This is a genomic window from Streptomyces sp. NPDC058758 (genome assembly GCF_042746075.1).
Lineage (GTDB): Bacteria > Actinomycetota > Actinomycetes > Streptomycetales > Streptomycetaceae > Streptomyces.
The window spans coordinates 55,550-110,190 of record NZ_JBHYPS010000006.1 but is presented as its reverse complement, the minus strand read 5'-3'; the positions used below and the strand labels follow the sequence as shown (position 1 = coordinate 110,190).

Annotated in this window: 55 protein-coding genes (2 of these 55 running past the window's edge); 16 read left to right on the top strand and 39 right to left on the bottom strand. The window is 74.4% G+C overall.

Annotated elements, in window-relative coordinates; all coding sequences use genetic code 11:
* Positions 1–361, top strand: partial view of a ScbR family autoregulator-binding transcription factor gene (locus tag ACFW6A_RS10310; RefSeq protein WP_351856054.1) — the 3' portion only. Its footprint begins 299 nt before the window's first position; only the last 361 of its 660 coding nucleotides appear in the window; its start codon lies off the left edge, out of view; its stop codon occupies positions 359–361.
* Positions 362–433: 72 nt separating this feature from the next.
* Here ACFW6A_RS10310 and ACFW6A_RS10305 read toward each other — a convergent pair whose 3' ends face one another.
* The 10 genes from ACFW6A_RS10305 to ACFW6A_RS10260 all read right to left on the bottom strand — a co-directional run bounded on the left by ACFW6A_RS10305 (position 434) and on the right by ACFW6A_RS10260 (position 10,175).
* Positions 434–1,342, bottom strand: a complete 909-nt coding sequence (locus ACFW6A_RS10305) for a zinc-binding dehydrogenase (RefSeq protein ID WP_351856057.1) — start codon at positions 1,340–1,342, stop codon at positions 434–436.
* Between the two features lie 88 nt (positions 1,343–1,430).
* The gene (locus ACFW6A_RS10300; protein WP_351856060.1) at positions 1,431–2,447 is read right to left on the bottom strand and encodes a TIGR03842 family LLM class F420-dependent oxidoreductase; all 1,017 of its coding nucleotides are present in this window, start codon (positions 2,445–2,447) and stop codon (positions 1,431–1,433) included.
* 11 nt (positions 2,448–2,458) lie between these two features.
* Positions 2,459–3,862 carry a dihydropyrimidinase gene (gene hydA, locus ACFW6A_RS10295; RefSeq protein WP_351856064.1) on the bottom strand — a complete coding sequence of 468 codons (1,404 nt, stop codon included), beginning with the start codon at positions 3,860–3,862 and terminating at the stop codon, positions 2,459–2,461.
* An 18-nt stretch (positions 3,863–3,880) separates the two neighbouring features.
* Complete coding sequence (locus tag ACFW6A_RS10290; RefSeq protein WP_351856067.1) at positions 3,881–5,161, bottom strand: aspartate aminotransferase family protein; 1,281 nt, start codon at positions 5,159–5,161, stop codon at positions 3,881–3,883.
* Entirely contained in the window at positions 5,158–5,997 is an 840-nt protein-coding gene (locus ACFW6A_RS10285) for a nitrilase-related carbon-nitrogen hydrolase (protein WP_351856070.1), read from the bottom strand. Before ACFW6A_RS10285 ends, ACFW6A_RS10290 begins: the two co-directional genes overlap by 4 nt.
* Before the next feature lie 245 nt (positions 5,998–6,242).
* Positions 6,243–7,583: a UL36 very large tegument protein gene (locus ACFW6A_RS10280; protein ID WP_386639808.1), complete on the bottom strand. Its 1,341-nt coding sequence runs from the start codon at positions 7,581–7,583 to the stop codon at positions 6,243–6,245.
* Positions 7,584–7,728: 145 nt separating this feature from the next.
* A complete protein-coding gene (locus ACFW6A_RS10275; protein ID WP_351850736.1) occupies positions 7,729–8,124 on the bottom strand; it encodes a PPOX class F420-dependent oxidoreductase in 396 nt (131 codons plus the stop codon).
* 11 nt (positions 8,125–8,135) lie between these two features.
* Positions 8,136–9,374: an alginate lyase family protein gene (locus tag ACFW6A_RS10270; RefSeq protein ID WP_386639805.1), complete on the bottom strand. Its 1,239-nt coding sequence runs from the start codon at positions 9,372–9,374 to the stop codon at positions 8,136–8,138.
* 110 nt (positions 9,375–9,484) lie between these two features.
* Positions 9,485–9,784: a hypothetical protein gene (locus ACFW6A_RS10265; RefSeq protein WP_351850734.1), complete on the bottom strand. Its 300-nt coding sequence runs from the start codon at positions 9,782–9,784 to the stop codon at positions 9,485–9,487.
* Between the two features lie 139 nt (positions 9,785–9,923).
* A complete protein-coding gene (locus ACFW6A_RS10260) occupies positions 9,924–10,175 on the bottom strand; it encodes a helix-turn-helix transcriptional regulator (RefSeq protein ID WP_351850733.1) in 252 nt (83 codons plus the stop codon).
* A gap of 52 nt (positions 10,176–10,227) precedes the next feature.
* Here ACFW6A_RS10260 and map point away from each other — a divergent pair, with 52 nt between their 5' ends.
* Together map and ACFW6A_RS10250 are read left to right on the top strand one after the other, a co-directional pair.
* A complete protein-coding gene (gene map, locus ACFW6A_RS10255; RefSeq protein ID WP_351850731.1) occupies positions 10,228–10,995 on the top strand; it encodes a type I methionyl aminopeptidase in 768 nt (255 codons plus the stop codon).
* A gap of 69 nt (positions 10,996–11,064) precedes the next feature.
* Entirely contained in the window at positions 11,065–11,730 is a 666-nt protein-coding gene (locus ACFW6A_RS10250) for a hypothetical protein (RefSeq protein WP_351850729.1), read from the top strand.
* 7 nt (positions 11,731–11,737) lie between these two features.
* Here the strand turns inward: ACFW6A_RS10250 and ggt are convergent, their stop codons facing one another.
* Positions 11,738–13,594 (bottom strand): gamma-glutamyltransferase, encoded by a 1,857-nt coding sequence (gene ggt / locus ACFW6A_RS10245; RefSeq protein ID WP_351850728.1) that lies wholly within the window; start codon positions 13,592–13,594, stop codon positions 11,738–11,740.
* A gap of 115 nt (positions 13,595–13,709) precedes the next feature.
* On the opposite strand from ggt, the gene ACFW6A_RS10240 reads away from it, so the two are divergent.
* The gene (locus ACFW6A_RS10240; protein ID WP_386639801.1) at positions 13,710–14,441 is read left to right on the top strand and encodes a hypothetical protein; all 732 of its coding nucleotides are present in this window, start codon (positions 13,710–13,712) and stop codon (positions 14,439–14,441) included.
* Here ACFW6A_RS10240 and ACFW6A_RS10235 read toward each other — a convergent pair.
* The gene (locus ACFW6A_RS10235) at positions 14,407–15,648 is read right to left on the bottom strand and encodes a cytochrome P450 (RefSeq protein ID WP_386639798.1); all 1,242 of its coding nucleotides are present in this window, start codon (positions 15,646–15,648) and stop codon (positions 14,407–14,409) included. The genes ACFW6A_RS10240 and ACFW6A_RS10235 overlap by 35 nt on opposite strands.
* A gap of 257 nt (positions 15,649–15,905) precedes the next feature.
* Between ACFW6A_RS10235 and ACFW6A_RS10230 the strand changes: the two genes are divergently transcribed.
* A complete protein-coding gene (locus ACFW6A_RS10230) occupies positions 15,906–17,459 on the top strand; it encodes an alpha/beta fold hydrolase (RefSeq protein ID WP_386639795.1) in 1,554 nt (517 codons plus the stop codon).
* Positions 17,460–17,511: 52 nt separating this feature from the next.
* Here the strand turns inward: ACFW6A_RS10230 and ACFW6A_RS10225 are convergent, their stop codons facing one another.
* From ACFW6A_RS10225 to ACFW6A_RS10180, 10 genes are all read right to left on the bottom strand, one after another.
* Entirely contained in the window at positions 17,512–18,378 is an 867-nt protein-coding gene (locus ACFW6A_RS10225) for an amino acid ABC transporter permease (RefSeq protein ID WP_351850721.1), read from the bottom strand.
* Complete coding sequence (locus tag ACFW6A_RS10220) at positions 18,375–19,019, bottom strand: amino acid ABC transporter permease (protein WP_351850719.1); 645 nt, start codon at positions 19,017–19,019, stop codon at positions 18,375–18,377. The genes ACFW6A_RS10225 and ACFW6A_RS10220 overlap by 4 nt, the downstream gene beginning before the upstream one ends.
* 17 nt (positions 19,020–19,036) lie before the next feature.
* Positions 19,037–19,957: a glutamate ABC transporter substrate-binding protein gene (locus ACFW6A_RS10215; RefSeq protein WP_351850718.1), complete on the bottom strand. Its 921-nt coding sequence runs from the start codon at positions 19,955–19,957 to the stop codon at positions 19,037–19,039.
* A gap of 14 nt (positions 19,958–19,971) precedes the next feature.
* Positions 19,972–20,715, bottom strand: a complete 744-nt coding sequence (locus ACFW6A_RS10210; RefSeq protein ID WP_351850716.1) for an amino acid ABC transporter ATP-binding protein — start codon at positions 20,713–20,715, stop codon at positions 19,972–19,974.
* Between the two features lie 144 nt (positions 20,716–20,859).
* On the bottom strand, positions 20,860–21,297 hold the full coding sequence (locus ACFW6A_RS10205; RefSeq protein ID WP_351850714.1) for a DUF6278 family protein: 438 nt from the start codon (positions 21,295–21,297) through the stop codon (positions 20,860–20,862).
* A gap of 82 nt (positions 21,298–21,379) precedes the next feature.
* The gene (locus ACFW6A_RS10200; RefSeq protein ID WP_386478553.1) at positions 21,380–22,159 is read right to left on the bottom strand and encodes an exodeoxyribonuclease III; all 780 of its coding nucleotides are present in this window, start codon (positions 22,157–22,159) and stop codon (positions 21,380–21,382) included.
* A 45-nt stretch (positions 22,160–22,204) separates the two neighbouring features.
* Positions 22,205–22,837 carry an MBL fold metallo-hydrolase gene (locus ACFW6A_RS10195; protein ID WP_351850710.1) on the bottom strand — a complete coding sequence of 211 codons (633 nt, stop codon included), beginning with the start codon at positions 22,835–22,837 and terminating at the stop codon, positions 22,205–22,207.
* 55 nt (positions 22,838–22,892) lie between these two features.
* Positions 22,893–24,158 (bottom strand): alpha/beta fold hydrolase, encoded by a 1,266-nt coding sequence (locus ACFW6A_RS10190; RefSeq protein ID WP_386478556.1) that lies wholly within the window; start codon positions 24,156–24,158, stop codon positions 22,893–22,895.
* A gap of 99 nt (positions 24,159–24,257) precedes the next feature.
* A complete protein-coding gene (locus ACFW6A_RS10185) occupies positions 24,258–25,694 on the bottom strand; it encodes a DEAD/DEAH box helicase (protein ID WP_386639789.1) in 1,437 nt (478 codons plus the stop codon).
* A 193-nt stretch (positions 25,695–25,887) separates the two neighbouring features.
* Positions 25,888–26,499, bottom strand: a complete 612-nt coding sequence (locus ACFW6A_RS10180; protein WP_351850706.1) for a TetR/AcrR family transcriptional regulator — start codon at positions 26,497–26,499, stop codon at positions 25,888–25,890.
* Between the two features lie 148 nt (positions 26,500–26,647).
* Between ACFW6A_RS10180 and ACFW6A_RS10175 the strand changes: the two genes are divergently transcribed.
* Positions 26,648–28,336: an MFS transporter gene (locus ACFW6A_RS10175; RefSeq protein WP_386639785.1), complete on the top strand. Its 1,689-nt coding sequence runs from the start codon at positions 26,648–26,650 to the stop codon at positions 28,334–28,336.
* Between the two features lie 87 nt (positions 28,337–28,423).
* On the opposite strand, the gene ACFW6A_RS10170 is transcribed toward ACFW6A_RS10175, so the two are convergent.
* From ACFW6A_RS10170 to ACFW6A_RS10150, 5 genes are read right to left on the bottom strand one after another with little or no spacing between them, the layout of a single operon-like run.
* The gene (locus ACFW6A_RS10170) at positions 28,424–29,038 is read right to left on the bottom strand and encodes a hypothetical protein (RefSeq protein ID WP_386639782.1); all 615 of its coding nucleotides are present in this window, start codon (positions 29,036–29,038) and stop codon (positions 28,424–28,426) included.
* Complete coding sequence (locus ACFW6A_RS10165; protein WP_386639779.1) at positions 29,035–30,198, bottom strand: ROK family glucokinase; 1,164 nt, start codon at positions 30,196–30,198, stop codon at positions 29,035–29,037. Before ACFW6A_RS10165 ends, ACFW6A_RS10170 begins: the two co-directional genes overlap by 4 nt.
* A gap of 56 nt (positions 30,199–30,254) precedes the next feature.
* A complete protein-coding gene (locus tag ACFW6A_RS10160; RefSeq protein WP_351850701.1) occupies positions 30,255–31,049 on the bottom strand; it encodes an ATP-binding cassette domain-containing protein in 795 nt (264 codons plus the stop codon).
* Positions 31,046–32,107 (bottom strand): ABC transporter permease, encoded by a 1,062-nt coding sequence (locus tag ACFW6A_RS10155; RefSeq protein ID WP_351850700.1) that lies wholly within the window; start codon positions 32,105–32,107, stop codon positions 31,046–31,048. Before ACFW6A_RS10155 ends, ACFW6A_RS10160 begins: the two co-directional genes overlap by 4 nt.
* Positions 32,104–33,123, bottom strand: coding sequence for a sugar ABC transporter substrate-binding protein (locus ACFW6A_RS10150; protein ID WP_351850699.1), 1,020 nt, complete (start codon positions 33,121–33,123; stop codon positions 32,104–32,106). Before ACFW6A_RS10150 ends, ACFW6A_RS10155 begins: the two co-directional genes overlap by 4 nt.
* Positions 33,124–33,317: 194 nt before the next feature.
* On the opposite strand from ACFW6A_RS10150, the gene ACFW6A_RS10145 reads away from it, so the two are divergent.
* On the top strand, positions 33,318–34,310 hold the full coding sequence (locus tag ACFW6A_RS10145; protein ID WP_386639776.1) for a Gfo/Idh/MocA family oxidoreductase: 993 nt from the start codon (positions 33,318–33,320) through the stop codon (positions 34,308–34,310).
* A gap of 9 nt (positions 34,311–34,319) precedes the next feature.
* Here the strand turns inward: ACFW6A_RS10145 and ACFW6A_RS10140 are convergent, their stop codons facing one another.
* From ACFW6A_RS10140 to ACFW6A_RS10130, 3 genes are read right to left on the bottom strand one after another with little or no spacing between them, the layout of a single operon-like run.
* A complete protein-coding gene (locus ACFW6A_RS10140; RefSeq protein ID WP_351850695.1) occupies positions 34,320–34,739 on the bottom strand; it encodes a PaaI family thioesterase in 420 nt (139 codons plus the stop codon).
* A gap of 10 nt (positions 34,740–34,749) precedes the next feature.
* Positions 34,750–35,436 carry a response regulator transcription factor gene (locus ACFW6A_RS10135; protein ID WP_351850694.1) on the bottom strand — a complete coding sequence of 229 codons (687 nt, stop codon included), beginning with the start codon at positions 35,434–35,436 and terminating at the stop codon, positions 34,750–34,752.
* The gene (locus tag ACFW6A_RS10130) at positions 35,433–36,647 is read right to left on the bottom strand and encodes a sensor histidine kinase (protein WP_386639772.1); all 1,215 of its coding nucleotides are present in this window, start codon (positions 36,645–36,647) and stop codon (positions 35,433–35,435) included. Before ACFW6A_RS10130 ends, ACFW6A_RS10135 begins: the two co-directional genes overlap by 4 nt.
* 167 nt (positions 36,648–36,814) lie before the next feature.
* On the opposite strand from ACFW6A_RS10130, the gene ACFW6A_RS10125 reads away from it, so the two are divergent.
* Positions 36,815–37,039 (top strand): hypothetical protein, encoded by a 225-nt coding sequence (locus ACFW6A_RS10125; protein ID WP_386639769.1) that lies wholly within the window; start codon positions 36,815–36,817, stop codon positions 37,037–37,039.
* Positions 37,040–37,085: 46 nt separating this feature from the next.
* Here the strand turns inward: ACFW6A_RS10125 and ACFW6A_RS10120 are convergent, their stop codons facing one another.
* Together ACFW6A_RS10120 and ACFW6A_RS10115 are read right to left on the bottom strand one after the other, a co-directional pair.
* Complete coding sequence (locus tag ACFW6A_RS10120) at positions 37,086–38,024, bottom strand: DMT family transporter (protein ID WP_386640000.1); 939 nt, start codon at positions 38,022–38,024, stop codon at positions 37,086–37,088.
* Between the two features lie 114 nt (positions 38,025–38,138).
* Entirely contained in the window at positions 38,139–38,750 is a 612-nt protein-coding gene (locus ACFW6A_RS10115; RefSeq protein WP_386639766.1) for a dihydrofolate reductase family protein, read from the bottom strand.
* A gap of 175 nt (positions 38,751–38,925) precedes the next feature.
* Here ACFW6A_RS10115 and ACFW6A_RS10110 point away from each other — a divergent pair, with 175 nt between their 5' ends.
* Positions 38,926–39,666 (top strand): SDR family oxidoreductase, encoded by a 741-nt coding sequence (locus ACFW6A_RS10110; protein ID WP_386639763.1) that lies wholly within the window; start codon positions 38,926–38,928, stop codon positions 39,664–39,666.
* A gap of 232 nt (positions 39,667–39,898) precedes the next feature.
* On the opposite strand, the gene alc is transcribed toward ACFW6A_RS10110, so the two are convergent.
* Positions 39,899–41,017, bottom strand: a complete 1,119-nt coding sequence (gene alc, locus ACFW6A_RS10105; protein WP_351850687.1) for an allantoicase — start codon at positions 41,015–41,017, stop codon at positions 39,899–39,901.
* A gap of 3 nt (positions 41,018–41,020) precedes the next feature.
* Positions 41,021–42,358, bottom strand: coding sequence for an allantoinase AllB (gene allB / locus ACFW6A_RS10100; RefSeq protein ID WP_351850686.1), 1,338 nt, complete (start codon positions 42,356–42,358; stop codon positions 41,021–41,023).
* 326 nt (positions 42,359–42,684) lie between these two features.
* On the opposite strand from allB, the gene ACFW6A_RS10095 reads away from it, so the two are divergent.
* Positions 42,685–43,485, top strand: a complete 801-nt coding sequence (locus ACFW6A_RS10095; RefSeq protein ID WP_351850685.1) for an IclR family transcriptional regulator — start codon at positions 42,685–42,687, stop codon at positions 43,483–43,485.
* A gap of 87 nt (positions 43,486–43,572) precedes the next feature.
* On the opposite strand, the gene ACFW6A_RS10090 is transcribed toward ACFW6A_RS10095, so the two are convergent.
* Together ACFW6A_RS10090 and ACFW6A_RS10085 are read right to left on the bottom strand one after the other, a co-directional pair.
* Positions 43,573–44,253 (bottom strand): ABC transporter ATP-binding protein, encoded by a 681-nt coding sequence (locus ACFW6A_RS10090; RefSeq protein ID WP_386478587.1) that lies wholly within the window; start codon positions 44,251–44,253, stop codon positions 43,573–43,575.
* Complete coding sequence (locus ACFW6A_RS10085; RefSeq protein ID WP_351850682.1) at positions 44,250–45,326, bottom strand: ABC transporter permease; 1,077 nt, start codon at positions 45,324–45,326, stop codon at positions 44,250–44,252. Before ACFW6A_RS10085 ends, ACFW6A_RS10090 begins: the two co-directional genes overlap by 4 nt.
* A 112-nt stretch (positions 45,327–45,438) precedes the next feature.
* On the opposite strand from ACFW6A_RS10085, the gene ACFW6A_RS10080 reads away from it, so the two are divergent.
* Positions 45,439–46,602, top strand: coding sequence for a sensor histidine kinase (locus tag ACFW6A_RS10080; RefSeq protein ID WP_386478590.1), 1,164 nt, complete (start codon positions 45,439–45,441; stop codon positions 46,600–46,602).
* Positions 46,599–47,234: a response regulator transcription factor gene (locus ACFW6A_RS10075; RefSeq protein WP_351850679.1), complete on the top strand. Its 636-nt coding sequence runs from the start codon at positions 46,599–46,601 to the stop codon at positions 47,232–47,234. The genes ACFW6A_RS10080 and ACFW6A_RS10075 overlap by 4 nt, the downstream gene beginning before the upstream one ends.
* An 18-nt stretch (positions 47,235–47,252) precedes the next feature.
* Here ACFW6A_RS10075 and ACFW6A_RS10070 read toward each other — a convergent pair whose 3' ends face one another.
* Positions 47,253–47,582, bottom strand: a complete 330-nt coding sequence (locus tag ACFW6A_RS10070; RefSeq protein WP_351850678.1) for a DUF5955 family protein — start codon at positions 47,580–47,582, stop codon at positions 47,253–47,255.
* Positions 47,583–47,738: 156 nt separating this feature from the next.
* On the opposite strand from ACFW6A_RS10070, the gene ACFW6A_RS10065 reads away from it, so the two are divergent.
* From ACFW6A_RS10065 to ACFW6A_RS10055, 3 genes are all read left to right on the top strand, one after another.
* Positions 47,739–48,368: a nucleotidyltransferase family protein gene (locus tag ACFW6A_RS10065; protein ID WP_351850676.1), complete on the top strand. Its 630-nt coding sequence runs from the start codon at positions 47,739–47,741 to the stop codon at positions 48,366–48,368.
* 255 nt (positions 48,369–48,623) lie between these two features.
* Complete coding sequence (aceB, locus tag ACFW6A_RS10060; protein ID WP_351850674.1) at positions 48,624–50,246, top strand: malate synthase A; 1,623 nt, start codon at positions 48,624–48,626, stop codon at positions 50,244–50,246.
* Between the two features lie 200 nt (positions 50,247–50,446).
* Positions 50,447–51,592, top strand: a complete 1,146-nt coding sequence (locus tag ACFW6A_RS10055) for a GDSL-type esterase/lipase family protein (protein ID WP_386478598.1) — start codon at positions 50,447–50,449, stop codon at positions 51,590–51,592.
* Here ACFW6A_RS10055 and ACFW6A_RS10050 read toward each other — a convergent pair.
* Both ACFW6A_RS10050 and ACFW6A_RS10045 read right to left on the bottom strand, forming a co-directional pair.
* A complete protein-coding gene (locus ACFW6A_RS10050; protein ID WP_386639760.1) occupies positions 51,579–53,375 on the bottom strand; it encodes a hypothetical protein in 1,797 nt (598 codons plus the stop codon). The genes ACFW6A_RS10055 and ACFW6A_RS10050 overlap by 14 nt on opposite strands.
* A 57-nt stretch (positions 53,376–53,432) precedes the next feature.
* Positions 53,433–54,353 carry a fibronectin type III domain-containing protein gene (locus ACFW6A_RS10045; protein WP_386478607.1) on the bottom strand — a complete coding sequence of 307 codons (921 nt, stop codon included), beginning with the start codon at positions 54,351–54,353 and terminating at the stop codon, positions 53,433–53,435.
* A gap of 182 nt (positions 54,354–54,535) precedes the next feature.
* Between ACFW6A_RS10045 and ACFW6A_RS10040 the strand changes: the two genes are divergently transcribed.
* Positions 54,536–54,641: the 5' portion of a hypothetical protein gene (locus ACFW6A_RS10040; RefSeq protein ID WP_386639757.1), read on the top strand. It continues 494 nt past the right edge of the window; only the first 106 of its 600 coding nucleotides appear in the window; the start codon lies at positions 54,536–54,538; its stop codon lies beyond the right edge, outside the window.

Here is a 54,641-nt window from a genome sequence, read left to right as displayed (position 1 = left end):
CCTGGCCGCCGACCAGGGGGCGGGCGCCTTCTTCGGCGGCCCCTGGCCCCTGTGGACCGCCCTCACCTCCGAGCAGCTCATCGAGGCGAAGGCGGCGGGCGAGGTCTACGACTACGTCGACCCGGCGGAGACCGCGGAGGTCCTGGTGGGGGCCTTCACCGGCCTCCAGCTCATGGCCCTGGCCTCGGGCACCGCGCAGGGGCTCGTCCGCCTGACGGCGAAGGTGTACGAGCTGACGCTCCCCGGCATCGCCGTGCCGGCCGTCCTCCGCCACATCGAGACCTCCCCCGAGCGCGCCGAGGCGCTGTACGAGCGGTACCGCGAGGAGCAGCGGGCGCTGCAGCCCGAGCCGGCGGTGTGACCGGGCGGGCGGTCCCGGGCCCGCGGTGAGCGACCGTACGCTCCGGCGGACCCGGGCCACCCGCCCGGCCGTTCAGGGCCGGAGCACGACCTTGCCCGTGGTGCGGCGGTCCAGCAGATCGGCGTGGGCCCGCCGGGCCTCGGCGAGGGGGTACTCGGCTCCGGTCACGGGACGCAGCCGGCCCGCGCGCGTGAGGGCGAGCAGCTCCTCCAGCGGCTCGCGCAGAGCTCCCGGGCGGGCCAGGGTGGGCCGCAGCCAGAAGCCGACGACGGAGGCGTTGAGGCGGCTGAGCCGCGCCGGGTCGAGCGCGGCGAAGGCGGTGCGGGACGCGTTGCCGTAGGTGACGAGCCGGCCGAAGTCGGCGAGGGAGCCGAGGGCGTGCTCGAAGAGCTCGCCGCCCGCCGCGTCCAGGATCACGTCCGCGCGCAGCGGCAGCGGGTACCGGACGGTCTCGTCCGCGCCCAGCTCCCGGGCGAGCCGCTCCTTCTCCGGCGTGGACGCCTGCGCCAGGACCCGGCCCGCCCCGAACTCGCGGGCGAGCTGGACCGCGAGACTGCCCACGCCGCCCGCCGCGGAGTGCACGACGACGCTCTCGCCGGCCCGGAGCCGGGCCGCGGAGCGCAGCAGGTGCCAGGCGGTGAGCCCCTGGGTCAGCAGGGCGAGGGCCTGGGCGGCGTCCAGCTCCTCGCCCAGTTCGACCAGGGCGCTCTCCCGGGCGACGGCGTACTGCGCATAACCGTGGCCCACCTTGGCGAGGACCCTGCGGCCGTCCTCCGTGCGGCCGACCACCTCCCCGCCCGGGACGTGCGGCAGCAGGTCGGCGGAGAGGTAGGAGCCGTCCACCTGGAAGGTGTCGGCGAAGTTGACCCCAGCCGCCTCCACGGCGATCAGGGTCTCGCCGGGGCCGGGAACCGGGACCGGGATCTCCACGGGCGTGAGGACTTCGGGACCGCCAAAACGGTCGAACCGTATCGCGAGCATGATCAGAAAGTTACCGCTTCCGGTGCGGGACCGCCGCGGTGCCCGGCACGGGGCCGTGCCGGGCGGGCGGAGGTCCGGCGCCCGGTGGTCAGGCGTTGACCGCGGGAATGACGGAGGTCCCGTAGGCGTCGATGGCGCCCTCCCGGTCGTCGTGCATGGCGTAGACGGCGAACTGGTCGACGCCCAGGTCCTTCAGGCGGCGGAGCTTCTCGACGTGGGCCTCGGCGGGGCCGAGGAGGCAGAAGCGGTCGACGATCTCGTCGGGGACGAAGGCGGTGTCCGGGTTGTCGGCGCGGCCGTGGTGGGAGTAGTCGTAGCCCTGCCGGTCCTTGATGTACGCCGTCAGCTCCTCCGGCACCATGTCCGAGTGCTCGCCGTACTTGGCGACCAGGTCGGCCACGTGGTTGCCGACCATGCCGCCGAACCAGCGGCACTGGTCCCGGGCGTGGGCCAGGGCCTCGGGCGAGTCGTCGGCCGTCACGTAGGCGGGGGCGGCGACGCAGACCGTGAGGGCGTCGGGGTCGCGGCCCGCGTCGACGGCGGCCTGCCGGACGGCCTTGACCATCCACTCGGTGAGGAACGGGTCGGCGAGCTGGAGGATGAAGCCGTCGGCCTTCCGCCCGGCCAGCGCGAGGGCCTTGGGGCCGTACGCCGCCATCCACACCGGCAGCTTCCCGTTCTTCACCCACGGGATGCGGATCGGGTTGCCGTCCACCTCGGCTTCCCGTCCCTCCGCCAGGTCGCGGATGACCTCGATGGCCTCGCCGAGGCGGGCCAGGGTGTTGGGCCTGCGGCCGGCGACGCGCATGGCGGAGTCGCCGCGGCCGATGCCGCAGACGGTCCGGTTGCCGAACATGTCGTTGAGGGTGGCGAAGGTGGAGGCGGTCACCTCCCAGGTGCGCGTCCCCGGGTTGGTGACCATCGGGCCGACGTGGAGCTTGGTGGTGTGTTCGAGGATCTGGCTGTAGATGACGAAGGGCTCCTGCCAGAGCACGGCGGAGTCGAAGGTCCAGCCGTAGCGGAAGCCGTTGCGCTCCGCCCGGCGCATCAGGCCGACGACCTGCGAGGCGGGCGGGTCGGTCTGCAGGACGAGTCCGAAGTCCAAGGGGCGGCCTCCTAGTTCAGGTACTGGCAGGTGGAGCGGGGGAGGAAGGCCCCGTGGCCGGCGCGGCCGACGTAGGCGCGCGCCTCGATGACCGGGACGCCGCGCGAGAGCACGGTCTCGACGCGTCCGGTGACGGTCTTCCCCTCGTACGCCGAGTAGTCGACGTTCATGTGGTGGGTCTCGGCGGACAGCGTCTGCGTGGCGTGCGGGTCGTAGATGACGATGTCCGCGTCCGCGCCGGGCGCGATGGTGCCCTTCTGCGGGTAGAGGCCGAACATGCGGGCCGGGGTGGCGCAGGCGATCTCGATCCAGCGGCGCCGCGAGATGTGCCCGTCGACGACGGCCTGGTGGAGGAGGTCCATGCGGTTCTCCACGCCCGGCAGGCCGTTGGGGATCTTCGAGAAGTCGCCCCGGCCCAGCTCCTTCTGCCCCACGAAGCAGAACGGGCAGTGGTCCGTCGACACCACCTGGAGGTCGTTCGTCCGCAGCCCCCGCCAGAGCGCCGCCTGGTGCTCCTTCGGCCGCAGCGGCGTCGAGCACACGTACTTGGCGCCCTCGAAGTCCGGCTCCGCCAGGTTGTCGGTCGACAGGAACAGGTACTGCGGGCAGGTCTCGCCGAAGACCGGCAGGCCCTTGTCGCGGGCCGCCGCCAGCTCGGCCACGGCCTCCTCGGCGGAGACGTGCACCACGTACAGCGGACTGCCCGCGACCCGGGCCAGCTGGATCGCCCGGTGGGTGGCCTCCGCCTCCAGCAGGGCCTTGCGGACCTCCCCGTGGTAGCGGGGGTCGGTCTCGCCCCGGGCCAGGGCCTGCTCGACGAGGACGTCGATCGCGATGCCGTTCTCGGCGTGCATCATGATCAGTCCGCCGGTGTCGGCCGCGACCTGCATAGCCCGCAGGATCTGCCCGTCGTCGGAGTAGAAGACGCCGGGATAGGCCATGAAGAGCTTGAACGAGCTGACGCCCTCCTGGACGAGGAGGGCCATCTCCTTCAGCGTGGTCGGGGTGACGTCCGACATGATCATGTGGAAGGCGTAGTCGATCGCGCAGTTGCCGTCGGCCTTGGCGTACCAGGTGTCCAGGCCCTCCCGGAGGCTGTGGCCGACGGACTGGACGGCGAAGTCGACGACGGTGGTGGTGCCGCCCCAGGCGGCGGCGCGGGTGCCGGTCTCGAAGGTGTCGGAGGCGAAGGTGCCGCCGAAGGGCAGCTCCATGTGGGTGTGGGCGTCGACGCCGCCGGGGATGACGTAGCGGTCGGTGGCGTCGAGGACGCGGTCGGCGGTCCAGCCGGCCGCCGCGTCGGAGCCGTGGGCGGCCAGCGCGGCGACGCGGCCGTCCTCGACGAGGACGTCGGCGTGGAGTTCGTCGGAGGCGGTGACGACGAGGCCGCCCCGGATGAGGGTTCGGGTGCTCACGGAGTTTCTCCCTGCCAACTAGAGCGACCGGAGGGCCTGTTCGAGGATCGCGGCGCCTTCCTCGGCCTCGGCGACGGTGAGGGAGAGCGGGGGTGCGACGCGCAGGGCGCTGGTGTCGTGGCCGCCGCCCTTCCCGATGAGGAGTCCGCCCTCGCGGGCCGCCTCCAGGACGGCGGAGGCCGCTTCGGGGGCGGCGCGGCCGGTGGCGGGGTCGGCGAGTTCGATGCCGATCATGAGCCCGCGGCCGCGGACCTCGCGGACGGCGTCGACCCCGGCCGCGGCGGCGCGGATCCGCTCGATGAGGAGGCCGCCGACCCGGCGGGCGTTGCCCTGGAGGTCGTGGTCGAGGAGGTACCCGAGGTTGGCCAGGCCCGCGGCCATGGTGACCGGCGAACCGCCGAAGGTGGAGATGGAGTTGGCGTCCAGGCAGTTCATGATCTCGGCGCGGGCGACCACGCCGCCGATCGCCATGCCGTTGCCGATGCCCTTGGCGAAGGTGAGCATGTCGGGCGGTCCGGCCCGGTCGTGCGCCTGCCAGCCCCAGAAGTGGTCGCCGGTGCGGCCCCAGCCGGTCTGCACCTCGTCGGAGATCCACAGGACGCCGTGCCGGTCGAGGACGCGGCGGAAGGCGGCGTACAGGCCGTCGGGCGGGGAGGTGAAGCCGCCGACGCCCTGGACGGGTTCGGCGATGAGGGCGGCGACCCGGTGGGTGTGGCCGAGGAGGTCTTCGAGGTCGGCGACGGCGGCCTCGGTGAACCGCTCGTCGGTGAGGCCGGCGAAGGGTCCCCGGCTGCGGACGGCGCCGTGCACGTACAGGGTCTGGAGCGGCGAGAGGCCGGTGGGCGACCAGGAGCGGTTGCCGGTGACGCCGACGGTGGAGAAGGAGCGGCCGTGGTAGCTGTTGCGCATCGCCAGGATCTGGTTCGAGCGGCGGTACGCGGTGGCGAGGAGCAGGGCCGTGTCGTTGGCCTCGGTGCCGGAGGTGGTGAAGAAGACGCGGGCGTCGGGGATGCCGGAGAGGGCGGCGATCCGTTCGGCGAGCTCCACCATCGGCCGGTCGAGGTAGAGGGTGGAGGAGTGGACGATCCGGCCGGCCTGTTCCGCGACCGCCTTGGTGACCTCGGGGAGGGCGTGGGCGGTCATGGTGGTGAGGATGCCGCCGAAGAAGTCGAGGTAGCGGCGGCCCTCGGCGTCCCAGACGTGCCGGCCCTCTCCGTGGGTGAGCTCGATCGGCTCGTCGTAGTAGAGCGCCAGCCAGTCGGGGAGGACGGCGCGGTGCCGGGCGTGCAGGCCGCTCACGGCCGGACCAGCCCGTCGTACGCGTCGGGGCGGCGGTCGCGGTAGAAGGCCCACTGCTGCCGGACCTCCTCGATGAGGCCGAAGTCGAGGTCGCGGACGACGAGTTCCTCCTCCTTGTCGGAGGCGACGTCGCCGACGAAGCGGCCGCGCGGGTCGACGAAGTAGCTGGTGCCGTAGAAGTCGTTGTCGCCGTACTCCTCGACGCCGACGCGGTTGATGGCGGCGACGAAGTACTCGTTGGCGACGGCGGCGGCGGGCTGCTCCAGCTGCCAGAGGTAGGAGGAGAGGCCGCGGTGGGTCGCCGACGGGTTGTAGACCAGCTGGGCGCCGTTCAGGCCGAGCTGGCGCCAGCCCTCGGGGAAGTGGCGGTCGTAGCAGATGTAGACGCCGACCTTGCCGACGGCGGTGTCGAAGACCGGCCAGCCGGCGTTCCCCGGGCGGAAGTAGTACTTCTCCCAGAACCCCTTGACCTGCGGGATGTGGTGCTTGCGGTACTTGCCGAGGTAGCTGCCGTCGGCGTCGATGACGGCCGCGGTGTTGTAGTAGAAGCCCTCGGACTCGACCTCGAAGACCGGGACGACGATCACCATGCCGGTCTCGCGGGCGAGCTCCCGCATCCGCGTGACGGTGGGGCCGTCCGGCACGGGCTCGGCCCAGCGGTAGTGCTCGGGTTCCTGGACCTGGCAGAAGTAGGGGGCGTTGAACACCTCCTGGAAGCCGATCACCCGGGCGCCCTGGCGGGCCGCCTCGCGGGCGTGCTCCTCGTGCTTGGCGATCATGGATTCGGTGTCGCCGGTCCAGGTCGCCTGGACGAGGGCGGCGCGTACGACGGTCATGAGCAGCTCCTTCGGCGCGGCGGCAAAGAGCCTCTACGCCCGTAGACACGGGGCGTAGGAGGAGAACGTAAGCCCCGTCACACCTCGGAGCAAGACTGCCGCCCGGAAGCAGAGCAGTCGATCATGTTTCATACCGGAGTGGTCCACACCGGACACGTACCGACACGTGCGGACTGCTCCCCGATCGTACGGTTCCGGCCCCGCGCCCCGGACCACAGCGCCGGCCCGGCGCCCCGGCCCGGCGCTCAGCCGCCGAGGACTCCCCCGACCCGCAGCGCGTGCCGCAGGGCGCGGTCGTCGGCGGCCGAGAGGGCGCGGGCCGCCGCCCCGAGCCGGGGCACGAGCAGGGCGGGGTGCACGGCCGCGAGCCGGGCCGCCTCCTCGGGGGTGCGGACCCGCAGGAAGGCGGTGAGCAGCGCGTGGGCCTCGCGGTCGTGCCCCTCGGCGACCAGCACGGCGACGGCTCCGGCCAGTTCCTCCACGGGACGGGAGAGACCCTGGCGCAGCAGCTGCTCGCAGTCGTCGGCGCGCCCGGCGTCGGCGAGCGCCCCGGCGACGGCGGCCAGCCGGGCGGGCGGCAGCGAGGCGGCCTCCCAGAGCAGGGTCCCCCAGTCGGCGCCGAACCCGGCGCGGTGGAGTTCGCCGGCGAGCGCGGGCAGCCGGGCGGGCGGCCCGACGAGCGCCTCGCAGAGCAGCACGTGCGCCTCGCCGGTACGGCCCTGGGCGCGCAGCCGCCTCAGGGCGTAGACCGCGTTGGCGGCGGCGCGCCCGGCCTCCTCGGCCTCGTCCGGGACGGCGGGCGACGGGCCGGGGGCGCCGGGCCGGGGGCCGGCGGCGGCACCGGGTGCCGAGGGCGCGGGGCCGGATGCCGCGGGCGCGGGGCCGGGCGCCGCCGGGGCGGCGGGGCCGGTACGGGGGGCGGCCCGGAGCCGGAAGCGGGCACCGCGCGGCTCCGGGCCGCCGGCGGGCGGCACGGGGACGGCGGAGGGCGCGGGCCCCTCGGTGGCGTCGTCCGCCGCCCAGGCGTAGCGGGCGCCGCGGGGGCGGCGGCGCTCCGGCGCGGGCGGCGGGCCCGCCTCCGGGCCGGCCTCCGGCGCCGGGGCGGCGCGCAGCCGGTCGAGCCGGTCGGTGAGGTCGGCGATCCGGGCGGTGGCGCGCGCGAGGTCGTCGCGGGTCCAGGCCAGGTCGTGCGCCAGCCGGGCGGCCTCCCCGGAGTCCGGGTCGGGGTGGGTGAGGAGCAGCAGGTCCAGTTCCCTGATCCGGTCCCCGGCGTGCCGGCGCTCGTCCTCCATCAGCGCGCGGCGGGCGGCCAGCGCCTCGGCGCCGCCGGGCCTGCGGTCGTGGGCGCCGGCGGCCGCCGCGTACAGTCCCCGCGCGTGCCCCGGGTCCTCCCCCACGTCCCGGAGCAGGGAGGCGACGACGTCCCAGGGCAGCAGTTCGGCGCCCTCCAGGCAGGCGCCCAGGCCGTCGGGGTCCCGCTCGGCGAAGACGGCCCACCAGCCGCCGGCCCGCTCGGCGCGGGCGGCCAGCCCGCCCAGCCAGTGGGTGAACTCCGCCATCTCCGGCGGAATGTGAGTGACCGTCATGCGCCGCACCTGCCCCGCGATAGACGCGATAGAAGGGGACCTTCCGGTCCGCCGCAGGGCATTGCACCGCAGTCGTGTTACGGGACGGCTACGGACCGTTTTCCTTTCCGTGCCCCGGGGACCACATCGGTCCCGTACCGGCGGGTCACAGGGTGACGACGATGCCGGTGTGGGGGCGCTTGCCGAGCCGGGCGACCATGGCCGGCCAGTCCACCAGCCAGAACTGGTAGGTGTACTTGCGGGAGAGCAGCCCGCGGACGTGCCGCAGCTCCTCCCCGGTGACCAGCCGGGCCGTGCCGGGGACGCGGACGGCGCCCTCGGGGACACCGCCGCGCACGTCGCAGACGCTCAGCTCGACCCGGGGGTCGTTGCGGAGCCGCTTGACCTTCCAGGAGTCGGTGCGGGTCCAGACGTACACCCGCTCCCCCTCAATGGCGTACCAGACGGGGGTGGCGACGCCGGTCCCGTCCTTCCGGAAGGTGGTGAGGCTGAGGTAGCGGCCGCGCCGCAGCTCCTCGGGGATTCGTCCGTCGGTCGTCATGACCGCCGAGCCTATGCCGGGGTGGGGTTGCGGGCGTGCGTCAGGGTCTCCCAGGCGACGAAGAGGTCGTCGGTGCCGCCCGGCCGCTGGCTGGCGGCGAGCTTCGCGGTCTGCGGCAGCCGCATGCCCATGCGGCCTTCGAGGTGGTTGAGGGCGACCTCGACGTCGGGGCCCATGGTGCGCTCGACCTTGCCGCCGCACAGCCAGCGCGGGGCGGCGGCGCCCAGCTGGTAGCGGGCGTGGAACTCCAGGGCGGCGGCGATCCGGGGCGCCTCCTCGCGGTAGAGGTCGACGCCCTGGTGCCAGGCGGTCTCGGCGATGTGCGCGGTGGCGGCCAGCGAGTAGCCGATGTGCATGAAGTTGCGGCAGGTCTCCTGGCCGAGGCCGTCGCGGTAGGTGCGCTGGCCGAACCAGTAGGCGGCCAGTTCGTCGGGCGTGTCGATGGTGCCGCCGGGCGGCGGCTTGGGCAGGGCGCCGTCGGAGGCGAGGTAGAAGTAGGCGGGCACGCGGGCGCGGTAGCGGCGTACGGACTGCTCGAAGAGGCGGCGGTCCTCCAGGAAGACGGCCATGCCGATGGCGGCGTCGGTCATCGCCAGCTCCCAGTTCCCGTTGTAGTCGGGGACGTCGGAGGTGACGGCCGGCAGGTACGCCTTGCGCAGCATCCACTTGAAGCGCTGCACGGCGGCCCCGCCCCAGGCGGGGTAGCCGGCGTGGACGATGTCGGCGGCGCGCGCCCAGGAGGAGCCGGCCCAGGCGGTCTGGAGGTCGGCGTCGTCGCGGGTGTGCTCCTTGACGGTCCGCGCCCAGGCGTCCATGATCTCCACGGCCTTCGCCGCGTGCTCCTCCTCGCCGGAGACGGACCACAGGAGGGCGTGGGTGTAGGCGGCGAGGGCGTCCTCGCGCTCGGCGACGCAGGCGTCGGTGCCGGCGTTGGAGGCGCAGGCGACGGTCCGCGCCGGGTGCGGGACGTAGTCGGGGGCCGCGTACGGGGAGGCGCCCATCGCCCGGTAGGCGGAGGCCCAGGGTTCCTCGCCCGCCCGCACGTGGCGCCGGACGGCGTCGAGCTGGGCACCGCCGACGAGGACGCCCGGATGGCGGAAGCGCTCCGGGGCGGCGCCGGCCGGAGGGACCTGCGCGGGGGCGCCGGAGGGCTCGCCGCCGCAGGCCGCCGCCGACAGGAGCAGCAGCGGGACGAGGACGGCGGCGGCCGCCCGGAGGCGGCGCGGGCGGGTACGCGACTGAGGGTGCACGGCACCACGGTGGGCCCCCGGGCGGACCGCCGCATCCGCTGTCACTCCACCGGGTCACGCCACCGGGTCACCCCGCCGGGGCACGGCAAAGGACGGCCGGGCGGTCCGGCTCAGCCGTGGTCGGAGAGCCGGGACAGGCCCTTGGCCAGTTCCTCCTGGTTCATCACCGGCGAGTAGTGGATCCTGGCGCCGAGCCTCATGAAGAAGGGTTCCGCGATGGCCGGCAGGTCGGAGGTCTCGGCGAGGTCGAAGAAGAAGTAGCCGGTGCGGCAGCCGTTCTCGACGGTGAAGTAGGCGGCCTCGGGGCGGATGCGCCCGAGCGCCTCCTGCATGAGCCCCTGGACGGCGCCCTGGCGGATGAGGTCGTTGGAGACCTCGGTGTTCATCTCGACCTTCATCAGCATGCGCATGGCACAACCCCGATCCCGGCCGGGCGGAGGCTCCCTGCGGCGGTACGCCCTCGGTCCACCCGGACGTACTCACCTCAAGCGTCCTCCCCCGGACGGGCGGGGGCCACCCGGCGGGCGGACCGGGGGCGGGCGCGGCCGGTCAGGCGGGCAGCGGCGCGCAGCGGGCGAGCAGTTCGTCCATCGACAGGTCGAGGACGCCGGCGAGGGCCGCGACGGTGAAGAAGGCCGGGGTGGGGGCGCGGCCGGTCTCGATCTTGCGGAGGGTCTCGGCCGACAGGCCGGCCGCCGCGGCGATCTCGACCATCGAGCGCTCGCCGCGGGCGTCGCGCAGCAGCCGCCCGAGGCGCTCGCCGCGCTCGCGCTCTTCCGGGGTCAGGGGGGTGCGCACCATGCCCCCACTGTACCGACCCGGACCCCATTTTCATACCGGTATAGTAATGGGCATGGTGAAGATCAAGACCGACACGGACATGGACGAGATGCGCGAGGCGGGCCGCGTGGTGGCCCGCGCCCTGGCGGCGGCGCGGGAGGCGGCGGCGCCCGGGGTCCCCGTCGCCGCGCTGGACCGGGCGGCCCGGGAGGTGCTGGACCGGTCCGGCGCGGGCTCGCCCTTCCTGGGCTACCGCCCGGACTGGGCGCCGACGCCCTTCCCCGCCGTCGTCTGCGTGTCCGTCAACGACGCGATCGTGCACGGCGTCCCGGACGGCACCCGGCTCGCCGACGGCGACCTGGTCTCGGTGGACTGCGGCGCCCTGCTGCGCGGTTGGGCCGGGGACGCGGCGGTGAGCTTCACCGTCGGCCGTGCCCGCCCCGAGGACACCCGGCTGATCGCCGCCGCCGAGGAGGCCCTGGCGGCCGGCATCGCGGCGGCCGTCGTGGGCAACAGGATCGGGGACATCGCGCACGCGATCGGCACGGTGTGCCGGAAGGCGGGGTACGGCGTCCCGGACGGCTTCGGCGGGCACGGCATCGGCCGCGCCATGCACGAGGACCCGGGCGTGCCGAACGAGGGACGCCCCGGGCGCGGGATGAGGCTGCGCCACGGCATGGTCCTGGCCATCGAGCCGATGCTCGTCGGGGGCGGCGGCGACGGGCACTACACGGCCCGGGACGGCTGGACGATCCGCACGCTCGACGGCTCCCGGGCCGCCCACGCCGAGCACACGGTGGCCGTCACCGACGCGGGGCCGCGCGTCCTGACCGCGCCGTAGCCCGGGCGAGCGGCGCGGGGTTCCGCCGCCGCCCCGGCCCCCTCACGGGGCGGCTCCTAGACTCGCCCCATGACGGAGGAGACGCGCCCGGTGCCGGAGGCGGTGGCCGCCCTGGCGGCCGCCCTGGGCGAACGGTTCGGCACGGTGGCGGCCGGACACGACGGCGACGTGCCGGCCCTGGTGTGGACGGACGGGCCGGCGGTCGACGAGCTGGCGGAGGCGGCCCGGGCCCTGGCGCCGGAGACGGCCGGCGGACTGGCCTTCCGGCGCGGGCTGTCGGAGCGGTGGATCGCCCTGGGCGCGATCCGGCTGGCGCCTGGCCCGCTGTCCTGCGGGTTGCCCGTGCCGTTGTCCCCGGCCGCCGTGGAGGCCCACTGGTGGCGGACGCGGCTGCCCGTGCCGGTCACCCCGCGCGAGGAACGGCTCGTGTACGGCCTGCTGTACGAGGTCCACGACGACCACCGCCGCGACGAGGTCACCGCACAGGAGATCTGCACCGGCCTGACCCGGCGGGGACTCGCCGCGCTCCTGCTGCGGTCCGGCGCGGAGCTGACCCCGGCCGAACTCCTCACCGCCCGGTACGCCGCCTCCCACGGGCACCTCGCCTGGCGCCACGCGCTGCGGACGATGCCCGTGCCGGTGCTGCTGCGGGCCGTCCGCGACGACCCGCAGGCACCGCCCGACTGCCTCGCCGCCGCCCGCGCGCTGGAATCGGCCCCGGACGGCGCCTCCTGAGGGGCCCTCACGGGCCGGGACGGACCACCATCGCCGAACCGCCGCCCCGGCGGACGGTCTCGGCGGCGGCCAGCCACCGCCCGTCGGGCAGGCGCTGGACGCCGGTGGCGGCGCCGATCTCCGGGTTCTGCCGGAAGCCGTGTCCCAGGGCTTCGAGCGCGGGCCTGACCGGGCCGTTCCAGAGGGCCGGCTCCAGCTCGGTCGTGGCCTGGTTGCGCTGGCTGGCGCGCGGCGCGGCGATGGCGTCGACGAGCGGCAGCCCCCGGTCGAGGACGCCGGTGAGGGTCTGGAGGACGGTGGTGACGATGGTGGCGCCGCCCGGTGAGCCGAGGGCGAGGACCGGCCGGTCGTGGCGGTCCAGGACGATCGTCGGGGAGATCGAGGAGCGGGGGCGCTTGCCGGGGCCGGGCAGGTTGGGGTCGTGGACGGCCGGGTTCGCCGGGACGAAGGAGAAGTCGGTCAGTTCGTTGTTGAGCAGGAAGCCGCGCCCGGGGACGGTGATGCCGCTGCCGCCGGTGGACTCGATGGTGAGCGTGTAGGCGACGACGTTCCCCCACCGGTCGGCGACCGTGAGGTGGGTGGTGTTCTCGCCCTCGTACGTCGTCGGGGCCGCGGTCCCGCCGGCCGCGCACGGCACCGGGTGGCGCGGGTCGCCGGGCGCGAGCGGGCTGGTCAGGGCGGCGTCGTCGCGGATCAGGCAGGCCCGGGAGTCGGCGTACCGCCGGGAGAGCAGGCCGCGGACGGGCACGGACTCGAAGGCCGGGTCGCCGACCCAACGGCCCCGGTCGGCGAAGGCGATCCGGCTCGCCTCGATGAAGCGGTGGAGGTAGGCCGTCTCCGGGACGGCGGAGAGGTCCGTGTTCTCCAGGATGTTGAGGGCCTCGCCGACGGTCGTGCCGCCGGAGGACGACGGGGCCATGCCGTACACGTCGAGGCCCCGGTAGGTGACCCGGGTGGGGGCGCGCCGGACGGTCCGGTACGCGGCGAGGTCCCGCTCCGTCAGGTCCCCGGCCCGGACGACGCGGCCGGCGCCCTCGCGGACCGGAGGGGTGCGGACGGTGCGCACGATGTCGCGGGCGAGCGGGCCGCGGTAGAGGGCGTCGACGCCCTCCCTCCCGAGGGTGGCGTAGGTACGGGCCAGGTCCGGGTTCCTGACGACGGAGCCGACCTCGGGGAGCCGGCCGCCGGGCAGGAAGAGGGCGGCGGAGGCCGGGAAGTCGCGGAAGCGGGCCTCGTTGGCGGCCGTCTGGGCGCGGTAGGTGGCGTCGACGGCGAAGCCCTCGCGGGCCAGCCGCTCGGCGGGGGCCAGGAGTTCGCGGAGCGGCTTGCTGCCCCAGGCGTCCAGGGCGGCGGCCCAGGTGGCGGGGGTGCCGGGGGTGCCGACGGAGCGCCCGCTGGTCATCGCCTCCTCGAAGGGGAGCGGGGCGCCGTTCTCGGTGAGGAGGGCGGCGTCGGCCGAGGCGGGGGCGGTCTCGCGGCCGTCGACGGTGGAGACCGTACGGCTCCGGGCGTCGTAGTGGACGAGGTAGCCGCCTCCGCCGATGCCGGCCGAGTACGGCTCGGTGACGCCGAGGGCGGCGGCGACGGCGACAGCCGCGTCGACCGCGTTGCCGCCCCGGCGCAGCACCTCGATGCCGGCGGCGCTGGCGTCGGCGTCCACGCTGGCGACGGCGCCGCCGTGGCCGACGGCCACGGGCACCTTGCCGGGCGGGGCCGGCGCGGCCGGCAGGGCCCGCGCGACCGGCGCGGCCGGCTGATCCCGAGGGGCTTGCGGAGCGGTACGGGGCGGGGCGGCCGCCCCCACCGAGAGCACCGTCGCGGCCGCCGCGGCGACCACCCCGTACCGGACTGCGGAGCGACGCATCCCTGACCTCCCGTCAATGACCGTCCACGCAGCGTAACTTCCTTGCCGCCCCGGCGGCAGGAGGCCTTCCCTCACCCCTCGAACGGTCACCCGACCGCCGCTAGCATGCGCCCCTATGGACGAGGACCTGCGGAACATCGTGCTCGGCGTGCTGGCGACCGGCCTCAGCGCGTCGCTCGGCTGGCTCACCCGGACCTACGCGTGGCGCCGGCGGCTCCGCCGCAAGCAGGCGTTCTTCGGTCTGCCCGGCCACGCGGAGTGCCTGCTCGTGGTGAACCGGGAGGCGGGCGGGGACGGGGCGGTGCACCGCTTCGACGTCTTCGCACTGCTCGAACTGGCCGCGCTCGTGAAGGACTGCGGGGCGCAGGCGCAGATCGTCCAGCACGACCGGACGCACCTGGGGTTCGGCGACCGCACGGAGTTCTGCGTCGGCGGTCCGGGGTCGAACCGGCGCATGGCCGCCCACCTCGGCTCGCTGCTGCCCGGGCTGACCATGAACACGGAGCCGGAGCCGGTCGAGGAGCGGGGGGCGATCGAGGTCGGCGGCGAGCGGTACCGGATGGACCCGGGCGCCGTCGAGTACGTGGTGCTGGCGCGGATCACGGCGGGCGAGGGCGGCCGCCCGGTCTTCCTCTTCTGCGGCCAGCGGGCGATCACCAACCAGGCGGCGACCCGCTATCTGGCCCGCCACCACGAGCGGTTGGCCCGCAAGCACCGGAGCGGCTCCTTCGTCCTGCTCCTCAAGGTGGTCAACTCCCAGGCGTACGGCCCCGACGTGGTCGAGCTGGTGGCCGACGTGACGCGGGCGGCGCTCAGGGCTCCCGCAGCCGCACCGGCAGTGACTTGACGCCGTTGACGAAGTTGGAGACGAGCCGCCGGGGCGGCCCGGTGAGCTCGACTCCCCCGCAGGCCTCCCGCAGCTCCTCGTGGAAGACCCGGAGTTGCAGTCGGGCGAAGTGGGCGCCGAGGCAGACGTGGGGGCCGTCGCCGAAGGAGACGTGGGGGTTGGGACGGCGGGCGAGGTCGATCCGGTGCGGGTCGGGGAAGACGCGTTCGTCGTGGTTGGCGGAGACGTGGAAGACGACGACCTTGTCGCCCTCGGCGATCCGGACCCCGGCCAGCTCCGTGTCGCGGGCGGCGGTGCGGCGGAAGGAGAGCACCGGCGGGTGGACCCGCAGGAGTTCGTCCACGGCGGTGTCCGCGCCGACCTCGCCCCGCAGGAGCCGGCGCTGCTCGTCGGGGTGCCCGCACAGGGCGAGGACGCCGCCCGGGGCCGCCGCGCGGACGGTGTCGTTCCCGGCGACGGTGAGCAGGAAGAAGAACATCTCCAGTTCGGCGTCGGCGAGTTCGGTGGTGGCAAGGGCGGTCATCAGGTCGTCGGCCGGATGCTCGCGCTTGTGGGCGGCCAGCTCCTGCGCGTAGCCGAACATCTCGGCGAGCATGGCCGGCGACCGCGGGTCGGCGGGCTTCCCGTCGGCGCCGAGGACGGCCGGCTCGTCCGGGTCCTGGTAGGCGATGACCCGCTCGGTCCAGGCGTGCAGCAGCCCCCGGTCCCCGGCGGGCACGCCGAGCAGGTCGGTGAGGTTGAGCAGCGCGTAGTCGTCGGTGACGGCCCGGACGAGGTCGGTCTCGCCGCCCGCCTCCAGCGCCGCCGCCAGCAGGGCGCGGGCCCGCGCGCGGGCGGTCGCCTCGAACCGCGCGATCCGCCCCGGGGTGAAGGCCCGGCTGGCGAGCCTCCTCAGCCTGCCGTGCCCCGGCGGGTCCTGATTGAGCATCATGCGCCGGATGAAGGGCAGGTCGGCGGGGTCCGGGTCGCGGATCTGGGTGGCGCCGAGCCAGGAGGAGTACGTCCCCGCGTCCTTGAGCACCCGGACGACGTCGGCGTGCCGGGTCACCGCCCAGAAGCCCGGTCCGGCCGGCCACCCGAGCACCGCCCGTTCCTCCTGCCACGCGACCGGCGCCCGGTCGCGCAGGGTGCGGAAGGCGTCGTGCGGCGGCCCGGCGGCGTGGACGCGGGGGTCGAAGACGTCGGGAAGGTCCGGCGGCTGCTTCACGGGACCAGCCTGGAGCAGCGGCGGGGGCGTGTCCACCGTGACGGCCCGGGACGGGCGCCGGAGGACGGAACGCGCGGTTCGCGCCCCGCCGGGGCCGGCGTCGGGCGCCCCGGGCCGGCGCCCGGGGCGCCGCCGACGCACCCTCCAATCGTTACCCGCACGTAACTTACCGACCGGTTACCACGGGTAGCACGGCGCGGTTACCGTCGGGCCACTTCACTGCCCCCCATCAGTGACCCCCCATCGAGGAGTGGCCCGTGCGCACATCCCTGGCCCTCGCCGTCTCCGCCGCCCTGGTGGCCGGGACGGCCCTGTCCGTGGCCCCCGTCGCCCAGGCGGCGGAGAGCGGCCCGTCGATCCGGTTCGTGGACATCGCCGGCGACGGCGGCACCGTCCTCAAGGCCAACGTCGTCACGCCCGCCGGGGCCGGCGGATCCGCCCGCCTGCCGGTGGTCGTGCTGCCCACCAGCTGGGCCATGCCGCAGGTCGAGTACCTGGCGCAGGCGCAGAAGCTCGCCGAGTCCGGTTATGTCGTGGTGAGTTACAACTCGCGCGGCTTCTGGGAGTCCGGCGGGGAGATCGAGACCGCCGGGCCCAAGGACATCGCCGACGCGTCGAAGGTGATCGACTGGGCGCTCGCCCACACCCCGGCGGACCCTGCCAAGGTCGGCATGGCCGGGGTGAGTTACGGCGCCGGGATCTCGCTCCTGGCCGCCGCCCACGACTCCCGGATCAAGGCCGTCGCCGCGCTGAGCGGCTGGGCCGACCTCATCGACTCCATCTACAGCGGCCGCACCCAGCACCTCCAGGCCGCCGCGCTGCTCGGCGGAGCCGGGTACCTCACCGGCCGCCCGGGTCCCGAACTGGAGAAGGTCCTCGGCGACTTCCTCTCCTCGAACCTCGACCAGGAGGACGAGATGATCGCCTGGGGGCGGCAGCGCTCGGCCGCCACCCACCTGGACCGGATCAACGCCAACGGCACCGCCGTCATGCTCGGCAACGCCTGGGGCGACACCATCTTCCCGCCCAACCAGTACGCGGACTTCTACGAGAAGCTGACGGGCCCCAAGCGGCTGGAGTTCCGCCCCGGCGACCACGCCACCGCCGAGGCCACCGGCATCCTCGGGCTGCCCAACGACACCTGGACCAGCGCCCACCGCTGGTTCGACCGCTACCTCAAGGGCGCCGACAACGGCATCGACCGCGAGCAGCCGGTGCGGCTCAAGCCCCGGTCCGACGGCGGCTACGAGGGCTACGCCGACTGGAAGTCGGTCAACGCGCACCGCGAGCGCATCGCGCTGGACGACTCCGAGCACGTCTGGGCCAACGTGAACTCCGGCGCGGACGGCGGCGTCGTGCTGCTCAGCAACCTCCTCGACCAGCTGGCGCAGACCCCGCCGACCGTCTCCGTCCCGCTGCTCCCCCGCTCCTTCGCCGCCGTCTGGCAGTCCCGGCGGTACGACTCCGGCGCGGCGGTGCGCGGCACGCCGGTGCTGCACACCACGGTCACCCCGACCGCGTCGAGCGGCACCTTCGTCGCGTACCTCTACGACGTGGGCCCGCTCGGTGTCGGGAAGCTGGTGAGCAACGCCCCGTACACCTTCCACGACAAGGTGCCGGGGCGGCCGTTCGGCGTGGACCTGGAGCTGTTCTCCACGGCCTACGACGTCCCGGCCGGCCACCGGCTCGCGCTGGTCGTCGACACCGTCGACCCGCTGTACATCGAGCACAACCCGGCCGGCGCGCAGCTGACCTTCTCCTCTCCCGCCTCGGATCCCTCGTACGTCTCGGTGCCGATGCGGAAGGAGTGATCACGGCTGCTGCCGGGCCGGTTTCAGGCCCGTGCGGGGGCCCGTTCAGGGGTCACTCGCGGCCCGGCAGCGTGGTCACCGGTGCGGCGGGAGCGACGTCCACCCCCTTGGTCCGGGGGTCGCGCCGCTCCCGCCGCGCGACCCAGGTGGCGAACCAGGAGAGCAGCATGCACATGCCGATGTAGATCGGCGAGATGACGAGGACGACCGGGATGAAGGGCAGGTCGTAGTCGAGGTTGGAGGCGATCAGCTTGCCCGCGTGGAGGAACTCCTCGTAGGTGATGAGGTAGCCGAGCGAGGTGTCCTTCAGGGCGACCACCAGCTGGCTGATGATGGCCGGCAGCATCGCCCGGACCGCCTGCGGGACCAGGACCCAGGTCATCACCTGGGTCTTGCGCATGCCGAGCGCGTACGCCGCCTCCCCCTGCCCGCGCGGGACGGCGTGGACGCCGGTGCGGAAGACCTCGGCGAGCACCGAGCCGTTGTAGAGGGTGAGTCCGGCGACCAGCGCGGGCAGCGGCTGCACCTTGAGCGCCACGAAGATGAAGAAGATCATCACCAGCACGGGCATGGCGCGGAAGAACTCGACGAGCAGGGTGGCGGTCCAGCGCACCGGCCGGTGGTCGGAGAGCCGCCCGGTGGCGAGCAGCGCGCCGAGCGCCAGCGAGAACACGGCGGCGAGCCCGAAGGCCTTGAGGGTGTTGCCGAGCCCCTTGAGCAGCAGCTCCTGGATGCCCTCGTAGAGGAAGGGCCGCCACTTCACGGCGGTGAACTGGTCGGTGTCGAAGAGCAGGTAGAGGATCCAGGCGGCGATGCCGAGGATCACGACGGTGGAGGCCAGGCCGTAGAGGAGGTGGCGGCGGCGGGCCTGCGGGCCGGGGAGGTCGTAGAGGGCGCTGGCCCGCGGCGTGCGGCTCATCGGGCCACCCCCCAGCGCTTCTCCATCACGTTGAAGACGGCGCTGATGGAGAGGGTGATGATCAGGTAGCCGACGGCGATCCAGACGAAGGTCCAGATGATGTTGTATCCGAGTTCGCTCAAGGTCTTGTAGGTGCCCAGGAGTTCGGTGACGCTGAAGGCGCCGGCGATGGCGGAGTTCTTGGCGAGGGCGATCAGGGTGGAGCCGATCGGCGGGATCACCGAGCGGAAGGCCTGCGGCAGGACGACCGTGCCGAGGGTCTGGGTGAAGCTCATGCCGAGGCTGCGGGCGGCCTCGCCCTGTCCCACGGGCACGGTGTTGATGCCGGAGCGCAGCGCCTCGCAGATGAAGGCGGAGGTGTAGCAGCCGAGGGCGAGGACGGCGAACACCTCGAAGGGCAGCACGAGTCCGAAGCGGGGCAGGCCGAGCATCACCGCGAAGAAGAGCAGGGTGAGCGGGGTGTTGCGCAGGACGGTGACCCAGACCGTGCCGAAGACCCGGAAGGACCCGACGGGCGCGACCCGGAAGGCGGCCATGACGAACCCCAGGACGAGGGCGAGCGCCGAGGCGTAGACGGTGAGTTCGAGGGTGCCGAGGAAACCCTCGCCGTAGAGCGAGAAGTTCTCTGTCAGTACGTCCATGTCAGCGGTGGGGGTCCTCAGTTGGCCGGGTAGCGGTCGATGGGCGGCGGCGTGGGGGCGGGGACGCCGGAGAGGCCGAGGGTGGCGTCGTAGGCCTTCTTCCAGTCGCCGTTCTTCTCGTGCGCGGCGATGGCGTCGTCGAGGGCGAGGCGGAGCGCGGTGTCGCCGCGCGGCACGCCGATCCCGTACGGCTCCTTCGAGAACGGCTTTCCGGCGAGCTTCAGTTCGTCGGGGACCTTGGCGGCGTAGCCCATGAGGATGGTGTCGTCGGTGGTGACGGCGTCGACCTGGTAGGTGAGGAGGTTGTCGACGCAGATGGAGTAGGTGTCGTAGGCGACGAGTTCGGCCTTCGGGTACTCCTGCTGGATCCGCTGGTACGGGGTGGAGCCGGCGGCCGAGCAGACCCGCTTGCCGTCGAGGTCCTGCGGGCCGTGGATGTCGTCCTCGTCGGTGCGGACGAGGAGGGACTGGCCGGCCTGGTAGTAGGGGCCGGCGAAGCCGACGAGCTGCTTGCGCTTGTCGTTGATGGTGTAGGTGCCGACGTAGTAGTCGATCTGCCCGTTCTGCAGGGCGGTCTCGCGGTTGGCGGAGGCGATGGTGCGGAACTCGATGCCGCCCGGTTCGAAGCCGAGGGAGGCGGCCATCATCTTGGCGATCTCGATGTCGAAGCCCGAGTAGCGGCCGGTGGCGGGGTCCTTCTCGCCGAGGTACGGCTGGTCCTCCTTGGCGCCGACCACCAGGCGGCCGCGCTTCCTGGCCCGGTTCCAGGTGGAGGACTCCGGCAGCCGGAAGTCCGACTGGACGCGGTAGACGGGGAGTTGGTCGGGCTGCGGGCCCTTGACGGGCGGGCTGCCGGGGCGGCCGCAGCCGGCCAGCAGGGAGCCCGTGGCGGCGAGCAGCAGGGCGAGGGCGCCCAGGCGTCGGTGCGTGCGCTGCATGGTTCCCACCCCGGTCAGTGCGAGAGGATCTTGGAGAGGAAGTCCTTGGCGCGTTCGCTGCGCGGGGCGGTGAAGAACTCCTCGGGGGTGCGGTCCTCCAGGATCCGCCCGTCGGCCATGAAGACGACGCGGTGGGCGGCGGAGCGGGCGAAGCCCATCTCGTGGGTGACGACGACCATGGTCATGCCCTCGTGGGCGAGCTGCTGCATGACCTCCAGGACCTCGTTGATCATCTCGGGGTCGAGGGCGGAGGTCGGTTCGTCGAAGAGGAGCGCCTTGGGGTCCATGGCGAGGGCGCGGGCGATGGCGACGCGCTGCTGCTGGCCGCCGGAGAGCTGGGCGGGGTACTTGTCGGCGTGGGCGGCGAGGCCGACCCGGTCGAGGAGTGCGCGGGAGCGGCGGTCGGCCTTCTCCTTCCCGCGCCGGCGGACCTTGATCTGCGCCAGGGAGACGTTGTCGAGGACGGTCTTGTGGGCGAAGAGGTTGAAGGACTGGAAGACCATGCCGACGTCGGCGCGCAGCCGGGCCAGGTCCCTGCCCTCCTCGGGGAGGGGGCGGCCGTCGATGCGGATCTCGCCCGACTCGACGGTCTCCAGCCGGTTCATGGCCCGGCAGAGGGTGGACTTGCCGGAGCCCGACGGGCCGATGACGACGACGACCTCGCCGCGGCCGACGGTGAGGTCGATGCCCTGGAGGACGTGCAGCGTGCCGTAGTGCTTGTTCACGCCACGCAGTTCGATCAGCGGATCGACGGTCATGCGCTGCCCTGCCCCATTTCTCAGCGGTGTGCCGATGCGGTGTACCGATGCGGTGTGTCGAGACAGCGCAAACTATCCGCCGAAAAAAGGGACTTCACGCCCGACACGCACGAAAAGGGCAAGACGGGATTAGCCGTATTTACGTCACCGCTCGGCGGCCTCCGCGTACGCCTGGGACAGCTCGGGCGTACCGGTCATCGCCCACTCGACGCCGTACTCGACGACCGGGATCTCGCGGCCGGACTCCAGGACGACGACCGGACCGCCGTTCGGCCACACCTGCCAGTGGGCGCCCGGCACGGTGCGGACGATGACGGTGCCGAGGTAGAGCCCCGCGTCGTTGCCGACCCAGGGCAGTTCCTCGGGGTCGTCGCGCCAGCGCGGCGGGAGCTGGTCCAGCTCCTGCAGCGAGCGCGGGGTGTCGTCGAGGACGACGCCCGCCGACTCGACCCGGGAGCGGAGCAGCTCGCACTCGGCGAGCAGCTCCGTCAGGCCCTCCGGGTCACGGCCGAAGGCCGTGACCAGCGGGGAGGGGGCGGAATCCCGCCGCTTGCGCCAGTGGTCGAGAAACGGGATGTTCATCGCAACAGCGTCGCACCGTCACCCGCCGGTCCACCACCCGGCACGCGGAGATCGTCGGGGCGCCGGGCGGACCGCCCCGCGGTCAGAGGTCGAGGTCGACGACGACCGGGGCGTGGTCGGAGGCGCCCTTGCCCTTGCGCTCCTCGCGGTCGACGTAGCTGTCCTTCACGGCCTCCGCGAAGGACTTGTTGCCGTACACGAGGTCGATGCGCATGCCCTTGTTCTTGGGGAAGGCGAGCTGGCGGTAGTCCCAGTACGTGTACGGGTGGTCGTACTTGAGCGGGCGCGGGACGACGTCGGTGAGGCCGGTCCCGCGCAGGCCGGCGAGGGCCGCGCGCTCGGGCTCGGTGACGTGGGTGGCGCCCTCGAAGAGGGAGACGTCCCAGACGTCGGCGTCGGCCGGCGCGATGTTGTAGTCGCCGAGGACGGCGAAGGGGCGCTCGCCGGCCGCGTCCTCGCCGACGGCGGCCTTCAGGGCCTCCAGCCAGCGCAGCTTGTACGCGTAGTGCTCGTGGGTGATCTCCCGGCCGTTCGGCACGTAGACCGACCAGACGCGGACCGGGCCGCAGGTCGCGGAGATCGCGCGGGGCTCCTGCACCCCGTCGTACTCGGGACCGCCGGGCAGGCCGGTCACGACGTCCTCGAGGCCGACGCGGGAGAGGAGGGCGACGCCGTTCCACCTGCCGGTGGCGTTGACCGCCGACTCGTAGCCCAGCTCGCGCAGCTCGTCGGCGGGGAACTGCTCGGCGCCGCACTTGGTCTCCTGGATGCACAGCACGTCGGTGCCGCTGCTCTCCAGCCAGGCCAGCAGCCGGGGCAGCCGAGCGGTGATCGAATTGACGTTCCAGGTGGCGATGCGCATGGCGCCCAGCCTACTGGCGGGCACCGACAGCGGCCCGGATCCGGCTCACAGCTCGGCGGAGGCGCCGGAGGCGAGCCGCTGGTGGTCGGTGCCGCCGAGGGCGCCGATCTGCCGGTCGTAGATCGGCCGGGCCAGGTCGGTCAGGAGGGCGTCGTGGATGTCGTACGCCCGGCGCGGACCGACCTCGCGGACGTAGTCGATCACCTCGGAGATCTTGTTCCACGGCGCCATCACCGGCAGCAGCAGGGTGTCCACCGGGCGGCCGGGGACGGTGAGCGCGTCGCCGGGGTGGAAGACGGCGCCGTCGACGAGGAAGCCGACGTTGGTGACGCGCGGCATGTCCGGGTGGATCACGGCGTGCAGCTCGCCGTGGACCTCGACATCGAAGCCCGCGGCGGTGAAGGCGTCCCCGTGCCCGACGGTGTGCACCCGGCCGGGGAACGCGGCGGCGAGCTGGTCGGCGACACTGCGCAGGGTCCAGATCTCGGCGGCCGGGTTCGCCTCCAGCGCGGCGCGCAGCCGGCCCTCGTCGAAGTGGTCCGGGTGCTCGTGGGTGACGAGGAGCGCGTCGGCGCCGAGCCCGGCGTCCTCCTCCGTGAAGGCTCCCGGATCGAGGACGAGCGTGCGCCCGTCCTTCTCCAGCCGGACGCAGGCGTGGGACTTCTTCGTCAGCTTCACGGCCCCACCCTACGCCGGGCGTGCGGGCCCGGCCCGGGCGGACGCGGCCCCCGGACTACGCCGGCGGCGTGGTCTCCTCCGTGATGACGCGGCCGACCGTGCCGAGGGCGGTCTCGGCGGCGGGAAGGCCGCAGTAGACCGCGGTGTGGAGCACGATCTCGCGGATCTCGGCGGGCGAGAGGCCGTTGCGGAGGGCGGCGCGGGTGTGGTCGGCGAGCGCCTCGCGGTGGCCGCCGGCGACGAGGGCCGTGAGGGTGACGACGCTGCGGGTGCGCCGGTCCAGGCCCTCCCGGGCCCAGACCTCGCCCCAGGCGTAACGGGTGACGAGCTCCTGGAAGTCGGCGGCGTCCGCGTCGGCGAGCGCGCGGTCGACATGGGCGTCGCCGAGGATCTCGCGGCGGAGCCCGAGCCCCTTCTCGTACGGGTCGGGGCGGGCGGCCGGGGCCTCCTCCCCGTCCTCGGGGGCGGCCGGGGCGGCGACGGGCTCGGCGACGGCCGGGGCGGGGACCGGCGGCGGGACGGCGAGGGTGCCGCTCGTCTCGTGGGAGATCGCCGAGAAGTGCTCCAGGAGCAGGTCCGTGACGGCGGCCGGCTGCTCGACGGGGGCGAGGTGGGAGGCGCCCGGGACGACGGCCAGCTTGGCGTCGGCGATGCCGGCGACGAGGGTGCGGGCCTCGGCGGGGCCGGTGACCCGGTCCTCCGAGCCGACCAGGACGAGCGCGGGCACCCCGATGGAGCCGAGGGCGGCCCGTACGTCGAAGACCGCGAGGGCCTCGCAGGCGGCGACGTAGCAGGCGGCGTCGGTGGTCCGCACCATCTGGACGGCCCAGTCGACGATGGCGGGCTGGTTGGCGGCGAAGTGCGGGGTGAACCACTGCTCGGGCGCGGTGCGGGCCATCGGCTCCAGGCCGTTGGCGCGGACCACGACGCCGCGCTGGCGGAACTCGTCGGCGGTGCCGAACCGCGGCGCGGTGGCGACCAGGGCCAGGGAGGCGACCCGGTGCGGGGCGCGCAGGGCGAGGTCCAGGCCGACGGCGCCGCCGAGGGAGCAGCCGGCGTAGCCGAAGCGCTGGACCCCGAGGGCGTCGAGGGTGGCGAGGACGCGGTCCCCGAGCTCCGCGACGGAGGTGAAGGGCTGCGCGGGCGCACCGCCGTGGCCGGGCAGGTCGAAGCGGACCACCCGCCGGTCCCGGACCAGCTCGGGGACCTGGCGGTCCCACATGTGGAAGGTGGTGCCCAACGAGGGGCCCAGGACCAGGACGGGCGCGTCCTCGGGGCCGTCGACTCGGTATTGCAGGGTGTTCGTCGGTGTCTCGCTCACTCGCCCGACCCTCTCATCTCTTCCGCCCCGCCGGACCGCCGGGGCGGAATTTCACCGCCGGAGGACGGAGGACGAGAGGGCGGGCGGCGGGCGGCGGGGTCAGTGGCCGCGGCGGATCCGGGCGGCCCTGCGGGCCTCGGCCAGCTTCCGTTCCTCGGCGGACCGGCGGGACTCGTTCCTGGCGCGGCCGGGCTTGCCGGGGACGGTGCCCATGCCGCGGAACTGCGCGCCGCCGCGCCTGGGGCGCTCGGTGCTGGGGGCGCTGCCGTCGACGGGGACGCCGGAGGGGGCCCTGGCGCCGGTGAGGCGGGTGAGTTCGGCCTCGCCGGAGCGGACCTGGGTGACCCGGGGGCGGAGCCCGGCGTCCGCCATGAGGCGGAGCACGTCCTTGCGCTGGTCGGGCAGGACCAGGGTGACCACGGTGCCGGAGCCGCCGGCGCGGGCGGTGCGGCCGCCGCGGTGGAGGTAGTCCTTGTGGTCGGCGGGCGGGTCGACGTTCACGACGAGGTCGACGTCGTCCACGTGGATGCCGCGGGCGGCGACGTTGGTGGCGACGAGGACGGGCACCTCGCCGCTGCGGAACCGCTCCAGGGTGCGGATGCGCAGCGGCTGCGACTTGTCGCCGTGCAGGGCGGCGGCGCGGACGCCGCTGCCGCGCAGGTGGGCGGTGAAGCGGTCAACGGCCGCCTTGGTCGCCAGGAACATGATCACGCGGCCATCGCGGGCGGCGATCTCGGTGGCGGTGGCGAACTTGTCGGCGCCGTGCACCTGGAGGACGTGGTGCTCCATGGTGGTGTGGGCGGCGGCCGAGGGGTCGACCGAATGGACGACCGGGTCGTGCAGGTAGCGCTCGACCAGGAGGTCGACGTTCTTGTCGAGGGTGGCGGAGAACAGCATCCGCTGGCCCCCGTCGCGGACCAGGTCGAGCAGGCCGGTGACCTGGTCCGTGAAGCCCATGTCGGCCATCTGGTCGGCCTCGTCGAGGACGGTGATCTCCACCCGGTCGAGCCGGGCGTCCTTGCGCTCGACGAGGTCCATGAGGCGGCCGGGGGTGGCGATGACGACCTCGGCCCCGTCGCGCAGGGCGGTGGCCTGCCGGCCGATCGACATGCCGCCGACGACGGTGGCGAGCCGCAGCTTCAGCGCGCCGGCGTACGGGGCGAGCGCGTCGGTCACCTGCTGGGCCAGCTCGCGGGTGGGCACGAGCACCAGCGCGCGGGGCTTGCGCGCCTCGGCCCGGCTGCCGGCGAGCCGGGCCAGCAGCGGCAGCCCGAAGGCGAGCGTCTTGCCGGACCCGGTCCGGCCGCGCCCGAGCACGTCCCGCCCGGCGAGGGCGTTCGGCAGGGTGGCGGCCTGGATCGGGAAGGGCGTCTCGACCCCCTGGGCGGTGAGCAGTTCCCGTACCTCGGCGGGCAGCCCGAGCTCGTCGAAGGAGGCGACGGGGGGCAGGGCCGGGGTGTGGCCGACCGGCTGCGCGAAGTCGTCCTTGGAGGCGGCGGGGCGGGGGCTGTGGTCCGGGCGGGAGGAACGGTTCATGGGGTCCATTGTGGGTGAAGGAGGACGGTCGGGGCCCCGGAGGCGGGGTGCGGGGGCGGCCCCCGCACCGGGGAGGGTGTTTCCCCGCACCGGGGAAGGTGCTCCCCCCGCACCGGCGAGGGTGTTTCCCCGCCCCGGGGAAGGTGCTTCCCCCGCACCGGCCACGGGCCCGCCGCCTGTCCGGGGCGCCGGCTCAGTCGATCGTTCCGGCGCCCGCCGGGCCGTCGGCGGGGGGCGCCGCCGCGGGGCCGAGGGCCCCGGTGAAGACGCGCATCGCCTCGGCGAGCTCCTCGCCGCTCGGCGCCTTCTCCGGGTCGAGGAGCCACTGGAGGCCCAGGCCGGAGACGAGGGCGAGGTGGAAGGAGCCCACCAGCCACATCGTCCGGTCGGTGGCGGTGTCGCCGAGGTGGGCGGCGAGCGGGGCAGCCAGGGCCACGCGGGCCCGTTCGTACATCTCGGCCAGCTGCTCGCGGAGCCCGGGGACGCGGTCGGCCTGGGCGAACGCCTCGACGCTGGCGAGCAGGAGGGGGCGGTGGGTCACGAAGAACTCCGTGACGCGCTCCCAGGCCGCGTCGACCGTGGGGTCGGCGGCCTCCTCCAGGATCCGGCGCAGCTCCTGCCCCCATTCCTCGAACGCTTCGATCACCGCCGCGCTGAGCAGCGCCTCCTTCGAGCCGAAGTGGTAGCCGATCGAGGCGAGATTCGCACCGGAGGCGGCGACGATGTCGCGCGCGGTGGTGCGGGCGTACCCGCGTTCGTACAGGCATTTCTTGGCACCGACCAGCAGGTCCTCTCGATTTCCCACGCCTGGATCCTAGCCCTGGCCGCACATGTGTCACAGACGCGCGTATCAGACATTCGTCTCTCACCTCCGTCTCAGACGGACCTTCCAGACGCATGATCTATACGCTTGTACTAGACGCACGTATCAGACGTACGTATGGTTCAGTGCCATGAACCCAGCTACCCCACGTGCCGCCCGCAAGGCCTGGTTAGGTCTCGCCGTCCTGGTGCTCCCCGTCCTCCTGGTCTCCCTCGACATGCACGTCCTGTCGTACGCACTGCCGATGATCAGCGCTTCTCTGGAGCCCAGCAGCTCCCAGCTGCTGTGGATCATCGACATCTACCCGTTCATGCTCGCGGGGCTGCTGCTGACGATGGGCACGCTCGGTGACCGGATCGGCCGCCGGAAACTCCTGCTCTTCGGCGCCGCCGCCTTCGGCATCGCGTCCGCGTGCGGCGCCTACTCGGACAGCGCGGAGATGCTGATCGCGACCCGGGCGCTGCTCGGCATCGGTGGCGCGACGCTGATGCCGTCGACGCTCTCCCTGATCCGCAACATGTTCCACGACGACGGGCAGCGCCGCGTGGCCATCGCGGTGTGGACCGGCGCCTTCGCCGCCGGCGCCATGCTCGGCCCCCTCATGGGCGGCGCCCTCCTGGAGCACTTCTGGTGGGGCTCGGTCTTCCTCGTCAACCTGCCGGTCATGGCGCTGCTCGTCCTGCTCGCGCCGGTGACGCTGCCGGAGTCCAGGGACCCGGACCCCGGTCCGTTCGACCTGCTCAGCGCGGTCCTGTCGCTGGCGGCGATGCTGCCGGCCATCTACGGCGTGCAGCACATCGCCCAGGACGGCGTCAGCGTCACGCCGCTCGTCGTCATGGCGGCCGGCCTGTTCCTCGGGTACGTCTTCCTCCGCCGCCAGAAGTCGCTCGCGCAGCCGATGCTGGACGTGAAGCTGTTCCGCGGCAAGGGCTTCACCGCCTCCGTCACGGCGAACACCCTCGGCGTCTTCTCGATGGTGGGTTCCAGCCTCTTCACCACCCAGTACCTCCAGATGGTGGCCGGCGTGCGGCCGTTCGTCGCCGGCCTGTACGCCCTCCCGGCGGCCGGCGCCGCCATGACCGCCGCCGCCCTCGCCCCGATCGTCGTCCGGCGGGTCCGCCCCGCGTTCGTCGTCGGCGCGGGCCTCCTCATCGGCGCCGTCGGCTTCGTCCTCCTCGGGCGGCTCGACGGCGGCACCGGGGTCGCCGCCCTGGTGGCCGGAACGGCGACGATGGCCGGTGGCATCACCCTCGTCCTGACCATCTCCTCCGACATGATCATCGCCACCGCCCCGCCGGAGAAGGCCGGCACGGTCTCGGGCCTCTCGCAGATCGCCACCGAGTTCGGCGGCGCGCTCGGCATCTCGGTCCTCGGCAGCGTCGGCACCGCCGTCTACCGCTCGGATCTCGCGGAGAACGCCCCCGGCGGCCTCGAACCGACCCTCCTGGAGTCCGCCCGGGACACCCTGGGCAGCGCCCTCGACGTCGCCGCCCGCCTCCCGCGGGACCCGGGCGAGGCGCTGGCCGCCGCGTCCCGCGCCGCCTTCACCCACGGCCTCCAGATCGCGATGTACACCGCCGCCGGCCTGCTGGCCCTGATGGCCCTGCTCGCCTTCACCCTGCTGCGCCGGGTCCGCGTCGGCGCCCGGGCCGAGCCCGTCGGCGGCACCCCGCCCCGGCCGGCCGGCCGGCCCCGGCCCGCGGCGGCCGCCCACGCGGCGCCGGGCGCCCCGGAGCACGGCGCCCCGACCGGGTACGGCACGGGGGGACGGCAGGGCCCTAGCCACCGCCGGGACGGAGAACGGTCCGCCCCGCGGTGACCCGAACGGGCGCGGGTGCCGGGCCGGTTCGCCGCCCCCTCCGGGGCGGCCTGTCCCGCCCCGGCCCGGCACCCGGCCCCGGCGGTCTCAGGGGCTGGTCGTGGAGACCGCGAAGACGCGGGGGAAGGCCGGGTCGGTGAGGTCGACGGTGAGGTCGGTGGACGGGCGGGGGTCCTCGCGGTCGACGGTGGTGCCCGACCAGGCGAGGCCCTCGGGGAAGGTCCAGCCGACGATGCCGGCGTCCCGGTCGGAGACGGTGATCCGGCCGGGGGCGAGCGCGGAGCGGCCGGTGCCCGATTCGGCGAGGAAGGCGTCGAGGCCGGTCGCCGTGGTGGTGAACTGCACGTACAGCCGACTGGTCTTCCAGTTGCTGGTCTCGTAGTAGGCGACGCCGGAGGCGCCCGCGGGGACGGGGACCTCGAAGACGCGGCGCTTCATCAGCGAGGGCCAGTTGTCCTGGAGGCCGACGACGGAGGACTCGCGCTCCTTGTCGATGCCGCTCTCCCGGCTCTGGCCCGCGGAGATCACCAGGTAGCCGGCGGGGATGCCGACGAGCAGGACGATGATGACCGCCGTCAGCCAGCGGCGGCGGATCATGCGGCCCCGGTGCTCCGGCAGCCGGCCCTCGGGCGGCCGCTGCTCGGGAAGCAGCTCCTCGGGGGGTCCGGCCGGCGGACCGGCGGGCGGGTGGTGCAGGGTCATGAGCCGGGGTCCTCGGGGGTGCGGGAGCCGCGCCCGTGGGTGCCGGGGCGGAAGGCCTGCGCGTAGCGCTCGTACCGCTCGTAGCGCTCCACCCGGCGCCGGTTCGCGCGGCGGAAGCGGCGGGCGACGAGCCGGGCGAGGTCGGCGGCGCCGACCATGCCGGCCTCGGGGCCGAGCTGGGCGCGGGTGATCCGGGCCTCGGGGCGGTAGCCGCGGCCGGTGAGGTGACGGCGGAAGGCGTCCCTGGCGGGGCCGATGAGCAGGTCGTCGGCGGCGGAGACGCCGCCGCCGACGACGAAGCAGGAGGGGTCGAGGGCGGCGGCGAGGTTGGCGATGCCGACGCCGAGCCACTGGCCGATGTCCTGGAGGAGCTCGACGCACATGGCGTCGCCCTCGCGGGCCAGCTCGGTGATGAGGGGGCCGGTGATCTCCGGGACGTTCCCCTTGACCCGGTCGATGATGTTGTACGCCACCGGGGAGTCGGCGGCGGCCAGCTCGCGGGCCTCGCGGACCAGGGCGTTGCCTGAGCTGTACTGCTCCCAGCAGCCGCGGTTGCCGCAGGGGCAGCGGTGGCCGCCGGGCACGACCTGCATGTGGCCGAACTCGCCGGCGACGCCGTACTTGCCCCGCTTGACCCTGCCGTCCTCCAGGATGGCGCCGCCGATGCCCGTACCGAGGGTGATCATGACGAGGTGGTCCTCGCCGCGTCCGGCGCCGAAGCGCCATTCGGCCCAGGCGGCGGTGTTCGCGTCGTTGTCGACCATGACGGGGACGGCGAGCCGGTCCTGGAGGGCGTCCCTGAGGGGTTCGTTGCGCCAGGCGAGGTGGGGGGCGAAGAGGACGCGGGCCCGGTCGGCGTCGACCCAGCCGGCGGCGCCGATGCCGACGGCGTGCACGTCGTGCCGGTCGGAGAGGTCCAGGACCAGCTCGACGATGGTGTCCTCGACGACCTTGGGGCTCTTGGACTTGTCGGGGGTCTCGGTGCGGATCTTCTCCAGGATGGTGCCGTCGGCGTCGACGACGCCCGCCATCACCTTGGTCCCGCCGATGTCGATGCCCACCGTCGGCACCCGGGGCGCCGACAGGTGGGAGCGCCGCTCGCGGGTGCCGACGGTCCGCAGGACGCCGCCCCGGGCGGCCGGGTCACGGTAGGTGTTCATCGGGTCGATTCTGCCAGGAGGGGCGTCGGGTCCGCGTGATGAGACCCCGGGGCGGGTCACGGGCCGGCGGGCCGCTCCAGCTCGTGGCGGAGGTCGTCGAGCTCGCTGCCGCCCGCCATCTGGCGGGTCAACTCGTCGAGCGTCACCGAGTCCTTGGTGTGGCTCGCGGCCATCACCCCGCGCTTGAGCAGCACGAACCGGTCGCCGACGAGGTAGGCGTGGTGGGGGTTGTGGGTGATGAGGACCACGCCGAGGCCCTGGTCGCGGGCGGCGGCGACGTACTTGAGGACGACGCCGGACTGCTTGACGCCGAGGGCGGCGGTCGGCTCGTCGAGGACGAGGACCTTGGCGCCGAAGTGGACGGCGCGGGCGATGGCCACGCACTGGCGCTCGCCGCCGGAGAGGGTGCCGATGGGCTGGTCGACGTCCCGGAGGTCGATGCCCATGCGGAGCAGCGCCTCGCGGGTGGTGGTCCGCATCAGCCCGGTGTCGAGCCGCTTGAGGGGGCCCTTGCCCCTCGTCGGCTCGGAGCCGAGGAAGAAGTTCCGCCAGACCGGCATCAGGGGGACGACGGCGAGGTCCTGGTAGACGGTGGCGATGCCCCGGTCGAGGGCGTCGCGCGGGTTGGCGAGGGAGACCTCCTCGCCCTCGACGCGGAAGGTGCCGGCGTCGTGCCGGTGCAGTCCCGCGACGATCTTGATGAGGGTGGACTTGCCGGCACCGTTGTCGCCGAGGACGCAGGTGATCTCGCCCGCCCGGACCTCCAGGGAGACCCCTTCGAGGGCGCGGATGTTGCCGTAGTACTTGCTGACGTCGTCCAGCTGCACCAGCGGAGCGGTGTCGGTCGTCACTTGGTGGCCTCCACGCGCTTGCGGATCCAGGCGTTCAGCAGGGTCGCGAGCAGCAGCATCGCCCCCAGGAAGAACTTGAACCAGTCGGGGTTCCACTCGGCGTAGACGATGCCCTTGCTGGTCATGCCGAAGATGAGGGCGCCGACGGCGGAGCCGATGGCCGAGCCGTAGCCGCCGGTGATGAGGCAGCCGCCGATGACGGCCGCGATGATGTAGACCAGCTCGTTGCCGACGCCCTCGCCGGACTGCACCACGTCGAAGGAGAAGAGCAGGTGCTGGCCGGCGATCCAGGCGCAGAAGGCCACGCCCGTGTAGAGGCCGATCTTGGTGCGGTGGACCGGGACGCCGACCGCGCGGGCCGCGTCGGCGCCGCCGCCGACGGCGAAGATCCAGTTGCCGAAGCGGGTGCGGAGCAGGATCCAGGTGGCCACCGCCACCAGGCCGATCCACCACAGGATGGTGACCTTCAGCTCGACGCCGCCGACGGTGAGGGTGGAGGCGAAGACGGAGTGGGCGGAGGGGAAGCCCTCCATGTCGGCGATCGACTTGGTGGAGACGGTGCCGGTGATCAGCTTGGTGAGGCCCAGGTTCAGGCCGGTGAGCATGAGGAAGGTGCCGAGCGTGATGATGAAGCTGGGCAGTTTCGTCCGGGTCAGCATGAAGCCGTTGAAGGCGCCGATGGCCAGGGTGACCAGGAGCGAGACGCCGACCCCGACCCACACGTTCGCCGTCATCTGGTAGCTGAACATCGAGGAGACCAGCGCCGAACTGGTCACCAGGACGCCGGCGGAGAGGTCGAACTCGCCGCCGATCATCAGCAGGGCGACGGGGACGGCCATGATGCCGAGGGTGGAGGCCGCGTAGAGGACGGTGCCGAGGCTGGAGGGCCGCAGGAAGCCGTCGGCTGCGACCGCGAAGAAGACGAAGACGGCGAGCGCGCCGACGACCGAGCCCAGTTCGGGGCGGGCCAGGAGCTTCTTCAGCGGGGTGGTGCGCAGGAGGCGTTCGTCGACGTGGTCGACGCCGTCGCCTCCCGCGGGAGGTGCGGTGGCGCTCATCGGGTCCCCCGCTCCGTGTACTTCTTCAGCTCGGCGGCCTGGTCCTCGGTGATGATCTGCGGTCCGGTGAGGACGGGCTTGCCGCCGCCGAGGACGTCGGCGTTGTAGCGGTAGAGCCAGAGCAGGTCGACGGCCTCGTAGCCCTGGAGGTAGGGCTGCTGGTCGACGGCGAAGCCGAGGGTGCCGTCGGCGAGGGCGGTGGCGACCTTGGCGTTGAGGTCGAAGGTGTCGACCTCGGCCTCGCTGCCGGCGCTCTTCGCGGCCTGGACGGCGGCGTCGGCGAAGGGGGCGCCGAGGGTGACGACGGCGTCGACGTCCTTGTCGGCCTGGAGCTTGGCCTCGATGGACGCCTTCACGTCGGGCATGTTGGTGCCGTCGACGTAGAGGTTGACCAGTTCGCCGCCGAAGGTCTCCTTGGTGCCGGCGCAGCGCTGCTCGTGGCCGACGTTGCCCTGCTCGTGCAGGACGCAGAGGGCCTTCTTCCGGCCGCGCTTCGTCAGCTCCTCGCCGACGGCCCGGCCGGCGACGGTCTCGTCCTGGCCGATGTGGGTGAGGGCGCCGAAGGCCTTGGACTGCTCGGCGCCGGAGTTCACGGTGATCACCGGGATGCCGGCCTTGACGGCCTTCTCGACGGCGGCCTTCATGGCGTCGGGCTTGGCGAGGGTCACGACGAGCCCGTCGACGCCCTTGGCGACGTACGAGTCGATCAGCTGCGCCTGCTGCTGGGCCTCGTCGCTGTGGGCGTAGAGGAAGTTGACGTTGTCCTTGGCGGCGGCCTGTTCTGCGCCGTTCTGGACGATGTCCCAGAAGGTGTCCCCGTCACCCGAGTGGGTCACCATCGCGAAGGTCCAGCGGGGGGTGTCCACGGCCGGCCGGCCCTGGGCCGCGGCCGCCTTGCGGGCGTCCTCCGCCCGCTTGCCGCCCGTGCTGCTGCACCCGGCGAGCGCTCCCGTGAGCGCGAGTGCGAGCACGGCGCCGAGCGCGGCGCGTACCCCTCCTGTCCGAAGCCTGGTCACGAGGCCGTGCCCTCCTTTGTGTCCTTCTGCGTGCATTGCAGTATCGGTCATGCGGGTTCCGCCGCTCGTCAGGGGGCCCTACCCCGCTCCGGGGGGACCTACGTACGGACCATCGGGGGCGGCGCCGAGGGGCGGCGGCGGGGCGCGGCGGGGTGACCTTGACACCGCCCCGACGGGCGGCCCACGGTGGGGCCATGCGCATCGGACTCATCGGTACGGGCCGGATCGGGAGCTTCCACGCGGGGGTGCTCGCCCGGCATCCGGGGGTCGGCTCGCTGGTCCTCGCCGACGCCGACGCGGCGCGGGCGGCGGCGGTGGCGGCGGCGGTGGGCGCCGAGGCCGTGCCGGACGCGGCGGCGCTGCTCGGCCGGGGCCTGGACGCGGTGGTGATCGCGTCGGCGACGGCCGCGCACGCGGAGCTGATCGCCCGGGCCGCGCGGGCGGGCCTGCCGGCCTTCTGCGAGAAGCCGATCGCCCTGGACGTGCCGGGCACGCTGGCCGCGCTGGCGGCGGTGGCGGAGGCGGGCACCGCGCTCCAGCTGGGCTTCATGCGCCGCTTCGACGCCGGCTACCGCGCGGCCCGGGAGGCCGTCCGGGCGGGCCGGCTGGGGAGGCTGCACACGGTGCGGACGGTGACCTCGGACCCGGAGCCGCCGCCCGCCGCGTACCTGCCGCTCTCCGGCGGCCTCTTCCGGGACTGCGTGGTCCACGACGTCGACGCCGTGCGCTGGGTGACCGGCCGGGAGGTCGTGGAGGTGTACGCGCGGGGTGCGGACGCGGGCCCCGCGATGTTCCGCGAGGCCGGGGACGTGGACACGGCCGCCGCGCTGCTCGTCCTGGACGACGGCACGCTGGTGACGGCGACCGCGACCCGCTGCAACGGCGCCGGCTACGACGTGCGGATGGAGCTGGCGGGCGACCGCGACCAGCTGGTGGTGGGCCTGGACGAGCGCACCCCGCTCACCTCGCTGGAGCCGCAGTCGGCCGCTCCCCCGCCCAAGCCGTGGCCCGGATTCCTGGAGCGCTTCGCGCCCGCGTACGAGGCGGAGCTGGACTCCTTCGTCCGGCTGGTGCGCGGCGAGGGCCCCAACGCGTGCGACGGCCGTGAGGCCCTGGCGGCGCTGCGGGTCGCGGACGCGTGCGAACGCTCCCGGCGGGAGGGCCGCCCGGTGCGGGTGGACGGATAGCGGCGGGTCCTATCCGACCGCGCGGACGGTGCCCTGGGCGAGGGCGCAGAGGGTTTCGGCGCCGTCCTCGCCGACGGTGAGCAGTTCGCAGCGGACGACGGCCTGGCGGCGGCCGGCGTGGAGGACCTCGGCGCGGGCGCGGAGGGTGGTGCCGACGGCTGGGCGGACGTAGTCGATGGAGTAGCCGGCGGTGAGGACGGCGGGGCCGAGGACGGCGCCGGCGGCGAAGGTGATCGCGTTGTCGGCGGCGTACGAGAGGACTCCGCCGTGCACGAAGCCGTTCTGCTGGAGCAGGTCCTCCCGGATCGGGAGCTCCAGGGTGGCGCCGCCGTCGCCGAAGGCGCTGACGTCGGCGCCGAGGAGGCGGCTGAACGGCTGGGCCCGCAGGATCTCGCGCGCCGTGGACAGGGCGTCGGTGGTGGTGGTCACCCGCGCCACCCTACTCGCCGGTAAGCCCCGGTGGGCCGTCTTCGAGGAGACCGGCGTCGTGGACCAGGAGGGCGATCTGGACCCGGTTGTTGAGGCCCAGCCCGGCGAGCAGCCGGGAGACGTACGTCTTCACGGTGGGGACGCTCATGTACAGCTCGGCGGCGATCTCCGCGTTGGAGGCGCCGCGGCCGACGGCGACGGCCACCTCCCGCTCGCGGCCGGCGAGTCCGGCGAGGCGCTCGGCGGCGGCGGTCCGCCGGGGCGGGGTCTCCGGCCGTCCGGCGACCTGGTGCATCAGCCGGCGGGTGACGGCCGGGGAGAGGACGGGGTCGCCGGCGGCGACCCGGCGGACGGCGGCGACGATCTCGGCGGGCGGGGTGTCCTTGAGGACGAAGCCGGAGGCCCCGGCCCGCAGCGCGCGCAGCACCTGCTCGTCGGCGTGGAAGGTGGTCAGGACGATCACCTCGGGGGCGCCGGGGCGGGCGCGCAGCCGCTCGGTGGCGGTGAGCCCGTCGACGCGCGGCATGCGGATGTCCATGAGGACGACGTCGGGGGCGAGCCGGGCGACGAGGTCGGGGACCTCGCTGCCGTCGGAGCCCTCCCCGACGATCTCGATGGACTCGGCGCCGCCGAGCATCAGGGCGAGGCCCGCGCGGACCAGGGGGTCGTCGTCGACGACGAGCAGCCGGATGGTCATGCGGGCCACGGTAGCCAGGCGGTGAGGGAGAAGCCGCCGCCGGGGTCCGGTCCGTGGTCGAGACGGCCGCCGGCGAGGGCGGCCCGCTCGGAGAGGCCGATGAGGCCCTGGCCGGAGCCGGGGACGTGCGGGACCGGTCCGCCGGGTGCCGGGTTGCGGACCTCGACGGTGAGGCCGTCGCCGGGCCGGCCGCGCAGGGTGACGGTGACCGGGGCGCCGGGGGCGTGCTTGCGGGCGTTGGTGAGGCCCTCCTGGGCGATGCGGTAGGCGGTGCGGCCGGTGGCGGCGGGCACGGAGCCGGGGTCGTCGACCGCGGAGTGCAGGACGACCTCCGTACCGGCCTCGCGGGACTCGTCGACGAGCGCGCCGAGGGTGGCGAGGGTGGGCTGGGGCCGGTCGCCGCCGCCGTTCTCCTCCCCCGGGGCGCGCAGCACGCCGATGATCTCGCGCAGGTCCTGGAGGGCGTCGTGGGCGCTGTCGCGGATGACGCCCGCGGCGCGGGCGATCTGCTCGGGCGGGGCGTCGGGCCGGAACTCCAGGGCGCCGGCGTGGACGCTGAGCAGGGTGAGCCGGTGGGCGAGGACGTCGTGCATCTCGCGGGCGATGGCCTCGCGGGCCAGCCGCTGGGCCTGGGCGGCCCTCAGCTCGGCCTCCGACTCGGCCCGTTCGGCGCGCTCGCGCAGCGCCTCGACGAGCTGGCGGCGGGCCCGGACGAGCATGCCCCAGGCGGTGACGAGGAGGGTGAGGGAGACGCCGAGGAGGATCCCGAGGACGGCGCCGGTCTCGGGGTCGGGCCGGACGAAGACGGTGGCGACGGCTCCGGCGAGGGCGAGTCCGACGATCCAGGCGATGTCCCGGAAGGGGCGCCGGACGGCGACGCTGAAGAGGCTCGCGAGCATGGCCCCGGCGGCGGCCGGGACGAGGGCGCCGGCGACGGCGAGCGCGGCGGCGAGCCCGGCGGGCCACCGGCGGCGCAGCCAGAGCGCGCCGCAGGCGAGGGCGCCGAGGATCTGGTCGGTCAGGTTGACGGCGTCGCTGTTGTAGCGGGCGCTGGTGTCGATGGCGACGAGCCCGAAGAGCGCGGCGAGGAGGAAGACCAGGGTGTCGACGACCCAGTCGCGCACGGTGCGGCGCGGCCGGGCGGCGCCGGTCCCGCCCGGTTCGACCAGGTGGGAGGGGAGCAGCCAGCGCTGCCGGTCCGTACGCGTCATATCCGCAATGTACGCAGACGGGGGCCCGCCGCACCGGTCCGCGGCGCCCGTCCGCGACCGAAGTCGCACGGATCGGTACTTCGGTCGCGGGCGGCCGGTACCTCGGTCGCGGGACGGTGGACCGGAGGAGGACGCGGCGGGCCCCGCGGCCCGCCGATGATCCTCACATGAGGAGATTTCTCGAGGTGACCGGCTTCCTGCTCTGCGTCTTCGGGGTCTGCGGGGTGATCCGCGAGCTGACGGACGGCTGGTTCTCGTTCATGGGCGCGACGCGCTTCCTGACCGAGAACGTGGGGTTCCTCGCGGGCCGGGAGGTCTTCACGAACATCGTGATCGCCGTCCTCGGCCTGGTCCTGATGGTCGTCTCCGACCGGGTGGAGGGGAAGGGCTGATCCGGGCGCGGGGACCGCGGGGCGGGCCGCCCGTCGCGGCCGGGGCCTATCGGGCGTCCGTGTCGGCGCTGCGGCGGCCCCAGGCCGTGCCGCCGAGGACCAGGACGGCGCCGGCCAGCCCGAGGGCGCCCGGGCGGTCGCCGGCGAGCGCGACGCCGGCGAGGGCGGCCCACAGCGGCTCCGTACCGAGCAGCAGGCTGACCCGGGACGGGGAGGTGCGGCGGACGGCCCACATCTGCACGAAGAAGGCGAAGAGCGTGCAGAAGACGGAGAGGAAGAGCAGTCCGGCCCACTCGCGGGGGCCGAAGTCCGCCGCGGCCGCCCAGGGGGTGACGCCGCCGCCGGCGGCGGCGAGGACGGCGAAGAGGAGGACGGCGGTGCCGAGCTGGACGGTGGTCAGGGAGAGCGAGTCGGCGGTGCGGACCGCCTTGATCCGGGCCATGGCCAGGACGTGCGCGGTCCTGGCCACCGCCGCCAGGAGGATCAGCAGGTCGCCCGGGGAGGGCGCGGTGAAGCCCGCGCCCTGCGTCAGCAGCACGACGCCGGCGACGGAGAGTCCGGCGGCGCCGAGGAAGCCGCGCGAGGGCCTCCTTCCGGTGACGGCGGCCTCGGCGAGCGGGGTGAGGATCATGGTGAGGCTGATGATCAGGCCCGCGTTGGTGGCCGAGGTGTGGACGACGCCGTAGGTCTCCAGGAGGAAGATCCCGGCGAGGATCGCGCCGAGCAGGGCGGCGCCCCGCCACTGCGCGCCGGTCAGCGCCCGCAGTCCGCGCCACCCGGCGGCGACCAGGACGGGCACCACCACCGCGAAGCGCAGCACGAGGACGGCGACGACGGTGTGGCCGGTGGTGATGCCCTTGGCGGCGAGGTAGCTGCCGCCCCAGAAGACGGCGACGAGCAGCAGCGGCAGGTCGGTGAGCCAGGCGCGGCGCCGGGCGGCGAAGGGCGCGGGGGCGGGGTACGGCGAAGCGGACGAAGCGGCCATGTCGGTCCGGGTCTCCAGGTCTGCTGACGGGGTGGAGACTTCGGCGGCTCGCACGCGGAGCGATCACCGTACCCGGCGGTGCCGGTGGTGACTACACAAATCTTCCGGGTCCGCTCAGGCGTAGCTGCCGTACTCCGGGCGGCCCGTGCGCTCGTACGTGTGGAGGGCGACGCCCGCGCCGGTGACGGCCGTCTCGGTGAGCCGGAAGGCGGTCGGGCGGGCCCCCTCGGCGAAGAGCCGGCGGCCGCTGCCGAGGACGACCGGGAAGACGTGCAGGTGGAGGGTGTCGATGAGGTCGTGGTCGAGGAGCGTGCGGGCGAGTCCGGCGCTGCCGTGCATCTGGATCTCGCCGTCGAGGCTCTCCTTGAGCGCGGCGACCTCCTGGACGACGTCGCCGCGCAGCAGGGTGGTGTGCTCCCAGTCGGCGGAGTCGAGGGTGGTGGTGGCGACGTACTTGGGCAGGGCGTTGAGCTTGCTCGCGACGGGGTCGGACGGGTCGGTCCGCTTCGGCCAGTAGCCCGCGAAGATGTCGTAGGTGCGGCGGCCCAGGAGGAAGGCGGTGGGCCGGGCGAAGATCTCGTCGATGCGGCGGCCGAAGTCCTCGTCGCCGAAGGGCACGGACCAGCCGCCGTGCTCGAAGCCCCCGCTGCGGTCCTCGTCGGGGCCGCCCGGAGCCTGGTGGACGCCGTCGAGGGTGAGGAACTGGGTGAGGCTCAGGGTGGCCATGGCGGATGCCTTTCGTCGTGCGCTTCCTTCGTCTTCCACCGGTGTCGACCGCGCCGGGCGGCGGAACTCATCGGTCCGCGGCGAACGCGATGTCCGATGGCCGCCAGCGCGGCTTCCCCGCCCCGAGTTTCCTTGAATCCGCAAGCAGTTGTGCGATCCGAGGAGGCAGGGAGCGATGTCCACGATGAACGGAACGGCGGTGCTGGTGACGGGCGGCAGCCGCGGCATCGGCGCGGCGACGGCGGTGCGGCTCGCCCGGGAGGGCGCCGACGTGGCCTTCACCTACGTACGCGACGGGGCGGCGGCGAAGGAGGTCGCGGCCCGCATCGAGGCGGCCGGCCGGCGGGCCCTGCCGCTGCGCGCCGACGCGGCCGACGCCGGGGACGCGACGGGCGCGGTGCACCGGGCGGCGGACGACCTGGGGCGGCTCGACGTCCTGGTCAACAATGTCGGCGTCGGCGTCCTCGGCCCGCTCGCCGGGCTGACCCTCGCCGATGTGGACCGGGTGCTCGCGGTGAACGTCCGCGCGGCCTTCCTGGCCTGCCAGGCGGCGGCGGAGCGGCTCCCGGACGGCGGCCGGATCATCACGATCGGCACCTGCATGACCCGGCGGGTGCCGGGCCCCGGCGGCACGCTCTACACCCTGAGCAAGTCCGCCCTGACGGGCCTGAACCGGGCGCTGGCGCGGGAGCTGGGCGGGCGCGGGATCACGGCGAACATCGTCCACCCGGGCCCGGTCGACACGGACCTCAACCCGGCGGACGGCCCGTACGCGGCGGACCAGGCGGCCATGACGGCCCTGGGCCGCTTCGGCACGCCGGACGAGGTGGCCGCGGCCGTCGCCTATCTGGCGGGCCCGGACGGCCGGTACGTGACGGGCGCCGAACTGTCGGTGGACGGCGGCCACGCGGCCTGACGGCGGAATCGGCGGGGCGGGCGCGGTCGGGTTCGCGGGCCCGGCGCCCGGCGGCGGGCCGAACCGGAAGGAAGGGGGCGCGAGGGCGCACCGGTGCTGTCGGGCCGGTGCGCCCTCGCGGGCCGGGCGGGGTGTCGTACCCGCCCAGTCGGGGGCCCGGAGGGGTCTCCGGGCTCGTGCCGGGGGCCGGTCGGTGTCGGCCGGCCGGGCCCCCGGAGTCGTACGGCCCCGGTCAGCCGCCCAGCTCCTGGTGGCGGGCGGTGAGCCGGGCCGCGCCCGCCTCGGTCAGGGAGCCGAAGAGGCGGAGGCGGGAGATGCCGCCGTCCGGGTAGATGTCGATCCGCACCCGGGAGCCGACGGCCGGCGCGTCGAGCACGAAGCGGTGGTTGGTGTCGGGCTGGAGGCGGGTCCGGGGCAGGATCTCGGTCCAGTCGTCGGAGCCCTCGGCGGCCACGGAGAGCGCGGCCCAGCCGGCGCTGTTGCCCTTGAGGTAGGCGGTGTCGATCTCGACGGCGCGGATCGCGGCCTCGGCGACGAGGGAGTAGCGGATCCAGTCGTTGCCCTTGTCGCGGCGGCGGCGGGTCTCCCAGCCGTCGTCCATCTTGCGGGAGCGGCCGGGCTGGATGGTGTTGGTGGCCGGCGAGTAGAAGCGGTCGGAGGCGTCCTCGACCTGGCCGCCGTTCTCCAGGGCGGCGAGGTCGAAGGTGCCGAGGACGTCCAGCCACGCCGGGTCGGGGGCGACCTCGCCGTACACGCGGAGCCGGGCGATGCCGCCGTCGGGGTGCTGGTTGACGCGGAGGTGGGTGAAGCGCTGCTCGACGTCGACGGCGAAGCCGTTGGCGGCGTGGCCGCCGATGGCGGTGCGCGGGACGAGGGTCGTCCACTTCACGTCGTCGGCGAGCAGGTCCTCGGGGGAGGGCGAGCCGGGGACGGAGGTGGCCTCGACGGAAACGGCCTGCGGGTAGTTGCCGCGGAAGTGGGCGGTGTCGACGACGATGCCGCGGATCACGCCGGGGGCGCCGAGCCGGACGAGGGCCCAGTCGTGGTCCTCGGCGGTCGGGTGCGGCTCGGCGGCCGAGACGCCGCGCCGGCGGCGGGTCTCCCAGCCGTCCATGATCTTGCCCTTGTGGCCGAAGTGCTCGGGGTCGAACTCGGCGGCCTCGGGCTTCAGCAGGTTCTCGCGCTCGGCGAAGAACTCGTCGTTGGCGGCGATGACGCCGGCGCCGAGGCGGCGGTCGGCCAGGTCCGCGTACTGGGTGAAGGGGAACTCGGCCGTGCGGTAGTCGGCGTACGGGTCGCCGCCGCCGTACGGGCTGGCGTCGCCGGTGAAGGAGGGTATGCCGGTGCTCACGGGTCAGTTGTTCCTTTCGAGGAGGCGGCCGGAGGGCTCGGCCAGGGTGCCGTGGTCGTTGATCCGCTCGCCGCGCAGCCAGGTGGACTTCACGACGCCGTGGAGGGTCTTGCCCGCGTAGGCGGTGATGCGGTTGCGGTGCTGGAGCTCGACCGGGTCGACGGTGAAGGTGGCGTCGGGGTCGATCACGGCGAAGTCGGCGTCCTTGCCCGGGGCGATGGCGCCCTTGCGGTCCAGGCCGGCGAGGCGGGCGGGGCCGGCGGACATCCAGCGCACCACGTCCTCCAGGGAGTGGCCCCGGCGGCGGGCCTCGGTCCAGATGGCGGGCAGCCCGAGCTGGAGGGAGGAGATCCCGCCCCACGCGGAGGCGAAGTCCGGCGTCTTGAGGTCGGCGGTCGACGGCGAGTGGTCGGAGACGATGCAGTCGATGACGCCGTCGGCGAGCCCCTGCCACAGCGCGTCCTGGTTGACGGCCTCGCGGATCGGCGGGCAGCACTTGAACTCGGTCGCCCCGTCCGGGATCTCCTCGGCCGTCAGGGTGAGGAAGTGGGGACAGGACTCGACGGTGACCTTGACGCCCTCGGCCTTGGCGGCGGCGATGAGCGGCAGCGCGTCGGAGGAGGACAGGTGCAGGACGTGGACGCGGGCGCCGAGCCGGCGGGCCTGGTCGATGAGGTTCGCGATCGCGGTGTTCTCGGCGTCCCGGGGCCGGGAGGCGAGGAAGTCGGCGTACTGGGACGAGGACTTCTGCGGGGCGGCGGCGAGGTGGTGCGGGTCCTCGGCGTGCACGATCATCAGCCCGTCGAAACCGGCGATCTCGGCGAGGGAGCGGGCCAGCTGCTCCTGGTCCAGCTCGGGGAACTCCTCGACGCCCGACGGCGACAGGAAGCACTTGAAGCCGTAGACGCCCGCGTCGTGCAGGGGGCGGAGGTCCTTGACGTTGTCCGGCAGCGCGCCGCCCCAGAAGCCGACGTCGACGTGGGCCTTCGCCCGGGCGACCTCCTGCTTGGTGCGCAGGTTCTCCACCGTCGTGGTCGGCGGCAGCGAGTTCAGCGGCATGTCGACGATGGTCGTGATGCCGCCGGCGGCGGCCGCGCGGGTGGCGGTCCAGAAGCCCTCCCACTCGGTGCGGCCGGGGTCGTTCACGTGGACGTGCGAGTCGACGAGGCCGGGGAGGACGACGTCGTCGCCGACGTCTTCCAGGACCGCTCCGGCGGGCGGCTCGGAGTCGTACGGCAGGACCGCCGCGATCGTTCCGTCCGAGACGGCGATGGCCGCCGGCCGTGTGCCCTCCGGGGTGACCACCCGGGTCGAGCGCAGTACCAGGTTGACGTCCACCATGCCCCTTTCCGTTCCGCTTCGGGGAAGCGAAAATTCAACGAACTGTTGAAGGAGTCTGCGGCCGGGACGACATGCCGTCAAGAGTGGGTCCCTCCGGGTGGAACCCGGCCCGACTCGCTTGGATGTTTCCACAAAGTGGAATCCATATTTCGTACAGTAGAAGGTAGCTCCGCACAGGCGGGGCGGTCCAGACCCCCGCCGAGCAGCCGCCGACAACGGACAAACACCCCGCTGACCGGCCGGGACGCCGGGCCCCGCACACTGTGCCCGGCCCGGCGGCCCGGTAGGCTGCTGCCTTGCCCGCCTGCCCCGAAAGGACCGTTGACGTGCCGACGTCCAGCGCCAGCACCACCGACGCCGCCAAGCCCGCCGCGAGCGGTGGCGTCCAGTCCCTCGAGCGCGCCTTCGACCTCCTGGAACGGATGGCCGACGCGGGGGGCGAGGTCGGGCTGAGCGAGCTCTCCGCCAGCAGCGGACTGCCGCTGCCCACCATCCACCGCCTGATGCGCACGCTCGTCGCCTGCGGCTACGTCCGCCAGCAGCCGAACCGGCGGTACGCGCTCGGCCCCCGCCTCATCCGCCTCGGCGAGTCCGCCTCCCGCCTCCTCGGCACCTGGGCCCGCCCCTACCTCGCGCGGCTCGTCGAGGAGACCGGCGAGACGGCGAACATGGCGCTGCTCGACGGCGACGAGATCGTGTACGTCGCGCAGGTGCCGTCCAAGCACTCCATGCGGATGTTCACCGAGGTCGGCCGCCGGGTGCTGCCGCACTCCACCGGCGTCGGCAAGGCGCTCCTCGCGCACACGCCGGACGACGAGGTGCGCGCGCTGCTCTCCCGCACGGGGATGCCGGCCGCCACGGAGAAGACGATCACCACGGCGGACGGGTTCCTCGCGGCGCTCGCGGCGGTGCGCGAGACGGGGTACGCCGTCGACGACAACGAGCAGGAGATAGGGGTCCGGTGCCTCGCGGTGTCGGTCCCCGACTCGCCCACCGCGGCGGCGATCTCCATCTCGGGCCCGGCGGGGCGGGTCACCGAGGCCGCCACGGAGAAGATCGTCCCCATCCTCCAGCAGGTGGCCCGGGAACTCTCCACCGCCCTCACCACCAACAGCAACCACGCGTAACCCCCGCCTGGGGCCGGCCCGCCCCTCCGCCGCGGTGCGGACGCGGGGGGGGCGGGAGGCGGGGACGGGGGCGGGAGCGGGGCGGGGTCAGGTCCGGGCGGGAAGGGTGAGGCGGCCGTCCTGGACACGGGCCGTGTCGTCGGCGGCCGCCAGATGCGCGTGGTCGTGCGTGACGAGCACCGTCGCCGTGCCGCGCACCCGGGTCAGGTCCTTCAGGAGCGCCACGACCGCCGCCCCCCGCTCGTGGTCCAGCGCGCTCGTCGGCTCGTCGACCAGCAGCACGGCCGGCTCGTTCATCAGCGCCCGCGCGATGTTGACGCGCTGGCGCTGGCCGCCGGAGAGCTGGTGCGGCCGGCGCCCCGCCCGGTCCGCCAGGCCCACCGCGTCGAGCAGTTCCATGGCCCGCCCTCGCACCGCCGCGGGCGGGCGCCCGGACAGGTGCGCCATCACCTGGAGCTGTTCGACCGCCGTCAGCGAGGGCAGCAGGTTCGGCTGCTGGAAGACGATCCCGATCGACGCCCGCCGCAGCGCGGCCCGTCCCGCCGCGTCGAGCCCCGCCGTGTCCGTCCCGGCGACGACGACCCGCCCCCGGTCGGGGGTGACGAGGGTCGCGGCGACGGCGAGCAGGCTGGACTTGCCGGAGCCGGAGGGCCCGACGACGGCCGTCATGCGGCCGGGCGGGACGGTCAGGGAGACCGCGTCGAGGGCGGTGAGCCGCCCGTCGCCGTCCGGGTAGGTCAGGGTCACGGCATCGAGTTCGAGGCTCATCGGACGCTCCCGAGCGCGGTGAGGGGGTCGACGGCGGTGATCCGCCGGATGGACAGGGCGGAGCCGATCGCGCCGAGCGCGATGATGACGCCTGCGGGACCGAGCACGGTCGACGGCGAGAGCACGAACGGCACGTCGCCGCCGCTGACGAGCGCTCCGATGCCGAGGGCGAGGCCGGTGCCGAGCAGCGTCCCGGCGACCAGCATCAGCACGGCCTGCCCGAGCGCGTCGCGCAGCAGATAGGGCGTGGAGGCGCCGAGCGCCTTGAGGACGGCGACGTCGCCGCTCCGCTGGATGGTCCAGACGGTGAAGAAGGCCCCTATGACGAGCGCGGAGATCACGAAGAGGAAGCCGCGCATGAGCTGGAGGGAGCCGTTCTCGGCCTGGTAGGACCCTATGGCGGTGAGGGCGTCGTCCACGGTCCGCGCCTCGGTGCCGGCCGCCGCGTCACCCGCCGCCCAGTCGACGCCGTCGCCGCGCAGCGCGAGCACGGTCGCCCCCTCCTCCGCCGTGGCGCCGCCGTGACCGAGCCGCCGCCAGTCGCCGAGGGAGGTCCACACGACGGGCGTGTGGCTGTACGAGGCGTCCCCGGCGACCGCGGAGACCCGGACCTCCAGCGGGCCGAGCCGGACCGCGTCCCCGGCGCGGGCGCCGAGTTCCTCCGCGGCCGACTCGGACAGGACGGCCTTCCCGGGCGCGACGGGCGCCGGCGCGAGGCCGTCGCCGGGCTCCGTGCCGAAGGCGGAGACGGCGGCGGTCCGCTCGCCCGCGACCGCGTTGAGGGTGCTGATGCCGAGCGGCGCCGCCCCGGTCACGCCGGGCCGCTCCGCCCAGGCGTCCTCCTGCTTCCCGGTCACCGTCGACCGGGTGAACGAGACCGACTGCCCGGCCGGCGGGGCGGCGAAGGCGATGCGGTCGGCGGGCAGGCCGGTGATCGCGGAGACGTTCTCCCGCGCGAGTCCGGCCGTCAGCCCGGAAAGGAGCCCCACGAGCAGGGTGATCAGCACGATCACCGTGCCCATGAGGGCGAACCGCCCCTTGGCGAATCTCAGGTCTCTCCATGCCACGAACATGGGACCAAGCCTGCTGGCGGCCGCCCCCCGGGGGCATCGCGCCACGGATGGCTCCGTAATCAAACTTTCGGTTGAGTCCGGGCGGGCGGCCCCTGTCTACGCTGGTGGGGTCATGGATCCGCGCACGCTCACCCCCGCCCTCCGCGCCCTGCGCCTCTGTCTGCACCTGCTCATGGCGGGGCTGCTCGTCCTCGCCGCGGTGCGCTCCGGCTCGACCGCGGGCACGGTCCTCGCGGCCCTCACCGGCGCGGTCTACGCGGCGGGGGCCTGGCTCCCCTCCGTACGGGCCTCGCAGCGGGCGGCGGGCGGCTGGCTGGCCGTCCTGGCGCTGTCCTGGCTGGGCCTGCTGTGGGCGACGCCGGAGGCGCTGTGGCTGGCGTTCCCGCTGTACTTCCTCCAGCTGCACCTGCTGCCGGCCCGCTGGTCGCTGCCAGCGGTCGCGCTGACGGCGGGCGCGGCGATCCTCTCCTACGTCGGGCACGGCGCCGCCCTGAACCCGGGGGTCTTCATCGGGCCGCTGCTCGGCGCCGCCGTGGCCGTGGCGACCGTCCTCGGCTACCAGGCGCTGTACCGGGAGAGCGAGCGGCGGCGGCGGCTGATCGAGGAGCTGATCGCGACCCGGGCCGAGCTGGCGGCGGCGGAGCGGCACGCGGGGACGCTGGCCGAGCGGGAGCGGCTGGCCCGGGAGATCCACGACACGCTCGCCCAGGGGCTGTCGTCGATCCAGCTGCTGCTGCGGGCGGCCGAGCGGGCGCTCCCGGAGGGTTCGCCGGCGGCCGGGCACATCGACCGGGCGCGGCAGGCGGCGCAGGACAACCTGGCGGAGGCGCGCCGCTTCGTGCGGGCGCTGACGCCGCCGGACCTGGAGCACGGCTCGCTGGCGGCGGCCCTGGAGCGGCTGTGCGAGCCGGGCGCGGGGCCGCGGGTGCGGTTCTCGGTGAGCGGCACGCCGGTGGAGCTGCCGACGCCGTACGAGGTGGCGCTGCTGCGGATCGCGCAGTCGGCGCTGGGGAACACGGTGCGGCACGCGGGGGCGGCGCGGGCGGAGATCACCCTGTCGTTCATGGAGGACTCGGTGGCGCTGGACGTGGTGGACGACGGGAAGGGCTTCGACCCGGAGGGGACGCGCCCCTCCGGCGACGGCGGTGGTTTCGGACTGCCGGCGATGCGCTCGCGGGCGGAGTCGCTGGGCGGCACGTTCACGGTCGAGTCGGCGCCCGGCCAGGGCGCGGCGGTCGCGGTCACGCTCCCGCTGCCCGGAGGAGGGCGGACGTGACGGATCCGGTGATCAGGCTGCTGCTCGCCGACGACCATCCGGTGGTGCGGGCGGGGCTGCGCGCGGTGCTCGACACCGAGCCCGGATTCACCGTGGTCGGCGAGGCGGCGACGGCGGAGCGCGCGGTGGAGCTGGCGGCGGCCGGGGGCGTCGACGTGGTCCTGATGGACCTCCAGTTCGGCGCGGGGATGCACGGTTCGGAGGCGGCGGCGGCGATCACGGCCGTACCGGGCGGGCCGCGGGTGCTGGTGCTGACGACGTACGACACGGACGCGGACATCCTGGCGGCGGTGGAGGCCGGTGCCTCGGGCTATCTGCTGAAGGACGCGCCGCCGGAGGAGCTGGCGGCGGCGGTGCGGACGGCGGCGGCCGGGCAGTCGGCGCTGGCCCCGGCGGTGGCGCACCGGCTGATGGACCGGATGCGGACCCCGGCGGAGGCGCTGACCAAGCGGGAGCTGGAGGTGCTCCAGCTGGTCGGCGAGGGCCTGTCGAACCAGCAGATCAGCAAGGTGCTCTTCCTCAGCCAGGCGACGGTGAAGTCCCATCTGGTGCACGTCTTCGCCAAGCTGGGCGTGGACTCGCGGACGGCGGCGGTGGCGGCGGCCCGCGAGCGGCGCCTGATCCGGCGCTGAGCCGCGCGGCGCCGGGGCTCAGGGCGCGGGCGGCTGCGGCGGTACGGCGGGGCCGAAGAGCTCGACCGCGTGGCGGACGCCGGTCAGCGCCTCGGAGAGGGCGCTGACGGAGCCGAGCGAGCCGGCGACGAGCAGCAGGCTGCGGCGCAGCCGCCACACCTCGGGGGCGCCGCTCACCGCCATCGCGTCGAGCGCGGCGAGTTCGTCCTCGGCGACCTCCCGGTCGGCGAGGTCCACCCGGTGTCCGGCCAGTTCCCGCCGGAGCCGGGACACGGCGGACCGCAGTCCGGTCACCCTCGGGTCCACTGCCTCGCCGGTCACTCGCCTCTGCCCCACGCTCCGCAACACGGTCCCCCGCTCCGAGACGTCCGCTCCCCTTGCCCCGGGCGGTGGTCGGGCGCCCTGAGTGGGGGTCAGTTAACTCCCCGGCCGCCCGGCGGGGAAGAGTGCGTGCCGCGCATTCATGCGACCGTGTCATTCCGCGTCGTGCGGTATGCAGTCCCCATGACGAAGACAGCCTCTCCCTCCCCTTCCTCCCCTCCGCCCGTCGCCGGGCTGCTGCTCGCCGCCGGCGGCGGCCGCCGGCTCGGCGGGCGTCCGAAGGCCCTCCTGCCGTACCGGGGCCGGCCGCTGGTCGAACACGCGGTGCGGGTGCTGCGCGAGGGCGGCTGCGCGGTGGTGCACGTGGTGCTGGGCGCCTCGGCGGAGCTCGTGCGGGAGCGGGCGGAGCTGCCGGGCTGCGTGGTGGTGGAGAACCCGGAGTGGGAGGGCGGGATGGGCTCCTCGCTGCGGGTGGGGCTCGCCTCGCTGGCGGCGGATCCGGGCGGGGTGGACGCGGCGCTGGTGTCGCTGGTGGACCAGCCGGGGATCGGGGCGGCGGCGGTGGCCCGGGTGCGGGGGGCGTACGGCGGGCGGGACGCGCTGGCGGCGGCCTCGTACGGGGGGAGGCGCGGGCACCCGGTGCTGTTCGGGGCGGACCGCTGGGCGGGGATCGCGGCGGGCGCGGAGGGCGACCAGGGGGCACGGGAGTACCTGGCGGCGCACCGCGACGCGATCGCGCTGGTGGAGTGCGGGGACGTGGCCGAGCCCTTCGACGTCGACACGGAGGCGGACCTGTACCGGCTGGAGGGGTGAGACCGGGCGGGGGCGGGCACCTGGAGTGAAGGGCCTGGCACCGGGAGCCACGTTCTGTCGACCCGAAGAATCTCGACATCAACAAACGATTGAACTTCCACCATGAGGAAACTAATATCCACTGCGTAGAAGCGCCTGAGCCCCTGCGAGGGCGCTCGCGGCCGTATCTCGGCACCCGCGGCACTCCGTGCCGTCCGTGACGCCCGGCGGCCGCCCGGTACCGCACGCGTAGTCCGCTGAAGGAAGTGACAGTTCATGTCCGCACCAGCGCCGTCCCCCCTGGTCGTCGTCGACGCCGAGCCCCTGCCGCGCCAGGAGGAGGTGCTGACGGAGGCGGCCCTCGCCTTCGTCGCCGAGCTCCACCGCCGGTTCACCCCGCGCCGTGACGAGCTGCTGGCCCGCCGCGCGGAGCGCCGGGCCGAGATCGCCCGCACCTCCACCCTCGACTTCCTGCCGGAGACCGCGGCGATCCGCGCCGACGACTCCTGGAAGGTCGCCCCGGCCCCGGCGGCCCTGAACGACCGCCGCGTCGAGATCACCGGTCCGACCGACCGGAAGATGACGATCAACGCGCTCAACTCGGGCGCGCGGGTGTGGCTCGCGGACTTCGAGGACGCCTCGGCCCCCACCTGGGAGAACGTCGTCCTCGGCCAGCTCAACCTGATCGACGCGTACACCCGGAACATCGACTTCACCGACGCGCGCACCGGCAAGTCGTACGCCCTCAAGCCCGCCGAGGAGCTGGCGACGGTCGTCATGCGCCCGCGCGGCTGGCACCTGGAGGAGCGTCACCTCGCCTTCGAGGGCCGCGCGGTGCCCGGAGCGCTCGTCGACTTCGGCCTGTACTTCTTCCACAACGCGCAGCGCCTGATCGACCTCGGCAAGGGCCCGTACTTCTACCTGCCGAAGACCGAGTCGCACCTGGAGGCCCGCCTCTGGAACGACATCTTCGTCTTCGCCCAGGACTACGTCGGCATCCCGCAGGGCACCGTCCGCGCCACGGTCCTCATCGAGACCATCACGGCCGCGTACGAGATGGAGGAGATCCTCTACGAGCTCCGCGACCACGCCGCCGGCCTGAACGCGGGCCGCTGGGACTACCTCTTCTCCATCGTCAAGAACTTCCGTGACGGCGGGGCCAAGTTCGTCCTCCCGGACCGCAACGCGGTGACGATGACCGCCCCGTTCATGCGGGCGTACACCGAACTCCTCGTCCGCACCTGCCACAAGCGCGGCGCGCACGCGATCGGCGGCATGGCGGCCTTCATCCCGTCCCGCAAGGACGCCGAGGTCAACAAGGTCGCCTTCGAGAAGGTCAAGGCCGACAAGGACCGCGAGGCCGGCGACGGCTTCGACGGCTCCTGGGTGGCCCACCCCGACCTGGTCCCGATCGCCATGGCCTCCTTCGACGCCGTCCTCGGCGACAAGCCCAACCAGAAGGACCGCCTGCGCGAGGACGTCTCGGTGGCCCCCGGCGACCTCATCGCCATCGACTCGCTCGACGCGAAGCCGACGTACGACGGACTGCGCAACGCGGCCCAGGTCGGCATCCGTTACATCGAGGCGTGGCTGCGCGGCCTCGGCGCCGTCGCCATCTTCAACCTCATGGAGGACGCGGCCACCGCCGAGATCTCCCGCTCCCAGATCTGGCAGTGGATCAACGCCGGCGTGGTCTTCGAGAACGGCGAGACCGCCACCCCCGAGCTGGCCCGCAAGGTCGCCGCCGAGGAGCTCGCCGCCATCCGCGCCGAGATCGGCGAGGAGGCCTTCGCGGCCGGCAAGTGGCAGCAGGCCCACGACCTCCTCCTCCACGTCTCGCTCGACGCCGACTACGCGGACTTCCTCACCCTGCCCGCGTACGAGCAGCTGGTCGGCTGACGCCCCCACGCCCCGCCCGTCCAGGCCCCGTCCCCGGTGAACGCACAGCTCCGGGGGACGGGGCCTGTCGCGTCACAGGGGACGTGACGGAACCGAGATGTGCAGCTACCTAGCGGTAACAAGCCGGGCCGTGCGAGATTCCGCCATGCCACCGGCCGGCGGTCGTCCCCCACGTCACTGCGTACCGCAGGAGCACAGCCATGCCCTCGACCCCCCACCGCGCGCTGCGCGCACTCCTGGCACTGTGTACCGCCGCCGGACTCGCCTCCGTCGCCGCCCCGCCCGCCTCCGCCGCCCCCGGCACCGGCCCCACCGCCGTCGTCGCGATGGGCGACAGCTACATCTCCGGCGAGGCCGGCCGCTGGCTCGGCAACGGCCTCACGAACTCCGGCAGCCGCGACGGCACGGACCGCGCCTGGACCGGCAGCGGCTACGACCCCACCCGGGTGTACGGCTCCACCGCCGGCGGCTGCCACCGCTCCGACGTCTCCGAGGTGCGCAGCGCCGGGCCGATCGCGAGCTCCCTGATCAACCTGGCCTGCTCCGGCGCCACCACCGAGAACGTCTTCCGCGCCTCGCAGGGCGGCCGGGCATACAAGGGCGAGGCGCCGCAGGCCGACCGGCTGGCCGCCGTCGCCGCCTCGCACGACGTGGAGCTGATCGTCCTCTCCGTCGGCGGCAACGACCTCGGCTTCGCCGACATCATCACCGCCTGCGCCACCGACTACCTCGTCTGGTACTCCTACTGCCACGACGACCAGCAGGCCGAGGTCGACGCCAGGATCGACGCCGTGACGGCCTCCGTCGGGAAGGCCGTCGACGAGGTCCGGGCGGTGATGGCCGACGCGGGCTACGCGGCCTCCGACTACCGGATCGTGCTCCAGTCCTACCCGTCGCCGCTCCCCCGCGCGGCCGAGAACCGCTACCCCGAGAGCGGCTGGTCCCGGACGAACACCGGCGGCTGCCCGTTCTGGAACAAGGACGCCGACTGGGCGCGGGACTCCCTCGTCCCCCAGCTCTCCGGCCGGCTGCGGCAGGTCGCGGTGGCGAAGGACGCGCAGTTCCTGGACCTGCGGGACGCGCTCCAGGGCCGCGAGGTGTGCGCGAAGGCGAGCCGCCAGGCGACCGCCGCGCTGCCGCCCTCGGGCGCGACGAGCGAGTGGGCGCGGTGGATCGACAGCCAGAGCACCCAGGGCCTCGTCCAGGAGTCCATGCACCCCAACGCCTACGGCCAGCAGGCGCTCGGCCGCTGTCTGGCGCTGATCCGGGCGGTCCCGTCGGGGCACCGGTCCTGCCGGAACACGGCGGGCGCGGGCCCCTCGGGGATGTACCTCACGGCAGGCTGATGCCGAGGGGGCCGAGGACCCGGCCGGCGCCGTGCGGGTCGGCCTCGGCCATCGCCCTGACCAGGGCGGCCGAGCCGCCCGGCCAGTCGGCGGCGGCGGCGTCGAAGGCGGCCCGCCGGGACTCCAGCGGCCCCTTCTTGCCGGGCAGGCGGTCGAGGACGAACAGGGCGCGGGCCGACACCGGCACCTGGACCGCGTCGGCCTCCTCGCCGCGCGCCCGGAGCGCGTGCAGCGCGTAGGCGCCGGTCACCGGGTCGCGCAGGGCCCCGCGCAGGGCACCGGGCGGGGCGGTCGCGGTGTCGAGGAGCCCGAACAGGGCGCGTACGTCGGCTCCTTCGGCGGCGTGCGGGTGGACGGCGCCGAACGCGGCCAGCAGCTCCGACCAGGCCTCGGCGGTGTCCCCGCGCGCGTGCAGCCAGTCGGCCAGCGCGTGCGCGGCGGGCGCCTGCGGCCAGCGCGCGGCGGCGGCCACCAGCTCCCGGGCGGACCAGGCCGTCGCCTCGGCGGCGGTGGGGGCCGCGATCCCGCGCACCCGCAGGAGGTAGCGGACGGTGGCGGCGCCGCGCGGGGTCAGGCCGAAGGCGTCCCCGGCGCGCAGGACCAGGCCGGTGGCGGCGAGCCGGTCGGCGACGGCGGCGAGTTCGCGGGCGGGGCCCTCCAGGCGGGCCCGGTCGTCCTCGCCGAGGCCTGCGGAGCCGAGCAGCCGCACGAGTTCGGGCACCGGCGGGGTGACGTAGGCGCCGGTGACGCCCTCCGGCACGGTCACCGGCACGTCCTCCAGGGCCGGGTCGACGGTCCAGTCCTCGTACTCGGCGGCGCGGCGGGCGATCGAGTCGGCGGCGCAGCCGCGCTGGTAGAGCGCGTACAGCAGGTGCGGCGCCTCGCCGCCGTACGGCTCGTACTCCTCCTCGGCCAGTTCCTCGACGGCGGCGAGCAGGGCATCGGCGTCCCGCTCGGGGTCCCCGTCCCCGGCGGGCCGGGACGGCGGGAGGGCGATGCCGGGGTCGCCGTGGTAGTCCATGTGCTCGTCGAGGAGGGCGTCGGCGAGGACGAGGTGGGGGAAGTCGTCGGGGCCGGGCGCGAAGTGGGCGTACGCCCCGGTGAGCTGCTCGGCGAGGCCGGCGGCGGTCCAGCGGTCGAGGAGCGCGGCGGCGACCCGGCCGACGCCGGCGGCGACGGCGTGGTCGGTGAGGAGCGGGCCCGCGGCGGGCGGCCGCTCGGCGTCGCGCACGTAGGCGCGGGCGACGGCCTCGGCGAGGACGGTGTCGGCGAGCGCGGTCCGCCCCATGAGGTCGGCCCGCAGCACCCCGTCGGGCAGCGGCGCGCCGTCGAGGGCGCCGATCCGCCGCCGGACGTCCTCGGCGTCGCCGAGGTCGGCCCCCACGGTCCGCAGCAGGGAGGCGTACCACCGGTACCAGGTGAGGTTGCCCGGATCGCCCATGGCCCGCTCGAAGTCCCCGGCGTTCTCGCCGACGACGGCGGCGACCCGCTCGCGCAGGCCCCCGTCGAAGCACCCCGCGAGCGCCTCCAGCACGGCCGGGTAGGCCGCCAGCTCTCCCGGCGGCACGTAGACGAAGGCCGGCAGGTCCTCCACGAGCAGCCGGCGCACGAGCGCGGGCCCCGGCTCGGGCATCCCGCTCCCCCGGTCGGCCCCGCGCAGCGCCAGCAGGCCCAGGACCACCTCGGCGGCCCGCCGGAAGGCGGGGTCCCGTGCCTCGGCCCCGCCGTCGAGGCGCGCGAGGAAACGGTCCAGCCCGGTATTGGTGAGAACGGTCTCGGCCACGGTTCCAGGGTAGTTCGGGGGTGCCGGGAACGGCCTGAGGGACACCCCCGGGCGGGGTCAGCGGACCACGACCGCGCGGGGGGCGGAGAAGTCGCCCCAGGTGCCGTCGGGGAGGCGGGCGCGGAGGGTGAGGGTGAGGCGGGTGCCGGGTTTCGCCTGGGCCGGGAAGGTGTAGGCGGCGCGGCCGGGGGGCGGGGCGGTGCCCCAGACGATGGTGGTGGCGAAGCGGCCGTCGATGTGGAGTTCGTGGTGGGTGACGGGGGCCCCGGTCTTCGGCGGGGTCCAGGTGAGGGTGATCTCGCCGTGGGCGGAGTCGGCCCGGAGGGCGAGCGGGGAGGTGTTGGGGGGCGCGCCGGGGGCGGGGGCGGTGGTGAGGTCGGCCGGGGGGCTGTCCGGGGACGAGTTCTCGGCGGCGTCGCGGGCGCGGAGGGTGAGCGAGTAGGCGGTGCCGGGGCGCAGGCCGGTGAGGCGGGCGGTGGTGGCGGTGCCGGGGGCGGTGTGGACGCGGACACCGGCCTGGTAGACGTCGTAGGCGGTGACGCGGGTGTCGTCGCGGGCGGCGGTCCAGGTGAGGACGGCGGCGCCGGGGCCGTCGGGGGCGGCGCGCAGGGCGCGGGGGGCGGTGGGGGGTTCGCGGTCCTCGGCGGTGGCGCGGAGGGTGGTCGCGGGGACGGCGGGGGTGGCGGGCGAGGTGTTGCCGGCGGCGTCCCGGGCGCGGACGGCGAAGGTGTGGCGGGTGCCGGGGGCGAGGCCGGTGACGTCGGTCATGACGGTGGTGGCGGGGACCTCCTTGACCTGGCGGCCGTCCTGGAGGACCTGGTAGCCGGTGACGGCGCGGTCGTCGGTGGCGGCCTCCCACATGACGTGGACGGTGGTGGCGCTGCCGGAGGCGGCGGTGAGGCCGGTGGGGGCGGCGGGCGGGGTGGTGTCCGCCTCCGGGGCCCCGGCGCCGGAGCAGGCGACGAGGGCGGCGAGCATCCCGGTGGTCAACAGGCTTGCGGCAAGCGGGCGTCGGGGGCGTCGCACGGGCCGGCCTCCATCTCCGTCGGAAAGGTCCAGACCTATATGGCACGCGGGGGAAGCGGTGCGCAAGGGGGCGTTGTCAGTGGGGCGTGCTCCACTGGAACCGTTACTCTCCGTAGTCGATTCTTGGGGGGATCATGACGGACCGTTCGCTGTACGTGTCGCCGGCCGGTGTGCGGCGGCGCGGCTGGACCGACGCGATGGTGCGGGAGCTGCTGGGGCTGCCGGACGTGCAGGGGCGCG

Coding starts and splice junctions, on each gene's coding strand:
- ACFW6A_RS10305 (WP_351856057.1), bottom strand. CDS start 1,342: ATGCTCGCGATACGGTTCGACCGTTTTGGCGGTCCCGAAGTCCTCACG.
- ACFW6A_RS10285 (WP_351856070.1), bottom strand. CDS start 5,997: ATGACCGTCGTACGCGCCGCCCTCGTCCAGGCGACCTGGACCGGCGAC.
- ACFW6A_RS10280 (WP_386639808.1), bottom strand. CDS start 7,583: ATGACGGTCACTCACATTCCGCCGGAGATGGCGGAGTTCACCCACTGG.
- ACFW6A_RS10275 (WP_351850736.1), bottom strand. CDS start 8,124: ATGACGACCGACGGACGAATCCCCGAGGAGCTGCGGCGCGGCCGCTAC.
- ACFW6A_RS10265 (WP_351850734.1), bottom strand. CDS start 9,784: ATGCGCATGCTGATGAAGGTCGAGATGAACACCGAGGTCTCCAACGAC.
- ACFW6A_RS10260 (WP_351850733.1), bottom strand. CDS start 10,175: ATGGTGCGCACCCCCCTGACCCCGGAAGAGCGCGAGCGCGGCGAGCGC.
- map (WP_351850731.1), top strand. CDS start 10,228: ATGGTGAAGATCAAGACCGACACGGACATGGACGAGATGCGCGAGGCG.
- ACFW6A_RS10250 (WP_351850729.1), top strand. CDS start 11,065: ATGACGGAGGAGACGCGCCCGGTGCCGGAGGCGGTGGCCGCCCTGGCG.
- ggt (WP_351850728.1), bottom strand. CDS start 13,594: ATGCGTCGCTCCGCAGTCCGGTACGGGGTGGTCGCCGCGGCGGCCGCG.
- ACFW6A_RS10240 (WP_386639801.1), top strand. CDS start 13,710: ATGGACGAGGACCTGCGGAACATCGTGCTCGGCGTGCTGGCGACCGGC.
- ACFW6A_RS10225 (WP_351850721.1), bottom strand. CDS start 18,378: ATGAGCCGCACGCCGCGGGCCAGCGCCCTCTACGACCTCCCCGGCCCG.
- ACFW6A_RS10220 (WP_351850719.1), bottom strand. CDS start 19,019: ATGGACGTACTGACAGAGAACTTCTCGCTCTACGGCGAGGGTTTCCTC.
- ACFW6A_RS10215 (WP_351850718.1), bottom strand. CDS start 19,957: ATGCAGCGCACGCACCGACGCCTGGGCGCCCTCGCCCTGCTGCTCGCC.
- ACFW6A_RS10210 (WP_351850716.1), bottom strand. CDS start 20,715: ATGACCGTCGATCCGCTGATCGAACTGCGTGGCGTGAACAAGCACTAC.
- ACFW6A_RS10205 (WP_351850714.1), bottom strand. CDS start 21,297: ATGAACATCCCGTTTCTCGACCACTGGCGCAAGCGGCGGGATTCCGCC.
- ACFW6A_RS10200 (WP_386478553.1), bottom strand. CDS start 22,159: ATGCGCATCGCCACCTGGAACGTCAATTCGATCACCGCTCGGCTGCCC.
- ACFW6A_RS10185 (WP_386639789.1), bottom strand. CDS start 25,694: ATGAACCGTTCCTCCCGCCCGGACCACAGCCCCCGCCCCGCCGCCTCC.
- ACFW6A_RS10175 (WP_386639785.1), top strand. CDS start 26,648: ATGAACCCAGCTACCCCACGTGCCGCCCGCAAGGCCTGGTTAGGTCTC.
- ACFW6A_RS10170 (WP_386639782.1), bottom strand. CDS start 29,038: ATGACCCTGCACCACCCGCCCGCCGGTCCGCCGGCCGGACCCCCCGAG.
- ACFW6A_RS10165 (WP_386639779.1), bottom strand. CDS start 30,198: ATGAACACCTACCGTGACCCGGCCGCCCGGGGCGGCGTCCTGCGGACC.
- ACFW6A_RS10155 (WP_351850700.1), bottom strand. CDS start 32,107: ATGAGCGCCACCGCACCTCCCGCGGGAGGCGACGGCGTCGACCACGTC.
- ACFW6A_RS10145 (WP_386639776.1), top strand. CDS start 33,318: ATGCGCATCGGACTCATCGGTACGGGCCGGATCGGGAGCTTCCACGCG.
- ACFW6A_RS10135 (WP_351850694.1), bottom strand. CDS start 35,436: ATGACCATCCGGCTGCTCGTCGTCGACGACGACCCCCTGGTCCGCGCG.
- ACFW6A_RS10130 (WP_386639772.1), bottom strand. CDS start 36,647: ATGACGCGTACGGACCGGCAGCGCTGGCTGCTCCCCTCCCACCTGGTC.
- ACFW6A_RS10125 (WP_386639769.1), top strand. CDS start 36,815: ATGAGGAGATTTCTCGAGGTGACCGGCTTCCTGCTCTGCGTCTTCGGG.
- ACFW6A_RS10120 (WP_386640000.1), bottom strand. CDS start 38,024: ATGGCCGCTTCGTCCGCTTCGCCGTACCCCGCCCCCGCGCCCTTCGCC.
- ACFW6A_RS10115 (WP_386639766.1), bottom strand. CDS start 38,750: ATGGCCACCCTGAGCCTCACCCAGTTCCTCACCCTCGACGGCGTCCAC.
- ACFW6A_RS10110 (WP_386639763.1), top strand. CDS start 38,926: ATGTCCACGATGAACGGAACGGCGGTGCTGGTGACGGGCGGCAGCCGC.
- allB (WP_351850686.1), bottom strand. CDS start 42,358: ATGGTGGACGTCAACCTGGTACTGCGCTCGACCCGGGTGGTCACCCCG.
- ACFW6A_RS10090 (WP_386478587.1), bottom strand. CDS start 44,253: ATGAGCCTCGAACTCGATGCCGTGACCCTGACCTACCCGGACGGCGAC.
- ACFW6A_RS10085 (WP_351850682.1), bottom strand. CDS start 45,326: ATGTTCGTGGCATGGAGAGACCTGAGATTCGCCAAGGGGCGGTTCGCC.
- ACFW6A_RS10080 (WP_386478590.1), top strand. CDS start 45,439: ATGGATCCGCGCACGCTCACCCCCGCCCTCCGCGCCCTGCGCCTCTGT.
- ACFW6A_RS10065 (WP_351850676.1), top strand. CDS start 47,739: ATGACGAAGACAGCCTCTCCCTCCCCTTCCTCCCCTCCGCCCGTCGCC.
- aceB (WP_351850674.1), top strand. CDS start 48,624: ATGTCCGCACCAGCGCCGTCCCCCCTGGTCGTCGTCGACGCCGAGCCC.
- ACFW6A_RS10055 (WP_386478598.1), top strand. CDS start 50,447: ATGCCCTCGACCCCCCACCGCGCGCTGCGCGCACTCCTGGCACTGTGT.
- ACFW6A_RS10045 (WP_386478607.1), bottom strand. CDS start 54,353: ATGCTCGCCGCCCTCGTCGCCTGCTCCGGCGCCGGGGCCCCGGAGGCG.